Raw genomic sequence first — 57671 nt, 5'->3', positions numbered from 1 at the left:
CAATATTAACTATGAAATGAACTTCCAACATGGCAAGCGTCATGGAAAGTACAAAGCGTATTACTATGGTGGCCAGCTCAAGAGTGAAGGGCAATCTGCATTCAACAAATATGAAGGTGTTTTTCTTCGCTATGACGAAGCGGGGAACAAAATTGAACAGGAAAATTATAGAAATGGCGAGAAGCATGGGGAGACGCTCACCTGGCATGCCAACGGTCAGTTGTCTTCCAAACAGCACTTTGCCAATGGCGAATTAAACGGCGTTTCTAGCGAATATGATGAGTCTGGAAATACCACCCAGATTGTCAGTTATGTTAACGGGAAAAATGTGGGTGAGCAGCGCGTGTTTCACGAGCAAAGTGATGTTGTTCAAGCCATTTATGAGTACAACGCTGACAGTCGCTTGATTGCGAAAAAAGAGTTTAATCAACGTGGCGAGAAAGTGTTCGCACTTTCCATCAGCTTTGATGAAAACCAGAACCGAATCAGTGATGAATACAGATATAAAGACGGTAAGGTTGTTTCAAGGGAACAAGAAGATGAAAGCAAAGCGTGGAGACTCTCTGAATCCTTTGTTGAGGGTGAGTTAACTCATCGCACTGAAACAGTCGATGGGAAATACCACAATTTGTATCTCACGCAATTGGTCGACCATAAGGCGAAGTCGCAACACTATAAACATGGTGTTCCTCATGGCAAATTTGCTCTTACGCAGTTTGGTGAAATCATCGAGCAGGGTGAGTATTTTGAAGGCGTAGAATACGGCTACTGGGAACGTAATTGGGACGGTAAACGCACCATCAACTACAACAAGAAAGGGGAATACCATGGTGAAGTGAAAAAATACTTCCGCTATGGTGGGTTGGAGAAATTGGAAACCTATTCCAACGGCATTCAGCATGGGCCTTTTGAATTGTACGATGATGACGGAACGCTTTGGTCGAAAGGTAACTTCGTCGATGGCAAAGAAGAGGGCGAATGGCAGACCATTCTTCCTGAAACAAGCAAAACCGTAATGTGGACGGGCAGCTTCCGCGCAGGCGAAAAAGTGGGTAAATGGGTCGGCAAGTACTCTGATGGGAGTTCTGCGGGAGAAATGCAGTTCGACGATTGATGCCTAACACGAAAAAAGCACCCTAAGGTGCTTTTTTTTGATATCGACGATTTTCAATATTCGATGGTGTGAACCACTTTTTGCAGTAGCCCGACCAACTGCGCTTGTTCGCTGTCATCCAATGATGCTAACAGTACGGCGTTAATGTCGACAGGCAAATGAGCAACGTGAGGTTGCAAGTCTTTGCCTTTCTGCGTCAGGAAAATGCGGTAGTTGCGGCGACTGTCTGGGTCGGCGCGACGCTCAACCAATTCGAGTTTTTCGAGTTTGTCGAGCGTGCGGGTCGTTGTCGAGCTTTCGACTTTGGCTTTTTGCGCAATCTGGCGTTGCGTAACGCCTTCTTCTTCCCAAAGGCACATCATTGTGGGCCAAAGTGCGACGGTCAAACCGTGTTTTTTCAGCTCGGCATCCAAATGTTTTTCTGCCTGACCTGCCACCACGTTAATTAGCCAGCCAAAGCTAGTTTGGCGATCAAATTCGCTCACTGTCATTCTCTTTTTGCTTATAGGTTCAGCAGCACGCGCATTGCGCCGCCGACAATGCCCAACAGTATAACAGCACGAATATTTGATCTGAAAATGATACCCGCGCTATCGATCAATGATGCCTGCTTTCCGGTAACCATCGCTTTTACCAAGGGTTTCCCTTTCATTTTGTAAATCACGATAGCTGCTACATGGAAAACGACGCTAGCAACCAGCGCGTAGGCAAGCAAAATGTGAAGTGAAACCAGCAAGTCGATGTCGTAGAGGATGCTGTCATCGTGAAGAAGTGGGTCGAAAAAGCCCGCCAGAGACATGCCAATAAAACACTGAGCAACGAGTAGGCTGAGCATCAAGGTTACCATCCAACCGCCGGCGGGGTTGTGACCGACACCATGATGAGCATGTTCCCCTTTTAGGTAGCGAATAACCGTGCTGGGTGAGCGAACGAATTGTTTAAATCGGCTCGTTTCGCTGCCCGCGATGCCCCATGTGATTCGCCAGACAACAAGACACGCAAGCCCGATGCCGAACAATTCATGCGGGCCGTTTCCACTAAATCCGCTTATCGCTAATAACGTAAAAAGGGCGGCTTGTAGCCAGTGATATACGCGGGTAGGGAGATCCCAAATCTTCATCACGCTTTCTCTACTAAAAATGCATTGACGTTAATTTACATTGCAATTGTTGCGTAGGCAATAGTTGTTGTGTAAATTGTATCTCAACAGGAAGCGGGGGAGAGAGCAACGTCAGGTTGCTGAGCGGAATGTGAGCAATATGAAAGCATGAATACAGACGTGACTCCACCCTAATTCATAACAAAGATGAAACAGAATATTTCCAGATGAGACCGATAGCAGAATGAATATCACGATGAAAAACCTATCTTTTATGTCACTAGGTGTTGTGGCGTCTCTGTTAATTGGCAGTGCTAACGCGACGGATTTCTCATCGCAGGTTGAAGTGCGTCAGAGTGCATTCTTGTCGATGGCAGACAACCTTAGAACCATGAAAAAACTTGAAGATGGTCGCGACAGTGACTGGGAGAAAATCAAAACGCTGGCGTTAGAAAACGCAAAGATTATGGTGGAGTTACCCACTATGTTCCCGGAAGGCAGCGTGGAAGGGAGCAAAAGCAAAGCCTCAGTGTGGAGTAAGTGGGACAAGTTTGAATCTGGCCTTCATTCACTTGAGCAAAATTATGAAGCCATGGTGATTGCCGCCAATGAGCAAGATCCTAAGGCATTAACATCGGCGATAAAAAGTGCCGACCGTAGCTGCAAGAGTTGTCACCGTAGCTTTAAAGCGAAATGGTAATAGAGGATAGCCCAGTGAAACGACAAGTATTGGTGAATATTCACCGTGGTGCGGGCGCATTAGCGTTGCTGACCATTATCAGCTTTTTTAGCTCAACGGTGATTGCCAAATTGTTTGGAACCGTCGATCAAGTGACGACCGTCAAAGCGGTCATCGCATCGCTTTTACCTGTCATGATGATGTTCATGATGATAACGGGTGCAACGGGTAAAAAGTTATATCCAAACAAAGGGAAAGGCGTTATTGGCGCGAAACAGTTGCGCATGAGAATAGCGTCGATGACGGGTTTGCTCGTGATGGTACCTGCTGCCGTTTACTTGTATTTCAAATCCGAAGCCGGTGAATTTGATGCCTTCTTCTGGTCTGTACAAGCTTTGGAGCTGGTGGGCGGTGCGGTGAACCTCACTATGATTAGCCTAAATATTCGCGACGGCTTATCGCTAAAGAAAAGTAAGAAAGTACGCAGCGAACAACCTGCGTAATAACACCCATGCTCACAGGGTATGTGACCAACATGACGTTAACAAAAGACCGCATGAATGGTGATTAACATCACTAATCTGTTGCATTGAATCATTACCATACATTGTTAGTGTGATCATGATCATCTTAATAAATGCTATTCTCTCATAGTATGCCTACTTGATTTTGAGTGAGGCTAAAACCAGTTGCGAAGAGTTCGCAGTCAGGCTTTAGAAATAGTATGAGTACATTGGTCGCGATTTCGTTAACAACCGGTATTTTGTCAGGTCTATGGGGGTGGATTGCCATCTCTTTCGGCTTATTGTCATGGGCCGGCTTCTTGGGCTGCACCAGCTACTTTGCATCGCCAACGGGTGGCGTAAAAGGACTAGCAGGTAGCCTATTGACCAACATGACTGGCGTATTCTGGGCGATGGTGATTATTGAAAGCTCGACCTTTGCAGGGTTAGAGATTTTAGGTTACGTGATCACGGCTATTGTTGCTTTCCTTATGTGCATTCAAGCGAAACAAGCCTGGCTGGGGTATATTCCGGGCACCTTTATCGGTTGCTGTGCGACATTCGCAGCGGGTGGCGATTGGCAACTTGTCGTGCCGTCTTTGCTACTTGGTGGCGTGTTTGGTTACTTGATGAAAGCGACAGGACTTTGGCTTCACAATAAATCGAACTCATCAGAAGATGTGGATGCTCAGGATTCAAAGCAAGTGAAGGCGTAATCTAACGTCACGTAAACACACAAAGCTAATCAACCCTTGCTCAAATGATGCACCCTCCCACGCAGGCTAGGAGGGTGGTCTGTTACTGCTATTCAGACAATTCAGTTGCTGTATCAACAAAAATACCCTGAATGTCTTTCGCCTCACGCTCTGTTTGGCCGCCGTGTTTCAAAAACGCAGCGATGATGTTCGCCGTTTTTTGTTCTTTGGCGCGTTCCAAGAAGTAACGCAATTCCAGTTCTGCACCTGCATCTTCATCGACAATCGAGGTATGAATGATGTCTTTGTACATCACAATGTCACGGACTTCGAGCGATGCGATAACCGTTAATACGGTTTCCAGAAACGTATCCATTTCAGCTTTTGGCACGAACTGAGTAATGATATTGCGTGCTTCCGCTTCTTGAGCCGTAAAGTCATTGCCAAGCAGCAATGCCTGAAGCGCTTTGTTTTTACCCATTCTGCGTGCAAATTGGACTGCTCCTTGTCCACCTGTTGGAATATTCACGTGAATTTCAGGTTGAGCAAACGCCGCATTTTCTGTGCCATACGCCAGGTCACATGCCATCACAAACTCATTACCGCCGCCACGTGCCACGCCATCAACCACGGCGATAGAGACTTGTTTCATCGCTTTGATGTTCGCAATCATGTGATTGAATTCGATAGAGGCAGATTGACCGCCTTGCGTGCCATTAATTACGTTCAAGTCCAAATGTGCGAGGAAGAACGATTCGTGCGCAGATTTGAATACCACCACTTTCGTGTCGCGGTCATCTTCCAGTGATAACACAAATGCATTGATTTCATTAATCAGATCGATGGTCAACACATTCACTGGTGCGTTGTTGATAGTGACGGTTGCAATGCCATTGTTCTTTTTGATGTTGAGCTTTGTCATAGCCATTTCCTCTGAATGTTAGGGAGAAGCGCGTTTGCGTTTCATGTAGCTACTTTAAAACTGTGATAGGGTAAGAAAAATAATCATATTGGCATCACATTGGTGCTCAAATGGCAACAAAGGGTGTTTATGGATTTTCCTAGTCGTCTTCTCCTGCTGTTAGAAGTGGTTGAGCTGGGCTCCTTTACCAAAGTGTCAGAGCAGAAAAATGTCGATCGCTCTGTGATTTCAAAACACATTTCGCGGCTAGAAGATGAGCTAGGGGTTCGTCTGTTGAACCGAACGACACGCTCCTTGTCATTAACGGCAGCGGGCAATGAAATGGTGAATCAAGCGCGACAGCTTCGCTCACTTCTGAATGAAACGGAACGATTGGCGCAAAACTACCATGCTGAACCTCGCGGGCTTCTTCGCATCACAAGCTCTTCAATGTTCGGGCGGCAATACGTTCAGGACGCAATTTCTGTTTTTCAACAATCCTACCCTGAGGTCGATTTTGAACTGCGGCTTGAAGATCGTGTCGTGGATATGGTGAAAGAAGGGTTCGACATTGGTTTTCGCATTGGGAAGCCAAAGAACTCTAGTTTGATAACGAGAAAGATTGCGCGAAGCCGCGTGCTGATTGTTGCGACACCGTCGTTTATTGAAAAACATGGCGAGGTGACAACGCTAGCGCAATTGGAATCGCTACCCGCGACGATTTATACCGGACCGGGGTTGATGATTGACAAGTTTGGGTACCGAGATGCAGAAGGGCAGCGACAGCATTTCCAACTGAATGGCAGTTATAAGGTTAATGATGTGGAAATGGTAGTGAAAAGTGTCGTTGCTGGTAACACCTTGGGCGTTGTAACAGCTCAAATGATCCAAAACGAAATTTTAGAAGGAAAGCTGGTGCCAATCATGACGCACCTTGAGCTTGAAGATTTCGGCACGTTTTACGCTGTTTACCCTCACAGAGATGCGCCAATAAAAACCAAGCTTTTTATCGACACATTGAAAGCGGTTGTCGGAGAAGAAACGCCAATATGGGAGAAGAACATCCCTGAGTTTGAATTGCTTTATCAAGGCTAATTTGATGTGCTCAAATACCTATTTGAGCACAATCTGCCATTGGGTTTCACTTTGCCGTTAAGTTAGTCACCATCTTCTCCAGTACATTTTGGAACACCTTCATTTCTTCCTCTGAAACATCGCTGGTCATCTGCTGCCACATCTTTTTATCGATGCCAGAGATCTTACCGAGAATTGCCTGACCACCTTCCGTAACCCGCAAACACTGGCTGCGTTTGTCTACAGGGTTAGGTTCCTTCGCAACCAAGTCTGCGTTTATCAATGTGCTCAGAAGGCGGGTAACTTGCGCCTTATCTCTGTCTAAGGCGTTTGCAATATCTATGGCGGTACAGTGTGGTTTGTGCGCAATGATCTTCAACACTCGCACGTTCATCGGGGCGATGCCCAAATCCAAATTCTCAATACTTTCTTGGACGTTACGCTTCAAGCTATGAACCAATTTGAACAGTGTGTCTGGTGCTTTAGTGGCAGACATATACGATGACCCTTTCGGAATATGGTTGACAACATCAACTAAATAATTATAGTTGATATTGTCAACTTAATTGGAGGCGGTTGCAAGCCTGAAAGATGAGCCTGTCGTTGGGTTGAATTTACTTGCAATAGCTGAACCCAAATATCAATGAGGTAAACCCTATGATCCCGAAGATTCAAAGAGAAAAGCAGTATCGCATTACGATTGAGGAAGTCGGCGTTGAACAGGGCGAGAGACTGCAATTTGACTATCAAGACCGTGAAAACGTGTTCAAGATTGTTGAAAAGCTCAAGCAGGGAAGTGGTTTAGAAGCGGAAACTGCAACGAGAGTCGGTGTCGCGCTGCGTTTGCTGGGGCCGGTGATGATGCACAACCGTAAGCATCCGCTGTTTTCAGATTTCATGCCGCACTTTAAAACGTTCATGACGACCCTGAAGAGAACCGTAAAAACTGGGACTGCAAGCTGAGCCTAAAACGCATCACGATTATCGATTTTTTATCTGATCGGTTTCTTTAACAGCCCTAGCGTGTAGAGTGTTACTCATTGATCTTTTTGGCCCGAAAGGGTTTTGAGCGCGAGATGATTAGCAACTTTGGAAAAGTAATGACTAAGCGACCTCGATAGGATCGTTACTGAATCATTTGTGAAGGACAAACAATGAGTAATGATCTGAATGCCGAGAGAATGAAGCACGTGCTGCATTTTATCGAGCGTAACTTGGATGAAGACATCGACTGCAATCAGATGGCGGAAATTGCCTTTTATTCGAGGTTCCATTTTCATCGACTTTTTCAAGCCTATGCAGGAGAAAGTGTTTACGCATTTCGTAAACGCCTACTGCTTGAGCGAGCAGTGAAGCACCTTCAGTTTACCCGCGATAGTATTTCAGACATTGCGTATAAGTGCGGATACGAAAACCAAGCCTCGTTTAACAAAGCGTTCCGTAAACAGTTTTTGATGAGTCCGAGTGACGTCCGAAAACAAATGATTTCAATCAATCGACCGATGGATTGCCCATTACCGGAAAGGATAGAAATCATGACGCCAGAAATTGTTGAACTAAACGATGTACCCGTGATAAGTGCCCGAGGAAGCGGCGAGTATTCAAGTGCCGCCTCCGAAGCGTGGGGGAAACTCATGGGATTTGCGTACAAGAACAGGCTGATGAATAAAGAGGTCAGACTGTTTGGCGTATCTTACGACGACCCAGATATGACAGACCCTGAACGCATTCGCTACGATGCCTGTCTGGATATCGACACTGATGTATCAAGCGATGTAGACGTACGAAAGCAGGTCATTTCAGGCGGGAAGTACGCCAAGTTTCTCCATAAAGGTGCGCACGAAAACTTTGCCGCTACCTACACCTACATTTTCAAAGAGTGGCTACCGAACAGTGGTTATCAACTCAGGGATGTTCCGTGCTTTGATATCTATCTCAATCGCGACCCACGAAGAACCAAGCCAGAAAACCTCAGAACCGAAATATACATTCCCATCGTTTAGCTTTCGCTAACGCTCAAATCTGACAGACAAAAATAGCACCGAGGCAGGTGCTATTTTTGTGACTATTGGACGAGCGCACCCTTTGATGACTCTATTAAATCGCTGTAGTTAATAGACTTCTCTGAAAAGTTTGGAAATCCTAAGCCCCGTGTATGCTGGAGGTGTCAGCTTCAAATATAGGTTAACCACATGCTATTTACCGTCGTTAGTACCATTCTTGCCTTTTCCGTCATGGCCGTATTAGTTAGCCCGAATGCACCTGTTTGGCTGCAATGGATGTCGTGGGGTTATGTTCTGGTCTGGATAGCGATTGGGCAGTTTGCGATTAACGCAGACAAAGTCTGGAAGTGTGCAGATCGCAAAGAAGCGGAGTTACGTGCAAGGCTTAAAAGGTGAGGGTAGGGCTGGTTATGGAGTTTGCTCCATTTCGTGTAATGCGGCTCTGTTCTGACACGTTTTGCCCCAAACCGTTCCAGTCCCATTTCTATTTAGTGAGACATCGTTACCTAATGCTAGCTAAGTGCATATAAGAAGTTGTCGTTTTTATTCAATCTCTCATTAAGAGCAAGAACTATGATGTGTAACATCGAAAAGCAAGGCTCTTTTGTAAAGTCGTTGCATAGCAAGCAGGATAGAAACGATGTTAAACATTAAACCAATCGACAACCTAGAACAGATTCATTCCTTAAAACAAGCGTACTTTGCTCAGTCTACCGCTCCCTTAGATGGTATGTGGCATTTCGGTTTCGCACCAATGGCGACTCACTACGGGTTCTATGAACAAGATGCTCTTGTCGGGTACTGCTGTATCAACGGCGATGGTTACATGCTGCAATTTTTCCTATCCACCGTGGCGAACAGTGATCAAAAAGATCTATTTACGCTAATTGCTGATGGTAACAGCTCTGTCATAGGTGACGTTAAAGGCGCTTTTGTAAGTACGGCTGAGCCTCAATATCTATCGCTGTGCATGGATAACTCTTCACAGTTTGCAGTCAATGCTTTGATGTATCAGCAGATGGAAAAAAGCGATGAAAACACTCAATTTGACCTTTTTCTACAGCAAGCATCCACTGAAAAACTGGAGCAATTTGTTGAATTTGCTGTGGCTAATATCGGAGCGCCGAAAGAGTGGCTAACTGGTTATTACAGCAACCTAATCAACCGCAAAGAGCTGTTTGGTTACTGGCAGGAAGACGAGTTACTTGCCGCAGGTGAATGTCGCTTATTTGACGAATTTCAAAAGGAATATGCCGATCTAGGCATGATTGTTGCTCAATCACAACGTGGGAAAGGCATGGCTACTCAAGTGCTTCACTGGCTTGTAAATAACGCCAATGAACGTAACTTAACGCCAATTTGTTCTACCGAAAGCAGCAATGTGGGCGCACAAAAAGTAATTAAGCGAGCGGGTCTTACAGCAGCCAATCGAATTGTACAGATTGAGTTCAAGCAATAAACACGGGTGACAAATTATTTCTGTCTCTGCTTGGCTGTCTTATAATGGACAGCCCTACTAATTTTTAGGAATTACGGATGCTCCATTGGTTGTTATCACCACAAGATCCAACAGTCGCTAAATATGTTCAATGTTATTGGCTGATAGAAAAGCAACCAAATGCTGAGAGCTACGCATTTCCTAAGCTGAATCCTGATCCTTGTACTCACTTAATTATTTCGCCCCCAAATCAACCCTATAGTTATGATTTCAATGGGGGCGCTTCGACTGGATCAGGCAGTCATTGGCTCTACCCTCATCAACAGACTATTGCACTGGATCATACTAATCCGTTCGTTCATCTTGGGATTAAATTCCACACTGGTGCCTTGTATAGCTTGCCTCAATTTTCTCAGCAAACATCACGGTTAGAGCAGTCCACACTACTCGATCAGGTTGAAGATATAGCAAAGGATAATGGGCTGGATCATTTATTAAATTTAGATGATGAGTTACTCACGCTTGCTCGAAGTAATCCGAAAAGATGTGCCAAGCAGCTCGATAAGAGATTAGCACCTTGGCTCAAACAGTGTATTGAAGATAAGCATAGCGAACTGACTAGGCAAGCTTTAGAGCATCTTGATAGTAAGTCCATTTCCGATTTGGGAGCGCAGCTTTTTTGCTCACAGCGAACGTTAGAGAGAAGTTTTCAAAGAGTGACAGGAATGACACTAAAGCAGTGCCAATCAATGAATCGATTAGAGGCAATGCTAGAGTATCTTTACCAGCGAGATTCAGACGCACTCGATTGGGTAGATGTAGCATTTCGATTTGGATTCAGTGACCAACCCCATTTAATCCGCTACCTAAAAAAGCAGTTGGGATTAACGCCTAAAGCTTACGAAAAGGAACGGGGGTTAACAATTGATGTTTATGGTGGTGTCACTTCAAACATCAATTAAGACTGTCGGAAATGTTCAATCTTAAAACCGCTGACTTAGAGACAATAGCAGACATTACCACATAATTTATCAACGGAATTTCGCAATGATTAGAAAACTCAAACCAGAAGATATTGAGCGCATTTTAACGGTTTGGCTTAATGCATCCATCAAGGCTCACGATTTTGTATCAGCAGAGTTCTGGAAGTCACAAGTTTCCAATATGCGTGATATCTACATCCCTGCATCTGAGACCTATGTGTATGAAAACAATGGTGGGATTGTAGGGTTCTACTCGCTATACGAAGATATGTTAGCGGCAATCTTTGTTGCACCTGAGTATCAAGGTAAAGGGATTGGCAAAGAGTTAATCGCTCGTGTTAAGTCTCAAAGAAATGCGCTGACTCTTTCTGTCTATAAAGCCAATCAAGCAAGCTATCAGTTCTATCTAAAGCAAGGGTTTAGCGCCACCAGTGAGCAGTTGGATGAGCATACGGGACATTCTGAGTACACGATGAAGTGGGAGCGATAAAAGTCGCTGGAATGGTTAGCTCACCTCTGAAGTGATCCTTGGTCTATCGCAAAAAGTGATCAGCAAGCAACTACGTAAACCACGTTGCTCACACACCAGTAGATAAAGTATTTGAGAAATTTGCTTGGTCAAAAAAATAGTCCCACGAGCTAGATGTCATCGTGCGAACAACTAAGTTCGCTCTTTTTTCATAAAACTTCATGTTTAGATGTCTGTTAACAACAGTACAACGAGGGAGCATCAGCATATGGAGTGCAAGAAAACGGGTGTAAAAAAGCCTTTTAGATTAGAGGAAATTTGGCGGATTAGGACTCGCTTAGAGCTCAGTAATAATCTGATGGAACTATCTCTTCTTAACCTTGCAATCGATAGCAAGCTACGTTCAAGCGACCTCTTATCATTAACGGTGTCAGATGTTTCATCTAACTTCTTAGTATTCAACCGTGTCCAATATGTTCAGAAAAAGACTGGCAATGACGTTCAGTTTGAAATCACTCAGAGAACACAGCAAACGCTGAGTCATTGGATTAAAGACCAAGAGCTTCAACCTAAAGACTACCTTTTTCCAAGCCCACGAAAGCCCCATCAATCTCTAAGCTACTCATATTACCGTCGAATCATTCGGAGTTGGGCACTTGCTTTAGGTCATAACCCTGATCTATATGGAACCCACTCACTGCGCCGAACCAAAGCAACACTGATTTATCAGAAGACCAAAAATATTCGAGCGATCCAGCTCTTGCTTGGTCACACCAAAATCGAAAACACCATCAAATATTTGGGTGTTGAGTTAGAGGATGCTCTCCGTTTATCCGAAGATATTGAGAGCTGATTGATAAGGTTTGATTGCCAAATATTGATAAATTAGAGCTTTTATACTGGCTCGTTTCTGTCCAAAAACCATTTACCAACACAAGCAACCCCCAAAGAAAAATAGCACCCAACAGATGCTATTTTTCACTTCCTCACAGCGCGTCAACTCAACCCCTCAACCGCTACTTTAATCCTTCTCAACGCTTCATCCAGCGTTTTTCGGGTACAGCCGAAATTCAATCTGACAAACTTGCGGTTTCCGAAATCTAGGCCGGGTGAAAGTCCGACGCCAGCCTCTTCAAAAAAGCGGTGTGGGTTGTCTACGGGCAGTTCGCTGCAGTCAATCCACGCAAGATAGGTAGCTTCAATGTGCTCAAGCTTTAAGTAAGGCAGCGCGTTGATTTCACGCATCAGCAGATCGCGGTGTCCTGCAAGGTAGCAAAGTTGTTCTTGTAGCCACGCTTCGCCATCTTTGTACGCGGCTTCTGCGGCGGTGAAAGCTAATACATTAACGCCGGGGACAATGCCACGCTTCACTTTCTTAAAACGCTGGCGAATTTTGGCGTTCGGAATAATCGCAATCGATGCGCCAAGGCCAGCAATGTTGAAGGTCTTGCTGGGAGCCATCAAGGTCACGCTGCGCTGTGCCGTGCGTTCATTGATACTGGCAAACGGAATGTGTTTCAGGTGACCGTCTAAAATCAGGTCGCAATGGATTTCGTCTGAACACACCAGCAAGTCATGCTTTTCTGCAAAGGCGAGCGTTTCTTCCAATTCTTCTTTTCGGTAAACCGTGCCGCCGGGGTTGAGCGGGTTACACATTTGCAGCAGTCCGCCTTTTCTGGTGAGTTGCTTTTCGGCTTCTTTAAGATCAGGCAGCCAACGGCCGTTTCTCAGCACCACAGGGGCTTTAACCAGCGGTCTTTCAGCAAACTTGGCAGAGGAAATAAACGGCGGATAGATTGGGCTGGGGCTGATGATGGTTTGGCCTTCATCACTCAGGGCGCGCGCCGCGACATTCAGTCCACAAACCAGCCCTGAGAGGTATACCACCCATTCAGGTTCAATGTGCCAGTTATAGCGGTCGGCCATGCGCTTAACAAAGATCTCAGTCAGGGAGTCAGATGCGTGGGAGTAGCCAAATACGCCATGCGCGACGCGTTCTTGTAGCGCGTTAATCACAGCGGGTGGAGACTGAAAATCGCTGTCTGCTACCCACATTGGCAGAATGTCAGTGCCTTTGTATTTGTCCCACTTGTCGCTACAACTTGCTGTGCGGTCTACGTCCTTATCGAAATCAAACTGACCTGAGTCTGCCATGCTGCTTTCCTTGTTCGTTGATATAAAATGAGCTTACAGAAAGAAAAGGGCAGGGGTAAAGGGGGAAATGAAAGAGGATGAGGTTTCGTGAAACCGGAAAACAAAAAATCGGGCCGAAGCCCGATTTTCTAATTTTTATGTCCCGGCGTATGGGTACCGTGGAAGTGTTTGGACACGTAAGCGACACGATCGGCTGGCGTGGTCGGTGTTGCTGTTTCGCCCAGTGCTTCGATATGACGAAGCCTTGGCAGCAACCCACAGCCGTTAGCGATTTGAATCGCCAAACCCGGTCTAGCGTTAAGCTCCAGCACCATTGGGCCTTGCACTTTATCAAGTACCATATCGGTACCCAGATAGCCTAATCCTGTCATTTCCCATGCACTTGCTGCCAGTGTTAGCAGTAACTCCCAGTGGGGAACGACTAATTCATTGAGCAGTCGACCTGTATCAGGATGATGCTCTATGGGGCGGTTAAATTGCACAGCGCGCAGTGCTTTACCCGTTGCGATGTCGATGCCTACACCGACAGCACCTTGATGAAGGTTAGCTTTACCGTCTGACGCAGATGTCGACAAACGCATCATCGCCATGACAGGGTAACCTTTGAACACGATAACACGAATATCAGGCACACCTTCGTAGCTGAAGCCGTCGAACACGTCATCGAATTGAATGAGGTTTTCCACCACAGCCACGTCGTTTTTACCACCGAGCGAGAACAAACCCGCTAGTGTGTTGGTGATGTGACGCTCGACTTCCTGCTTGCTGACCTCGGACCCTGATGGCTTTTTATAAACGCCATCTTTGTTTGAGGTCACCACCAGTATGCCTTTACCGCCCGAGCCCTGAGCAGGCTTTATTACAAAGCCCGGCCAGTCTTTTACCATCTCGTGGATTGAAGGCACACTGTGTTGCTCGCTAAGAACGCCAATCAACTCAGGCACGGTTGCCCCAGCCTGTTGTGCGATACGCTTGGTTTTAAGCTTGTTATCGACCAAGGGGAACAGTTTGCGGTTGTTGTAGCGGCCAATATAGCTGATATTACGGCGGTTCATGCCCATAATACCGGCGCGGCTTAGCTTAAAGGGTGAAGTGTACTTTTCTAGAAAACTAAACATAGGTTTAGTCCTTCACCAGCGGTTTAAAGCGCTTAAGCTCGCTCAGGCGGTAACCTGTGTAGTTACCGAGCATCAGGATCACAGCCAGAATCACTAGCTGAATACCGATGAAGTTGAACGTGATGTGGCGAACCAGTTCGTTGGTCATCGCAAGGTAAACCAGTACGGCGGTCAGCAGTGAACCACCACCTTGTACGATAACTTCCTTCGCGCCTTCCTCTTCCCAAAGAATCGACATACGCTCGATGGTCCAAGACAGAATGATCATTGGGAAGAAGGTAATGGATAAGCCTTCTACCAAGCCAATCTTAAAGGCCACCACGGTAAATACCGAGATGATCATGATAACCGTGATGATAACCGCCGATATTCGCGCCACGAGAAGCAAGTTAAGCCGCGACAGGTAACTTCGAATAATCAGGCCTGTACCGACGATCAGCAAGAAGCCGACAATGCCCGGCACGAGTTGGGTTTGTACGAAAGCGACTGCAATCAATACTGGCATAAAGGTGCCCGAGGTTTTCAGACCCACCAACACACGCAGAAGGACCACTATCAGAGCACCGATTGGCACAAGCATGATGGTTTTAAACATCGCCTGTTCTTCGATTGGCAAACTGTGAATGGAGAAGTTCAGCAGGCTTTCCGCTTGGATTTTCTCGTTGGTTGCCTGTTGAGGGCTAATGTCCTGAGAAATAATCGAGAAGCTGACTTGGCTATTGGTACCGCCCATCACTTCCAGCAGTGGCATGCCTTTTTCGTTCCAAAGCAGCAGGTTATCAGGTGAGCCTTCTGCGCCAGTTTCGATGTTGAATAACTGCCAATTGGTGTTGTTCCAAATCTCGACCATCGGAATGATGTTTTGGCGACGGCGACCGTCTTCTAACTGAAGTGCGCCAACAACGCGACCATGAATACCTTCCAGCGAGAGAATGGCAACAATCGCGTTTGCTTTGCTCATCTCTTTGGTAATGAGTGCTGCGTTCTGGCTGTCTTTGTCGTTGAACTGCTTGATCAGCTCGCGCGTTAGTGTTGCGTTATCCGCGGAACGCGCTCTCGCTTGATCCAGCATGGCGTCGGCAGCGGTTTTGATGGGGCCATCAAGCGCAACGGGCGTGACTGCACCCAGCGGTGGTTCGGTTGGCACGTTAGCATTTTCATCAACCAGCATTTGGTTTTTGAAATACAGGATTTGTTGGCCAAACGCTTCGCGTTTTGTCCATTCCGCACGACGCCCATTGTCAGTATTTACCAATGCAAAACCGTAGCCCGGAGAGCTGGTGTTTTCATTGATCAAGGTAAAACCTTGTTGGGTGTCAGGGGTAGCTAAAGAAACCTTAACCGGTTCACCCTTAGCGTCAAATTCAACACGGGCTTCCACTTCCCATACTTGATGTTTCTGTCCTGCTGTCCATGGCACACCGTACACATCGTGACGGTAGATGCTCATGCCCATTCCCACGATGATCAGCAGACTGATGAGTAGATAAAAGGGGATGCGTGAAGTCATTTTTTCCTCATTGCTCGCACAGTCAACCGTGCGTTATTTCTGTTCAGCGGCAAACTTTGGATGAATGTATGACTGACTAACGTCAACCACGGCGATGTCTTTAAAAAACTCGCGTCCCAGCAGCACAGGGAATTCCATTTGAGAGCGGTCGGCCAATGTGAACTGGGTTTTCTCATGGAGTTCACCAAGACGAATACGGAGTTCGACAACAGGGCGGCGTTCTAGTTCTTCAGCCGATGCCTGACGGATTTTCACCCAGCGTCTTACTGGGGCTTCAATGGTTGCCACAGGCAATGCAGCTTCGTTGTTTTCTTTATTCGGTTCGGTGTGAGCCAGTTTAAAGCTGACCCAGGTTTTTCCGTCACGCTCGAATTCTTGAATGTCAGTGGCGTTCAGTGAAGACGTGGTTGCTCCGGTGTCTACGCGCGCTTTGTAGTTTGAATTCGCGGCGTCAATCCACACCCATTCTGTTTCGCCAAGAATCGCTTTGTTTTGCGCTTGTGGCACTGGGATCTCTCTGTCCACGTACACCACTTTTGGCTCTGGCTCGTTAGCCACTTGGCGTGCTTGGGTGTTGCTGACCACTTTTAGTGTGTCGGACATATCCGCAACTTGTTGTTCCAATGTTGCTATTCGTGATTGTTGCGTGGAGAGGTTGTCGTTAAGCGCGACATAGTCGGTCTTAAGATTGGTTTCTATGTTGTTGATTGCGTCCAAGGTTTGCTGGTGTTGTTCTTGTGATGTCAGGCTACAGCCAGAAAGAACGGCAGAGAATAGAATCAGCAATCCGCTGCGAGTTAGCATATGGAGCTCCGTGCTGAGAGATTAAGGAATTGAATTTAGGGAGTTTAGTTTATCTTGAAAAAAAGGGTGCGAGAAGCACCCAATGTCATAGGTTAGTCAGGATTTCGCGCAACCAAAATGGCGCGCTTAGGTGCTGGGTAACCTTCAATCGTTTTTGACAGATCGTTTGGATCAAGATAGTCCGGTAACGAGTTGTGCGTCATCCAACCGGTGGTGCGCTGTTCGTCTGCTGTGGTGACACATTCATCCACAATTCGTACGTCTACAAAGCCGATTTTTTCCAGCCACACTTTCAGTGCTTTTGCAGAAGGGAAGAAGTACACATTGTGCATTTGCGCGTAGCGGTTGAATGGCACAAGTACTGCGTTTTCGTCACCATCGATAACCAGTGTTTCTAGTACCAATTCACCGTTTTTCACCAACTGATTTTTCAGTTGAATCAAATGGTCAAGTGGCGAGCGGCGGTGGTAAAGAACACCCATGCTGAAGACGGTGTCGAAGGCTTTCAGTTCAGGCAGTTTCTCAATGCCCAAAGGCAGCAAATGGGCACGTTGGTCGTTGCCCATTAGGCGGCGAATCGCTTCAAACTGAACCAAGAATAATTCAGACGGGTCGATACCGACTGTCAGCTCCGCACCTTCACCCAGCATGCGCCACATGTGATAGCCATTGCCACAGCCTACATCTAGCACGTAACGGCCTTTCAGTGGTGAGATGTGCGGCAGAACGCGATCCCATTTCCAGTCTGAGCGCCATTCGGTATCAATGTGAATGCCATGAACATGGTATGGGCCTTTGCGCCAAGGGTGGAAAGAACGCAGCAGGCTTTCATATTTTGCGCGAAGACCTTCTGGCAATTCGTTGTCCGTACCAATGGTGACGCTGTCTTTAATGTCGAACGTTGACGGTGCATCGGTTGGGATTTTTTTAAGCACACGCATCCACTTCGGCAAGTCGCCGTGTGGTTGGTTTTGCCACTCGGTCAACTGCGCTGGCAAGATGTTCAGCCAGTTTTGAAGACGGTTCTTGGCGATCAGTTGGTAAAAATCTGAAAAATCGAACATGGATATTCTTTCTATTTATGTCGATGTATCTACGAGGCCGTGACACACCGACGTTCAACATTATTTGATGGCGAACATGGAACCAAAGTTAAAGCACTGGAACCACACAGCGGTGCTGCTGAAGCCGATACTGCTCAAACGCTGCTTGTGACAGTCGATGGTGTCAGGCTTCATCACATTTTCCAATGCGCTGCGTTTTTGGCTGATTTCCAACTCGCTGTAACCGTTAGCGCGTTTAAAGTCGTGGTGCAGGTCTATCAGAAGTTCATTTGCGGTTTCATCCGCAAAGCTATATTTCTCTGACAGGATCAAAATGCCGCCTGGTTTTAAGCCTGCGTAAATTTTCTCAAGCAAAGCTTGGCGGTCAGTCGGGTTCAAAAACTGAAGCGTGAAGTTCAGTACCACCACGGAGGCGTTTTGAATGTCAACGTTACGGATGTCGTCTTCAATGATCTGTACGTCCGTATCTGAACGGTATGCGTTCACGTGCAGTTTGCAGCGTTCAACCATGGCGGGAGAATTATCAACACCCACAATGGTGCAATTTGCTGCTTTGATATGACGGCGCATAGACAGCGTGGCGGCACCCAGTGAACAACCTAGATCGTAGATGTTCGAACCTTCGGTCGCATAGCGCTCTGCCAGCATACCGATCGCTGAGATAATATTGCTGTAGCCGGGTACCGAACGTTGAATCATGTCCGGAAAAACTTCGGCAACGTTTGCATCAAACGTAAAGTCACCCAGTTTTTCAATCGGCGCAGCAAAAATGTTATCGCGATTGGCCATCTGAACCTGCCTTAAATTGGCGCACATAGGTCCGTTTTCAACTTCCTAACGTACTGTGCTCTGTTAAATCTGTGGTGTCGGGGTCCGTCCAACACCAAAAAGGCGCGTATTGTAGTGAATTTTGCATGATTTGTCTCTAGACAGACGAGTCCTTTGCCAACGAATAGCCTTGAAATTGGTCAAAAACTTCTCACTTAATTCGCTGTGTCGTTTTTAGTTTCGATATTAACCGTGCTATAAGTGCAGAGATCTTATTTGGGAATTCACTATGTTAGACCAAACTATCGACAATGTGCTGATCGACCTCAATGGTGAACACGAAGACACCTTGAGCCGCAAACAGATAGCGGTGAAAGCGCGAGAGAAAGAACTGCTTGATATCGCACGCTCTGTGGTTGCGCGAGAGGGGTTCGCTCAATTGACGATGGATAAAGTCGCCGCCGCGAGCCCATATTCCAAAGGTACGGTATACAACCACTTCAATAGTAAAGAAGACTTAATTGCTGCATTGGCTATCGAAGCCTTAAGCCGCGAATTACCTATGTTTAAGCGAGCACTGGATTTTAACGGTACCAGCCGTGAAAAGTGCATCGCGATGCATGCAGGCTATTTTGTGTTTTCTCAGCTAGAGCCCATTCTTGCCATGTGTGCGCTTGTCAGCCGAACGCCGGCCGTAACGGAAAAAAGTGCGCCATCTCGACTGCAAAAGCTAGATCAATTGGAAGAAATCGCTGTTGCGATTGGTGATGCCTTTGTACAGGCGGGTCTGGATGCAGGGGATTTGACCATGCGTGAAGGCGTGTCTAAAGACAATGTTGTTTTTGCTAACTGGGCAATGGGCTTTGGCACCAACGCGTTGGTAAATAACGCGCAACACAGCAGCTGCATTACCCGTCAGCTCAATACCAATGTCGTCCTGTTGAACATTAACTTGCTTCTCGATGGTTTGGGTTGGCAACCGCTTTCTACCGAATTCGATTATCAAGAAACGTGGAATCGCGCTCAAAGAGAATTATTCTCTGAAGAGATTGCTTTATTAAATCAATCTTCTGAATTGTGACGTTTCGTCAAAAACACCTTCACATTGCCTAAATGTTGCCCTATATTGACGAAAAGTCAGCAATGACGAATCGTCATATATGCTGTGAATACCATCTAAAGCACTGAGTGCTTTTTTTAGAATGGGGTTTGACGAAACGTCAAATTCACAGAATCTGTCAGGGAAGTAGTAAACCAGCTAAGCTGGTTTTTTTAATCAGAGTATATGACGGATCGTCACAAATGGAGAGTGTGATGAAACGTGATTTATCCCAATGGCCAACCGCACGGCCTTGGCTGTTCTTGTTCCTTAGCGTGTTTATTTCGCTATTAGCGGCATTTGGAGCCTCTAAGCTTTACTTCCGTGGAGACTACCAAATCTTTTTCGATGAAGGTAACCCGCAACTTCAAGCGTTTAAAGAGCTTGAAGCGACCTTCAACAAAACGGACACCCTTGCGATTGTCGTCGCGCCTGAAAACGGTGATGTGTTTACGCAAGAAAACCTGTCGTTGATCCAATACCTCACAGAAGAGGCATGGCAAACCCCCTTTGCAAGCCGTGTCGACTCAATCACCAACTACCAACATACCTCCGCAGAGTTAGATGACTTGCTGGTGGAAGATCTTGCTGCTGACTACATAGCGTTAGACGCGGCGAGGCGGGCATACATTCGTGATATTGCCTTGAACGAACCGCGCCTAGTGAACTCTGCGGTTTCTCAAGACGGCAGCGTGTCGGTCGTTACGATTACCTTCCAATTGCCGAATGGCGATCAAACCGTTCAGGTTAATGAAATTGCGGCATTCACAGACAGTCTGCTTGCCAAAGCGGGCGCGGAATACCCGAACGTCGATTTTCACCTTGGTGGCATCATTGCGATGAATAAAGCGTTTGCCGCCGCAGCGATGGATGACGGAAATACACTCGTTCCAATGATGTTTCTTGTGATTCTGGTTTTCCTCGGATTAATGCTGCGCTCATGGAAATTTGTGGCTGCGACCTTGGTGGTGATAGTGCTTACTATCGTCAGCACCATGGGACTGCTTGGTTGGGTGGGACATTACCTCAACAACGGTACGGTGAACGTGCCGACACTGATCATGACGCTTGCCGTCGCCGATTGTGTCCACTTGATTACTTCCTATGTGCATGCCCTGAGAGAAGGCAAAGACAAAAATGCGGCGATCACTTATGCATTGCGCGTTAACTTCCTCGCGCTGCTTATTACGTCCGTCACCACATCTATCGGTTTCTTGATGATGAACGCCTCGGACTCTCCGGTACTGCGTGACATGGGGAACCTTGCTGCTGTGGGTGTGATGATCGCGTTCTTCTTGTCTGTCACCTTGCTTCCGGCAATGCTCAAGTTGATGCCAATGAAAGTAAAACCCGCCAAAACGGGTGGCAACAAAGTCATGGCGTGGATTGCCAACACTGTCATTAAGCAGCATAAATTGATTCTGCCTGTGAGTGTGGTCGTGGTGGCGATTTCAGCGTCTTTGATGGTGCAAAACCAAGTTAATGACAACTCTGTTGAGTACTTTGGACCTGAAAATACCTTCCGCCAGGCCGCAGACTTTATGGAAGAGAACATCAGTGGCACAACGGCTATCAGTATTTCTATCAAATCGGGTGCACCGCAAGGGATCACTAAGCCTGTGTTCCTTAAAGGGGTAGATGAATTTACAACTTGGCTTCGCGCCCAGCCTGAAGTCGATCACGTTGCTTCAATTACCGATACCTTTAAGCGTTTGAACAAGAACATGCATGGAGATGATAACGCTTACTACCGTCTGCCAACGAACCCCGAGCTCGCTGCGCAATACCTGCTGTTGTATGAAATGTCACTGCCTTACGGCCTCGATCTCAACAACGAAGTCAACATCGACAAGTCAGCAGTCAAGTTACTACTGACCATCGATAACCTCGGTAGCGTAGAGCTTATTGAGCTGGAAACCCGCATGGACAATTGGTTTGCTGCGAACGCCGCGCAATACGAAATGGTTTCTTCCGGCCCTAACCTGATGTTTGCGCACATTGGCGAAACCAACATGGCAAGCATGCTGAAAACCTTGCCTATCGCATTGGTTCTTATTTCAGGCTTGCTGGTGTTTGCACTGCGCTCATGGCGATTAGGAGCCATCAGTTTGGTGCCGAATTTGGTGCCTGCCATCATCGGTTTTGGCTTATGGGCGGTGGTTTCCGGTCAGATTAACCTTGGTCTTTCCATTGTTATCACACTGACGTTGGGCATCGTGGTTGATGACACCGTGCATTTCCTCTCGAAATACCGCTACGCCCGTTTGCAAGGTCGCAATGTGGAAGATGGGATCCGCTATGCGTTTAGCACGGTAGGTCGCGCACTTTGGATAACGACCGTGGTGTTGGTGGCGGGCTTTAGCGTACTGGCGACCTCAGTGTTCCGTCTTAATGCGGATATGGGCATGTTGAGTGCGATGGTGATTTTCATCGCCCTTGTTGTCGATTTCGTCTTGCTGCCAGCGGTTCTGTTGGTGGCTGACCGCAAACCTTATGCACGTGAATCAGAAGAACTGGCGACACAAACCGCGCAATAATATTCAAGGAGTGAACAATGAGCATGATTAAAAAGATTTCTCAGGCTGTCGTCGTAGCATTGAGCCTGACCAGTGTGTCTTTGCCGCTTGTGGCTGATGAAGTGCGCGGCTTGGAAATTGCCAAAGAGCGAAAGCAGCGTGATGAAGGGTGGGGAGATACCGTTTCCGAACTGAGCATGATGTTGCAGAACGCCGCCGGTGATACCAGTGAGCGCAAACTTCGCATCAATACCCTAGAAATTGCCAATGATGGCGACAAAGGGCTGACCATCTTTGATGAACCCCGTGATGTGCGCGGAACGGTTTTCCTTAACTACTCACACGTAGAAGGGCCTGATGACCAGTGGCTTTATCTGCCAGCGTTGAAACGCGTGAAGCGTATTGCTTCTCGTAACAAGTCGGGTCCGTTTATGGGAAGTGAGTTTGCCTATGAAGATCTGAGCTCCTTTGAGTTGGAGAAATACACCTTCAACTACTTGGGGGATACGCAGGTAGAAGGAATGGACAGCTATATTGTTGAGCAAATTCCAACCGACAAATACTCAGGGTATACACGTCAAAAAGTGTGGTTGGACAAAGAGCACTATCGTCCTTTGAAAGTCGAATTCTATGACCGCCGAGATACCTTATTGAAGACGCTGACCTTCGAAGATTATCAGCAGTACCTCAATCAGTATTGGCGTGCGCACGAAATGGTGATGAAAAACCACCAGACTGGCAAAGTGACAACGCTAACCACGAGCAAATTGGCGTTTAACACGGGCTTGAAAGAAAAAGATTTCTCGAAATCCAGTCTCAAACGTGCGCGCTAGGAGGGCGGATGAAATCAGCAGTATTAGGGGCAGCCATGGCGTTAACTGCGCTGCCTTTAACCGCCTATGAGTATTTTGACGTTGAAGGCGAGTTGTCTTTCCAGCAGCGTCAATTTGCCGAAACGGGTGCGCAGGGTCAGGACAAAAGCCAAACTTCTATTGCCATTGAGCCCGAAATCTATTGGGAATCAGACGAGGGAAACACAAGCTTTGTGTTTTCCCCATTTTTTCGATGGGACTCGCTCGATGATGACAGGACGCATGGGGACGTACGCGAAGCCTTGCTGATGCATTATCAGGATAACTACGAGTTACGATTTGGCGTAGGCATTGTATTTTGGGGCGTGACGGAGTCGCAGCATTTGGTTGACGTGATTAACCAAACCGATGCTGTAGAAGCCGTTGATGGCGAAGTAAAACTTGGCCAGCCGATGATAAGTATGGGTTGGGAGTTCGACGAAAGCCTGCTTGATGTGTATCTCCTGCCGTATTTCAGGGAGCGCACTTTTTCAACGTCTGACGGTCGCTTGGCGGTGCCTGGAATGGGGGATGTAGACGCGCACTACGAATCAAGCCATGAAGAGTTCTACCCCGATATCGCGGCACGTTACGCGGTGACGTATGACGAGTGGGATGTGGGACTGAGTGGCTTTCATGGTACCAACCGTGACCCGTATTTCGTGAACAACTTGTCGAACAATATCGCGCCATATTATGCATTGATGACGCAAGTCGGCTTGGATGTTCAAGCTATCTACGGTGATTGGCTGTGGAAAGCGGAAGCGATTCGCAGGTTCAGCTTGGATTCAAACACGGCCTTTACGGGTGGGTTTGAATACACCTATGTCGGTGTGAATGATGGCATCACAGACCTAGGCTTTCTGGTTGAATACCTGTATGACAGCCGTGGTGAAGACGCCCCCGTCGCTGGGCAAAATGATGTGTTTGCAGGTTTACGCTGGGTATTGAATGACTTGGACGGCACGGAGTTTTTGATTGGCGGTACCGTCGATTTGGACGATACCGATTCTAGGACGGTGAGACTCGAATCGAGCGGTCGCTTCTCAAATGATTGGAGCTGGACGGTAACAGGAAGGATATTTGATTCCAACGATACGTCAGACCCGGTTTACGCGTTGAGAAAGGATGACTTTCTGGAAGCAGAAATCAGCTGGTATTTCTAACGCTGAATCACGCTATTTGGTTATGGCTTTTTGCTAATAGCTATTTGATTATAAAAGTGCAATCTGTCCATCACTTGGTGTCTCGGGTTTAACGGGCGAAAGAGGTGGCAGATTGTTCTGCTTTTCTAGCAACTGATAAAAATGCTCTGCCAATTGCGGAGCTTGGTCATTATTCGCCGTGTGGATCATCAGATACGGTGTTTTCCCTTCATGGATCCACACTGGGATCTTCGATAGCCAATTTGCAAAGAAATGATCGTTTCGTTCCAATGTGGGATCGCCAATAAAGCGCACCATTGGAGTGTCTGCGGTGGCGATAGCATGTACCGGGACTCGCGGTTTTTTCTGTTGTGCATCAAGCAAGGCATCGGTATCCGCAGGGACAGCAAACACGGGACGGCTGTCCATGATGATTCTGTTCGCGCCCGCTTCGATCAGCATGGCGTTCAACGCTTTCTCTTCATCACCCTTTGCAAAAAACGCAGGGTGACGCACTTCCACACCGACTTTGAATGCGGCTGGCATTGCTGCTAAAAACCGCTGCAAATCCGCGAGATGTTCAGGCCCAAACGCTGCAGGTAGTTGGATTTTCCAAAGCCCAATGCGTTCGTGTAATGGCTGCATCAGGGTAATGAATTCGGACACCATGGCATCAGAGTGGCGCAACATCATCTGGTGCGTAATTGGCTGAGGGAATTTAAACGTAAAGCGGAACGCGTCGCTGGTGGCTGCTTTCCAATTCGCGACTGTGGCATGAGAAGGGCTGGCGTAAAACGTCGTATTGCCTTCAACCGTGTTAAATACTTCTGCATAACGCGCAAGACGGTCACCCGATTTGGTGCCAGCAGGGTAAAATTCACGCTGCCATGCATTATGGGACCATTGGGTCATGCCGAGACGAAGTGGTGGTGTGGTCAGCTGGGAAAGCGGCGTTTGCAAGACAGAATCCTTTCGTGTTTGTGAGCCACTATTGTTAATTCGATGGTGTGGCGAGGTCAATCTGTGCTGATTTTTTGCGCAATTGGGCGGTTTTCATCGATTCAGTTGGCACTGATTTCCCGCAGGCTCAAATTTTCCTTTATAATACCCCGCTTTTTTGAAATATTCAGACTTTGGCTGTTTGATAGCTCTCAGCGGAAGTCAGCAGAGCTTTCTGCAAACCTCTTATTCGATACTTTGCGTTTACGGACGTGAAAGGACAGTTAGTAACAGATCGGGAAATTCATATGCGCACCCAATATTGTGGTCACCTGAACAAAGCCCTAGCAGGGCAAACTGTAGAACTATGCGGCTGGGTTAACCGTCGTCGCGATTTAGGCGGTCTTATCTTTATCGATATGCGTGACCGTGAAGGTATCGTTCAGGTAGTTGTAGACCCAGATATGAAAGATATCTTTGAGGTTGCTAACCAACTGCGTAACGAATTCTGTATCAAGATCACGGGTGAAGTTCGCCTGCGTCCTGAAAGCCAAATCAACAAAGGTATGGCTACGGGTGAAGTTGAAGTACTGGCGAGCGGCGTTGAGATCATCAACCGTGCAGCTCCACTTCCACTGGACTTCAACCAAAACAACTCTGAAGAGCAACGTCTGAAGCACCGTTACCTTGATCTGCGTCGTCCAGAAATGAGCGACCGCATTAAACTGCGTGCAAAAGCGTCTAGCTTCGTTCGTCGTTTCTTGGATGAAAATGGCTTCCTGGATATCGAAACGCCTGTACTGACGAAAGCGACACCAGAAGGTGCACGTGACTACTTGGTACCAAGCCGTGTTCACAAAGGTAGCTTCTACGCGCTGCCTCAGTCTCCTCAGCTGTTCAAGCAATTGCTGATGATGTCTGGTTTTGACCGTTACTACCAAATCGTAAAATGTTTCCGTGACGAAGATTTGCGTGCAGACCGTCAGCCAGAATTCACCCAAATCGATATCGAAACCTCATTCATGAGCGCGGACCAAGTGCGTGAAGTGACTGAGAAGATGGTTCGTGACATGTGGCAAGAGCTGCTGAACGTGGATCTGGGTCAATTCCCAACCATGACTTTTGCAGAAGCAATGCGTCGTTTCGGTTCTGACAAACCAGACCTGCGTAACCCGCTGGAAATGGTTGACGTTGCAGACCTACTGAAAGACGTTGAGTTCAAAGTGTTCTCTGGCCCAGCGAACGACCCGAAAGGTCGCGTAGCGGTTATCCGTGTACCAGGTGGTGCTGAGCTTTCTCGTAAGCAAATCGACGACTACACCAAGTTCGTTGGCATCTACGGCGCGAAAGGTCTGGCATGGTTGAAAGTAAACGACCGCGCAGCTGGCATGGAAGGCATTCAGTCTCCTGTTGCTAAGTTCCTGAATGAAGAAGTTGTTAACGGTATTCTGGAGCGTACTGGCGCAGAAACTGGCGATATCATCCTGTTTGGTGCTGACAGCAAGAAAGTGGTTACCGAAGCATTGGGCGCACTGCGTCTGAAGCTGGGTACTGACATGGGCCTGACTGACACCAACAAGTGGGCACCACTGTGGGTTGTTGATTTCCCAATGTTTGAAGAAGACGACGAGGGTAACCTGCATGCTATGCACCACCCATTCACGTCTCCTTTGGGCATGACAGCAGAAGAGCTGCGCGCAAACCCTGCGGCTGCTAACTCTAACGCATACGACATGGTACTAAACGGCTACGAAGTAGGCGGTGGTTCTGTGCGTATTCACAACGCTGACATGCAGTCAGTTGTGTTTGATATTCTGGGTATCGATGCAGACGAGCAGAAACTGAAGTTTGGCTTCCTGCTAGAAGCTCTGAAGTACGGTACGCCACCACACGCTGGTCTGGCATTCGGCCTTGACCGTTTGGTTATGCTGCTGTGTGGCACTGAGAACATCCGTGATGTTATCGCGTTCCCGAAAACAACCGCAGCGGCGTGTCTGCTGACCGACGCACCAAGCCTTGCGAACCCTGCATCGCTTGAAGAACTTGCGATTGCAGTAACTGCAGCTGCGAAGAAAAACGAAGAAAACGACGCGTAAGTCGTACTGATTTCTTCTAAGGTCTACAGACCTGAATAAATAAGGCCAGATTATCTGGCCTTATTTGTTTCTAAACCACACACCTAAAGCCAGCAGATATGGGGTTTATCCCAGAAAGTATTTGTTTGTTTTGTTATAAGTTTCTATCAAAGTAAAAACCAGACATCGAATGTCTTTACCTTAAGGATTGGGTGTTTTCGTTAAACACCTACAGACAACGGGTAAAGTAAGGAGAGAAAACATGGCAGGTCACAGTAAATTCGCCAACATCAAACACCGTAAAGCGGCACAAGACGCAAAGCGTGGCAAAATTTTCACCAAACTGATCCGTGAAATCACCGTCGCGGCGAAAGAGGGCGGCCCTGAGCCAGAAAACAACCCACGCCTTCGCGCTGCGATTGATAAGGCACTGTCGAACAACATGACCCGTGACACGGTAAACCGCGCGGTGACTCGTGGTGCGGGTGGTGAAGGTGACGAGAACATGGAAACCGTGATCTATGAAGGTTACGGCCCTGCAGGTACGGCAGTCATGGTGGAATGTATGACTGATAACCGTAACCGCACTGTGTCTGGTGTTCGTCATGCGTTTTCAAAAGCGGGTGGCAATTTAGGTACCGACGGCAGTGTAAATTACCTGTTCGATAAGAAAGGGGTAATTTCTTACGCGCCAGGACTGGACGAAGACGCAGTCATGGAAGCGGCACTGGAAGGTGGCGCAGACGATGTTGAAACCAATGATGACGGTTCTATCGACGTTTACACAACGCCAGCTGATTTCGGTTCGGTCAAAGATGCACTGGATGCGGCAGGCTTTGAAGCACAAAACGCAGAAGTCACCTTGGTGCCTTCGACGAAAGCTGACCTTGATGAATCATCAGCCCCTAAATTGCTTCGTCTTATCGATGCATTGGAAGATTTGGATGACGTTCAAGAGGTTTACCACAACGGTGAGATCTCTGACGAAGTCGCAGCAACATTGGAATAACCGCTCGTGGCAATTATTCTCGGGATTGACCCGGGTTCGCGGATCACTGGCTACGGCGTGATCCGCCATCAAGGACGTAATTTAGAGTACCTTGGTAGTGGCTGTATTCGTACAGATTCTGAAGACTTAGCGGGAAAGCTTGGCCAAATCTTTGCGGGTGTGAGTGAGGTGATCACCCAGTTTCAGCCAGATACGTTTGCCATTGAGCAGGTGTTTATGGCAAGAAATGCGGATTCGGCATTGAAGCTGGGTCAGGCGCGCGGCAGTGCCATTGTTGCTGCCGTGAATGCGGGATTACCCGTCAGTGAGTACGCAGCCCGCTTGATTAAGCAAGCCGTTGTCGGTAAAGGTAGTGCGGATAAGAAACAAGTGCAGGCGATGGTTGTGCATATGTTGAAGTTACCCGCGACGCCACAGGCCGATGCCGCAGATGCGTTGGCGGTGGCAATTTGTCACGCGCACACTAATCATACCTTGGTGGCAATGGCCGGGCAGGCCAAAAGTGCCCGCCGAGGTCGTTACCGTTAAGTATTTTGGATACTGAAAAAGCAGCCTTTTGGCTGCTTTTTTTATTTCTCCCGTCTCATTATTAGTTTGAAAGCGATTAGATAAATCCTCGTTCTTTTCTATGGTTGTTAAAGAGAAATCAATATTTTGAACGGGGAAACCATGAAATACGTAAAATGGGGACTGAGTATTTTTATTGCGTTTGTATTTGTTCAATCGCTTTTCTTTAAGTTTTCAGGCTCGCCGGAAACAGAATTCATTTTTGGCACGTTAGGTAAGTGGTCTGGACTTGCGTGGTTTGGGCAATACGGTGCTTACATGGTGGGGATTGTGGAACTGATTGCCTCCGTATTGTTGTTTACCCGTCTCCATGCTTTAGGCGCATTTCTGGCGATTGGTACCATGACAGGGGCGATTTTCTTCCACTTGTTTACGCCGATTGGTGTCGCCCAGCCTGCTTTTGACGCGGCAGGAAAGGTCGTCGGCAATGACGGTGGTACATTGTTTGTCATGGCCTGTTTAGTCTGGCTTTCTGCCGCGTTTCTGTTGTACCAAACCAAACGTGGGGATAGGGAAGAAGTCGATTAATCCTGCAAGCTTAGTGAAATTGATGCCTCAATTCGTTGAGCTGCCTTCCGAGTGACAGACAACTGTTTGGTGTTCCTCTTCTAGAATGTTGCAATTGGTGGTTAGCACAGGCTTGTGCTCGACGACAAAAAGTGCAACGGAGGTAAGGAATACCAATGCGTTACATTCTGGGCATGATGCTCGCGCTACTTTTGAACACGGGGAGCGTGTTCGCCGCTGATTACATGTACTACGATTCGACCTATAAAAAAATAAAGGTCGGTTCCTCCACTGAACGATCCCTCAAGCAATTCCACGGTAAAGCATTGCGCACCATTGAGAAGGACAAATTTACCCTGTTTAGGTATCGAAAGTTTGATGCCGCCGTGAATAAGCATGATGGAAAGGTTCGCTCTATCATCATTTACGATCGCAGCTTTAAAGACCGAAATTACCTTAAAATTGGGGATAGTAGATCTAAAGTAGAGCGTGCTCTTAAAAAGGATGTGAGTGGCGACAATGCTATCGATCAGGTCAACGGAATTGTGTACTGGTTTGACGGAAATCGCATTGAAAAGATTGTGCTCGCACACCGATTGCATCGCTAGTTTTACGCAGTGTTGTAAATAATCGGTCGTCAAACTGCGTAAAAGTAGTGTAAAACGTTGGTAATCCAACGTTTGTTTTTTCAGGACGATTTGTGTCAGATTCCCGCAATTCTCAGCACCATAACACTCGGTCAATTTTGGCTTGGGTCTCGTCGTTTCTAAAACCTTATAAAAACCGCGTTCTCGCGGCGGTGTTCTTTCTCTTTTTGGGGTCACTGAGTTGGCTTGCATTGGGGCAAGGTGTGAGGCTGGTGGTTGATGAAGGCTTTCTGTCGGGCAATGCTTCTGAGCTAAACCAAATCGTCCTTGTTATTCTCGCGATTACCTTTGTTAGTGGCATCGCGACCTTCTGCCGCTTCTACTTAATGAGTTGGCTGGGTGAGCGCGTGAGTGCAGATATTCGCATTCGTGTATATCAGCAACTTCTGCTTTTGACGCCTTCCTTCTATGCCAAGGAACGAACAGGGGAGGTTATCAGCCGATTTACCGCGGATACGACTTTACTTCAAACCGTTGTTGGCTCCAGTTTGTCGATGGCACTTCGCTCAGGAGTCTCTGTGTTAGGTGGGTTGGTGATGATGGGGATCACCAGCGTGAAGTTAACAGCATTGGTACTGCTTGCTGTGCCTGTTGTTCTTGTGCCAATTGGTGTGCTTGGTAGACGAGTCCGCAAACTCGCCCGCGTGAGTCAGGACAAAGTCGCCGATTTGGGTGCGCACGTTGATGAAACTCTGCATGAGATCCGCACAGTGCAGTCTTATAACCACGAACAAACAGAGGCCTCGGTATTCCAGTCACGTGTGGAAACGGTGATGGATGCAGCCAAACTACGCATTCGATACCGCGCGACGTTAATGGCATCTGTCGTTCTGTTAAGTATTGTCGCCATTATTCTCGTGACATGGGTGGGCGCATTGAATGTGTTGGATGGCTCGTTGTCTGCTGGTGAACTGTCGGCCTTTATGTTTTATGCCCTTTTGGTCGCGGGTGGTGTCGCGACAATCAGTGAGGTTATCGGTGACATTCAGCGCGCGGCTGGCGCAACGGAGCGTTTGATTGAGCTGTCAGACATGCAGCCAGACATTGTTGAAACGTCCTCACCCATTGTGTTTCCTCAGCATGGCAAAGGCGACTTGGTATTTGAAGATGTGACCTTTGCCTACCCAGGAAAGGGCAACCAGAACGTTTTCCAATCTTTGTCTTTTTCTATTAAGGCCGGCGAGCGTGTTGCGCTAGTCGGGCCGAGTGGGGCGGGGAAAAGTTCCGTTTTTGCGCTTCTTCAACGTTTCTTCGACGTGCAAAGCGGCACCATTCGAATCGATGATTCGCCGATAAAGCAGCTAACATTGAAGCGTCTGCGTGAGCAATTTGCTTTGGTGCCGCAAGAGTCAGTGATCTTTGCAACCAGCGTGTTTGAAAACGTCAGGTACGGCAAACCGGAAGCATCAATTGAAGAAGTGATGCGTGCTTGCCAGGCAGCGTCGGCCCATGGTTTCATTTCTGAATTCCCTGAGGGTTATCATACTGAGCTGGGAGAGCGTGGTGTGCGCTTGTCGGGCGGTCAGAAACAACGGATCTCGATTGCGCGCGCCATTTTGGCAGACCGTCCCGTGTTGTTACTTGATGAAGCAACAAGTGCCTTAGATGCAGTCAGTGAGCACCATGTGAAACACGCACTCGATGCCTTAATGCAGAATAAAACATCGCTGGTGATTGCGCACAGGCTCGCAACAGTCGTGAATGCCGATCGCATACTGGTACTTGATAAAGGCAATATAGTGGCGACCGGCACGCATCGCGAGTTGATGGATACTAGCCCTTTGTACCGTGAGTTTGCATCACTTCAACTGGTGGCGTCTGATGCCGCGCATCTTGATGATGCTGTCGGTAATTAATCCTGCAGATTAGGATTTTTTTGTGGCTTTGAGATCAGTCGCGGAGTCTGTTACCTGATACTTTTGCGAATATCGGGTCTATCGAATGAGAAGAAACAAGGAAGTACGATGAAAAAACTTATTGCAGCAGTGTTCGTGATGCTGTTTGTGGCGGGTTGTTCGCCAGAAGTAGGCAGTAAAGAATGGTGTAATGATCTTAAAGAAAAACCGAAAGGGGATTGGACAGCCAGCGAAGCGGGTGATTTCGCTAAGCACTGTATCTTCTAAAACACTTGAGTTGCCTAGATACAACAAAAAGGCAGGGGAGACCCTGCCTTTAACGTATTGTTGTGTTTGTACCCAAATACTATGTTTGTGTACTTTTATAGAGAAACTGCTGTATCCAGAGCCAGACCGATCATGTCATTCAGAGTCGTAACACGGTCTTCGGCACTTAGGCCTTCGTGACGGATAATGTGGTCAGTCACGGTGCAGATTGCCAGTGCGCGAACACCGAACTCAGCCGCCAAGCTGTAGAATGCACTTACTTCCATTTCAACGCCGTACACGCCGTATTTTGCCAGAAGTGGGTAGAAGTCTTCGTCTGGACGGTAGAACATGTCAGAAGAGAACACGTTACCAACCTTTACAGACAGTTCTTTTTCTTTTGCTACGTCTACTGCGGTGCGCAGCATGTCGTAGTTAGCGATTGCTGCGAAGTCGTGGTCACGTAGGCGGGTGCGGTTCATTTTTGAATCCGTTGATGCGCCCATTGCGATAACCAAATCCATCAACTTAACATCATCATGGATTGCACCACAGCTGCCAATACGGATAAGGTTTTTGATGCCGTAGTGGTTGATCAGCTCGTGAACGTAGATAGAAGCAGATGGCGCACCCATGCCATGGCCCATAACAGACAGTTTTTTGCCTTTATAGAAACCAGTGAAGCCCAGCATGCCGCGAACGTCAGTCACTTGAACTGCGTCTTCTAAAAAGTTCTCAGCAATGTATTTAGCGCGTTGCGGGTCACCCGGCATCAGAATCGTTTCTGCAAAATCACCTGGGTTAGCATTGATATGTGGAGTTGCCATTTTAGCTCCTAAAGGATAATGTTGTGACGCGCTTACTCTAGGGTGTTGTGCAACTCGAAAAAAGGACACTTGTCCGTTAACAACCTTATCCATGCCACAAAACGGAGCTTTGCCTTTAGGCGACTCACGGAAACGAGTCTTTCATGGTTTTACTAAGACGTGATGGTATGTCTCTTCAGGCTCAAACTTCGCTTTTCCAATCGTTATTAAATCAACCTTTTTGTCGCCCTTTTAAAATTCATAAAGGTGATACCTTTGTGGTTCAAGGTGAGAGTGCTAACCAGTTGTTTTTAATAAATAACTGTGACTTTTCCGTGTCTTATCTAACACCCGCTGGGAAACGCTATATAGTGAACTCTCAACGTGGGTTCACGGGAGTGTTAGGTGAAATGGAAGTCTTTCGGCCAGAGGGGCGGTATGTGTTCAGCGTGACTGCGCTGAATGATGCAAATGGTTATCAAATCAGTCGTGCAAAATTATTGGAGGCGGTTGCTCAACAGCCCGATATGGCCCTCAATTTCCTGCAGTTAGTGACGGGAAGATATGAAGAATCCATTGGTCATACATTGAGCAATATTCTGTATACACTGAGATTCAATATTATCCGTGTGATGCTGAATAAATCCGCGGAGGCGAATGACGGTTGGTTTGAGTTTAAAACAGACCAACATGCCAGTGAGTTGGGTGCGACAACTCGCGCGTTTCGCCGCGTGGTTAAAGACTTGGTGGACGAAGGCGTGGTGGATAAAAAACGCAGCACCTACCGTATAGCAAACCTGGATGCCCTCAAAAACGAGCTGGAAGACTGCTGATCGCAAACGGTTTCGTTTTTAATGATGATCCTCTCACTTTCTCACTTTATTTGGTCCGATCTGTTCGCAAACTGACCGAAAGGGACAAGTGTCCTTCTTTTCAAATCCTGCCGACGTTACAACACGCTCGGCAGCGACAAACTCGCTAGATTAACGCTTTTTGCCCACTAGAGATCATCCCGTTTATGAGTATCATCATGAGCCTTATCGGCATGGCATCCCTGATTGCTATCGCCGTATTACTATCCGATAACCGTAAGAAAATTAACGTTCGCACTGTTGGTGGCGCACTTGCTATTCAGGTCGCGTTTGGTGCGTTCGTTATGTACGTTCCTTTTGGTCAAGCTATGCTCCAAACCGTCGCAGATGGTGTTGGTAGTGTCATTAATTATGCAAACGATGGCTTGGCATTCACCTTTGGCGATTTGGCGAAATACAAAGTTGGTTTTGTTTTCGTCATTAATGTTTTGTGTGTTGTTATCTTCATTTCTGCGCTGATCTCTGTGCTTTACTATCTGAAAATTATGCAGAAAGTGATTGCTGTCATCGGCGGTGCATTGAAAAAAGTACTGGGTACCAGCCACGCAGAATCCATGTCAGCGACAGCAAACATTTTTGTTGGCCCAATTGAAGCACCGTCGTTGGTACGTCCTTTCGTTCATAGCATGACGCGCTCTGAGTTGTTCGCTGTGATGGCCGGTGGTTTAGCATCGGTGGCTGGTGGCACCATGATTGGTTACATCAATCTGGGTATTGATGTGAAATACATCCTGACTGCGTGTTTCATGACTGCACCTGCGGGTCTACTGTTCGCGAAACTGCTTTGTCCTGAAGTGGATGAGCCGAAGAAAACCATCGAAGCGACCGTTGAAGAAAATGGCGACGAGCCAGAAACCTTGTTGGATGCAATCACTCAAGGTTCGATGATTGGTCTTCAGCAAGTCGCATGTGTTACCGCACTGCTGATTTCATTTGTTGCACTAACGGCATTGCTAAATGGCATCGTGGGTGCACTGGCTGGCTTGATTGGCTTTGAAGGTATCACTGTTCAGTTGATTCTGGGCTACTTGCTGTCACCACTGGCGTTCTTGCTGGGTGTGCCTTGGGATGAAGCGGTTACTGCAGCATCTTTAATTGGTCAGAAGATTGTTATCAACGAATTCGTGGCATACGTGAGCTTCCTAGATGTGGCTGATGCGCTGTCAGAGAAAACTCAGGCAATCATCATTTTTGCACTGTGTGGCTTTGCTAACATCGGCTCATTGGCGATGGTTATCGGTGGTTTGAGTGCAATGTCTCCAGCGCGTCGTAAAGAGTTCAACAAGATTGGTGTACGAGCACTTCTGGCAGCTATCCTTGCTAACTTGATGAGCGGAACGATTGCTGGCTTGCTGGTGTCTCTCGGCAGCATCATGTAACACTGGAAACAAATGAGAATTCAGAGAGCGGGCCTTGAGCCCGCTTTTCTTTTTATATTCATTGAGATAGTAAAACTGAACTAATGAACGCCTAGAATTACTCGTGCTAGATGTTTGTTATATGTGATCGCATTGCGTCTATACAGCGTTGATACAGTGAGAAATCACTTGATACACATCGAATCTGTTGTGCCATGCGGAGGCAAGAATGTCAGAACTTGCAGTGGATCTCGCTCGAATCCAGTTTGCTTTTACAGTTTCATTCCACATCATTTTTCCTGCGTTTTCTATCGGACTCGCCAGCTACATTACGGTGCTGGAGGCCCTGCATTTGAAAACCCGCCAACATCAGTTCTTAGAGCTTTCAAAGTATTGGACCAAGATTTTTGCAGTGACGTTCGGCATGGGCGTAGTGAGTGGCATTGTCATGAGTTACCAATTCGGCACAAATTGGGGTGTGTTTTCTGACAAGACAGGTCCGGTGCTCGGCCCTTTGATGGGTTATGAAGTGCTGACGGCCTTTTTCTTAGAAGCGGGCTTTCTCGGTATCATGTTGTTTGGTCGGGAGCGGGTTGGGGAACGGCTGCATTTCCTTGCGGTGGCAGTAGTGGCATTTGGCACGCTGCTGTCTGCAACGTGGATTCTCTCGGTCAACAGTTGGATGCAGACGCCGGCTGGCTTCTCTTATAACGAGCAAGGGCAGTTTATTGTGACCGATTGGTTCGAGGTGGTGTTCAATCCTTCTTTTCTATATCGCCTTGTTCACATGGTCATTGCTGCCTACCTGACCACCGCTTTCATGGTGGCAGGCGTGGGAGCTTGGCACCTACTGCGTGCGCCACACAATGAGCTTGCGCGGATCAGTTTATCCATGGGAATGTGGATGGCTCTGCTTGTGACTCCCATTCAAATTGTGGCGGGAGACATGCACGGGCTTAATACCCTTGAGCATCAGCCAATGAAAGTGGCAGCGATGGAGGGGCATTTTGAAACCCGCAAAGGCGCACCACTGATCTTGTTTGGAATACCAAACGAGGAAACCGAAACGGTCGATTACAAAGTCGAGATCCCTTACCTTGGTAGCATCATACTGACCCACTCCGTCGACGGTGAGATCAAAGGGCTGAAAAGCGTTCCCCCCGAAGATAGGCCACCTGTCGCGATTGTGTTTTGGAGTTTCCGCATCATGGTCGCCGTCGGCTTCTTGATGCTCGCAATTGGTTTGACATCCCTTTGGCTAAGGCGAAAGAAGGCTCTTTACGAAACGCCTTGGTTTCTCAAAATCTGCACTTGGAGTGCCCCATGTGGTTTTGTTGCGATTTTGGCGGGTTGGGTAACCACGGAAGTTGGTCGTCAGCCTTATACCGTTTACGGACACTTGCGAACCGTTGACTCGGTGTCTCCCATTGATGCTGCGGCGGTGGGTACGTCGCTCGCTGTGTTTGTTGTCGTCTACTTTGCGATTTTTGGAGCAGGTATTTATTACCTTCTCAAGCTCATGCGTAAATCACCGACGAAATATGAACAGGATTTGGACAGCCGTGTGGTCACACGTCTTTCTCATGGTAATGCGAGTCACGATATTGTGGATGACGCTTCACCAAGACAAGGAGAATCGTAATGGATTACGCATTGATTTGGGCGGTCATCATTGCCATAGCGGTACTTGCTTACGTTATCTTGGATGGGTTCGACTTAGGTGTAGGGATTTTATTCCCATCATTAAATGATGACGAAAAAGATGCGGCAATGAATTCCATTGCCCCCATTTGGGATGGAAACGAAACCTGGTTGGTGTTAGGCGGTGGTGGGCTGTTTGCAGTGTTTCCATTAGCCTACTCTGTGATCATGCCTGCCGTGTACGCCCCTATCATTGCCATGCTTATCGGGCTTATCTTCCGAGGCGTAGCGTTTGAATATCGTTACCGAACGAAAAAGGGGCGATATCTGTGGGATTGGTCTTTTGCGGGAGGGTCGTTCGTTGCCACGTTTTCACAAGGGATGATTCTCGGCACATTACTTCAGGGAATTGAGGTTGCAGACCGCCAATATGCAGGTGGGTGGTTTGATTGGCTGACACCGTTTTCTATTTTCTGCGGGATTGCTGTGACGATGGGTTATACCTTACTTGGCGGATGCTGGCTGCTGATCAAAACTTCGGGGTCGATTGAGGCTAAGTTGTTCCCCAAGTGTAAGCGTTTGACACTCATGTTCCTCGCAGCCATTGGTGTAGTCAGTATATGGCTCCCTTTTATTTCGCCGGAAATTGCGGCGCGTTGGTTTACGTTTCCGAACGCGGCCGCCTTCTTCCTGATACCCATTATTTCAGCTTGCGCTGCTTATAAGCTTTGGCACTCGTTGAGTGCGCAAAAAGCACTTGCTGCCTACATGTGGACGTTGGTTATTTACCTGATGGCGTTTGCAGGATTCGCCATCAGCATTTTCCCTTACATGGTGCCACGAGCCATTACCCTATGGGAGGCGGCTGCACCTGAGAACAGCCTTAAGTTCTTGTTCGCCGGGGCAGCCTTCTTATTGCCAATCATTATTGCTTACTCGGCGTATTCGTATTGGGTGTTTCGTGGCAAGGTTAGAGCGGACGAGGGCTACCATGAATAAAGCGATGAAGTCTGGCCTTTGGTTTATCGGTCTTTGGCTTATTGGGGTGGGTGCGGTCAGTGTGCTGGCTCTCTTCATAAAACTCACTATGAAGTGGGTAAATCTTATCTGATCACTTGCCCAATTCTAGGACGTAATCCGGATTAAAACTGGATATCTATCCAGTTGTTTATTATCCTAACGGCAATTGTAACCAGAATACCGAGTTTCTATTGTGATTGGCCGACTACGCGGAATTTTGCTTGAAAAGCAACCACCTGAAATCCTTCTCGAAGTAAACGGCGTTGGCTATGAAGTCAGTATGCCAATGAGCTGTTTCTATGAACTCCCTGAAGTTGGTGAAGAAGCGATTATTTATACGCACTTTGTTGTGCGTGAAGATGCGCAACTGCTTTATGGCTTTAATACCACGGTGGAACGTGCGCTATTTCGTGAAGTGATTAAGGCAAATGGCGTAGGGCCAAAACTGGGTCTTGCGATTCTGTCTGGGATGACTGCCACACAGTTCGTTGACAGTGTGGAACGTGAAGACGTATCAACGTTAGTGAAAATCCCTGGTGTTGGTAAGAAAACCGCAGAACGACTGGTTATTGAGATGCGTGATCGCTTGAAAAACTGGCACGCCTTTGATCTGTTTACGCCGCATGCCGACGCAGCAGCGCGCCGCGCTTCTAGCACGGATACGGTTGTCGCGGCATCAACCAATCCAAAGGATGAGGCAATCAGTGCGCTTATCGCGTTGGGTTATAAAGCAGCGCAAGCTGAGAAAGTGGTTAAGCAAGTTGCTCAGGATGGCATGAAGAGTGAAGCCATTATCCGCGATGCACTGCGTTCGATGGTGTAATGGAGCAATATAGATGATTGAAGCCGACCGCCTGATGGGCTCTGTGCCACCGAGCCGTGAAGACGATGTCATTGACCGCGCAATTCGACCAAAATTGTTGTCGGACTATCAAGGGCAGGATCATGTTCGCAACCAGATGGAGATTTTTATCCATGCTGCGCGCAAACGCGAGGAAGCACTGGATCACTTATTGATTTTTGGCCCTCCGGGTTTGGGTAAAACCACATTGGCGAATATTGTAGCCAATGAAATGGATGTCAATATTCGCACTACCTCTGGACCTGTTCTGGAAAAAGCGGGCGATTTGGCAGCACTGCTGACCAACCTTGAACCTCACGACGTACTCTTTATTGATGAGATCCACCGTTTGAGTCCTGTTGTGGAGGAAGTGCTTTATCCTGCGATGGAGGACTACCAGCTTGATATCATGATTGGTGAAGGTCCAGCTGCGCGCTCTATCAAAATCGATTTACCCCCGTTTACTTTGATTGGTGCAACAACCCGTGCGGGTTCACTGACATCACCACTGCGTGATCGCTTTGGTATCACTCAGCGTCTTGAGTACTACAATGTCGCCGACCTGAAAGGCATCGTTCAACGTTCAGCGCGATGTTTGAATTTGGATATGGTGGAAGAGGGCGCATTTGAAATTGCGCGCCGTGCACGAGGCACTCCACGTATTGCAAACCGCCTTCTGCGCCGTGTACGTGACTATGCAGAGGTGAAGGGGGACGGTCATATCAATGCGGATGTTGCATCGAAAGCACTGGACATGCTGGATGTCGACAATCAAGGCTTCGATTACATGGACCGTAAACTGCTTACTGCAATCATTGAGAAATTTGATGGTGGCCCAGTAGGGTTAGATAACCTTGCTGCCGCGATTGGTGAAGCCAAAGACACCATTGAAGACGTTATCGAGCCCTATCTCATTCAACAGGGGTACTTGCAGCGTACGCCTCGTGGTCGTATCGCCAGTCAGCGTGCCTATCTGCACTTTGGCTTTGATTTACCCAATAAGTCATAAAGAACCTAAGATTGGAAAGGCCAACACATTGTGTTGGCCTTTTTTACATCTGCAGTGTTGCAACTCTGTTATGGCCATCATCTTTTCTCCTTGCCCTAGTCTTGTTTCCTACGCTTCGTCTAGCTCTTTAAATCGACTCAAAAGATGATGGTGCTCAAGGACAGATAAAATAAGAAGCTGTGGAAATTGATTATTTTGACAGCAGTCAATGTCCCAGAGGGCCAAATGCTTTGAAGACGGTTGCCAGAATGTTTAGTATTAGCTGTCACTATATTAGGAGTTGCTTAACAAAATCCTAACCAGTGCAGCACAAAAGTGCAACATAATAAAGGAGAGTTGTTCACACAGCTCCCGTAAGGAAGCTCGGTAAAGCGCGGCTGGCAAGCCTCGCATGTGTTTAAGCATTTACTTAACGACATGAAAGTGTCGTGCGTCAGTCAGCCTGACGATGAAGGAGTTACCATGTTAACTGATATTGTGGATCTATCGCGGTTCCAATTTGCTCTCACCGCGATGTATCACTTCCTGTTTGTCCCATTGACTCTGGGTATGGCCTTTTTGTTGGCTATTATGGAGTCTTTATATGTGATGACCGACAAGCAAATCTACAAGGACATGACCAAGTTCTGGGGTAAGCTTTTCGGTATTAACTTCGCGCTAGGCGTTGCGACTGGCCTGACGATGGAGTTCCAGTTTGGTACAAACTGGGCATACTACTCTCACTATGTTGGTGATATCTTCGGTGCGCCATTGGCAATCGAAGCTCTCATGGCATTCTTCCTTGAGTCTACCCTTGTGGGTATGTTCTTCTTCGGTTGGGATCGCCTGTCCAAGCGTCAACACCTTGCTGTTACTTGGCTGACAGCTATCGGTTCTAACTTTTCAGCGCTTTGGATTCTAGTTGCTAACGGTTGGATGCAAAACCCAGTGGGTGCAGAGTTCAACTTCGAAAGCATGCGAATGGAAATGGTGAGCTTTGCTGAAGTTGTACTTAACCCAGTAGCTCAGGTGAAATTCGTTCACACTGTTGCTGCAGGCTACACCACAGGCGCAATGTTCGTCTTGGGTATCAGTGCATACTACCTACTGAAAGGCCGTGACGTGGCGTTTGCTCGCCGTTCATTTGCGATTGCTGCATCTTTCGGTATTGCGGGCATCCTGTCTACTATCGTTCTGGGTGACGAATCTGGCTATGAGCTGGGCGACGTTCAGAAAGTAAAACTGGCTGCAATTGAAGCAGAGTGGCACACCGAGCCAGCACCTGCCGCATTTACGCTGTTCGGTTTCCCGAATCAAGAAACCATGGAAACCGACTACGCCATCAAGATCCCTTACGTAATGGGTATCATCGCGACGCGTTCATTCGACAAAGAGGTTACGGGTCTGCGTGATCTGGTCGACGAGCACGAAGTGCGTATCCGTAACGGTATGATTGCTTACGGTCTGCTTGAAAAACTACGTGACGGTGACAAGACCCCTGAAAACTTGGCAGCGTTTGACGAAGTGAAGAAAGATTTGGGTTACGGTCTGCTGCTGAAAGAGCACACGCCAAACGTTGTTGATGCAACGGAAGCGCAAATCAAACAAGCTGCTAAAGATTCTATTCCTCAGGTAGCACCGCTGTTCTGGAGCTTCCGCATCATGGTTGCGTGTGGTTTCGCAATGCTGTTCATCTTCGGCATGGCGTTCTACCAGACTTGTCGTCAGAAGATCGACGAGAAACCTTGGGTTCTGAAACTGGCTCTGTTCGCGATTCCATTGCCTTGGATTGCGTCTGAAGCAGGTTGGTTTGTTGCGGAATATGGCCGTCAGCCTTGGGCTGTGGGTGAAATCCTGCCGGTACACATGGCGGCGTCGAACCTGCCAGCGTACGAAATCATTACTTCATTGGTTGCTATCGTTGCACTGTACACCGTGTTCCTGATCGCTGAAGTTTACCTGATGGTTAAGTTTGCTCGTAAAGGCCCAAGCAGCCTGAAGACTGGCCGTTACCACTTTGAACAGCAAAAGACTCCGGAATCGGATCTGGCGCGTCAGGTTGAAGCATAAGGAGAGCTTGAGCGATGTTTGATTACGAAATCCTACGATTGATTTGGTGGGTTCTGATCGGTGTTCTACTGATCGGCTTCGCCGTCACCGATGGCTTCGACATGGGCGTAGGTGCGCTTGTACCTGTTATTGGCAAAACCGATAACGAACGCCGTGTCATGATTAACTCGATTGCACCGCACTGGGATGGTAACCAAGTTTGGTTGATCACAGCAGGTGGTGCGCTGTTCGCAGCATGGCCACTGGTTTACGCCGTGTCGTTCTCAGGTTTCTACCTGGCGATGATTGTTACCCTGGCTGCACTGTGGTTCCGTCCAATTGGTTTCGACTACCGCTCTAAGATTGAAGATCCACGCTGGCGTAAAGCTTGGGACGCAGCAATCTTTATTGGCGGTTTTGTTCCACCAATTATCTTCGGTGTCGCATTCGGTAACTTGCTGCAAGGCGTACCGTTTGAGCTAAGCGAACTGCTAATCCCAACTTACCGTGGTAACTTCTTCGGTCTGCTGAATCCATTTGCGATTCTGTGTGGTCTGGTTAGCTTGTTCATGATCGTGACTCAGGGCGCAACCTGGCTGCAAATGAAAACCACTGGCGACTTGCACACACGTTCTCGTAACGTGGCGCAACTGACATCAGTGTTAACTGCAGTGTGTTTTGCGATTGCTGGCTTCTGGGCACAGAGCATTGAAGGTTATGTGATCACGAGTGAAATCATTACCAATGCGACGTCGAACCCATTGACGAAAGAAGTGACCACAATGACAGGTGCGTTGTTCAACAACTACAACGACTACCCACTCTTGTGGATTGCGCCTGCACTGGCTGTGATCATGCCACTGTTGGCAGCAGCAGCGTCTCGTTTTGAGCGTTGTGGCTTTGCGTTCTTGTTCTCGAGCCTAGCGATTGCAGGTGTGATTTTGACTGCTGGCTTTGCGCTGTTCCCATTCGTGATGCCATCAAGCCTGTTCCCATCACAGAGCCTGACCATGTGGGATTCAACGTCAAGTGAATTGACGCTGAACATCATGACTGGCGTTGCGTTTGTTATGGTTCCAATCATTCTGGGTTACACCACTTGGTGTTACTACAAGATGTTTGGCCGCTTGGATGACAAGTTCATCGAAGAAAACAAGAACTCACTGTACTAAGAGAAGGAGTAAACCATGTGGTATTTCGCTTGGATTCTAGGTGTATTGCTGGCGTGCTCGTTCGGTATTATCAATGCGCTTTGGTTAGAACATACTGAAGCCATGGATCACGACAGTGAAGAATAAGCTTATCGCTTTGTTAGACGGTCTGCATGACCGTCTACATAAGCGCGTATTGATGTTGCTGTCTCTTGTTTTGGCTCTGGTTTGCGGTGGTCTCGTTATGTGGGATCCGCAAGCATTTGCTGCCAAACTGGGAGGATTTACGGTAGCCAATGGTTTGCCATTGATTTGGGCAACGTGTACTGGGTTAATTCACGGTATGGCGTTCAAACCTCGTCGCTGGTTTTGGCAACTTGTCTTTTTCCCACCCTTTTCGTGGGTCATCATGACAGCCATGCTGGTTCAGGCTTTCACCTGATAAATGCAGATATCGGTACTTCAAACAGCTCGGGCAACCCCCGAGCTGTTTTATTTTGCGCCATTCGTGACCTGCTTCGTTGCTTCGAGGTTTCAATATGTTGAGTAAGTCAGTTATAGTATTTCGCTAAACCTTATTATGGATTTCAGGTAATTATTCGGATGAGTCATCTCCATCCATTTTGTTGGCCAATTCGCGTGTATTACGAAGACACGGATACCGGCGGTATTGTCTATCATGCGAACTATCTCAAATACTTCGAGCGCGCACGCACCGAACTATTGCGTAGTATAGGTGTCAATCAACACGTGCTCTTTGAAGAGCACACTGCATTCGTTGTCCGTCATATGGACATTGACTTTTTTAAAGGTGCCACGTTAGACGAATCGCTCACTGTTCAAACAACGGTGTCAGAACTTCGTCGCGTTACCCTAACGTTCTGTCAGGATTTAGTTAATTCACAAGGCGATGTGTTGTGCCGGGCCATAGTTAAGGTAGCCTGTGTCGACTCTGAGAAAATGAAACCAAAATCCATTCCTACATCGATTCAATCGGAGATTTTTAGTGAACGCTGAACTTTCAATTCTTGATCTGTTTTTGCAGGCGAGTCTGCTGGTAAAAGCAGTGATGTTGGTTCTGCTTGGCATGTCAGTTGTGTCTTGGGCGATGATCATCAAACGTTCGCAAGTACTTTCACAAGCGTCGGCAAAAGCGGAACGCTTCGAAGACCGATTCTGGTCAGGAATGGACTTATCTCAACTCTATCAAGAAGTTCAAGCTCGTAAAGACAGCCTAACGGGCAGCGAGCAGATATTCTATTCAGGCTTTAAAGAGTTTGCTCGACTTCACCGCAGCAATGGCAAAGTACCGGAAGCGGTGATGGAAGGTACATCGCGCGCGATGCGTGTGTCCTTGTCCAAAGAAGTAGAGTCTTTGGAAACGAACCTTCCGTTCCTTGCGACAGTGGGTTCAATTAGCCCGTACATCGGTCTATTTGGTACCGTGTGGGGCATAATGCATGCCTTTATCGCACTGGGTGCGGTGAAGCAGGCGACACTGGCAATGGTTGCGCCGGGTATCGCGGAAGCACTGGTTGCAACAGCGATGGGCTTGTTCGCTGCGATTCCTGCGGTTATGGCCTACAACCGATTGACATCGAAGGTTGGCAAGCTAGAAAACAATTACGTGAACTTTATGGAAGAGTTCTCAAGCATTTTGCACCGCCAGGCATTTGCCGCACCGAAGGAGTAAGCCATGGCTTATCAACCTAAGCGACGGAAAATGACGGCAGAGATCAACGTCGTTCCCTATATCGATGTAATGCTTGTGCTGCTTATCATCTTTATGGTGACAGCACCTTTTGTTACACAAGGTGTGGACGTTGACCTTCCTCAAACCTCGAATGCGAAAACAGCGGCTGAATTAGCGAAAGAAGAAGACAGCGGCGCGTTTATTATCGTCGAAGTGGATCAAAATGGTGGCTTGGGTCTGAGCGTGAACAATGGTGACATGGTTCGTGGACTGACGTTGCAAGATATGCTGATCCGAGTGCGCGCTGAGCTGGAAATCAATCCGAAATCGCCAGTTTTAGTCGGTGGTGATGGGCGAGTGCCTTATTCCGAAATCATTCTTACCCTGGATGCATTGAACCAGGCGGGAGTCTCCTCAGTGGGACTGATGACCGAACCGCTTGATTCATAGAATGAGAAAGTGAATGAAGAATAAAGACAACAATAATTACACGGGTGCCACGGTCATATCTTTCGTGCTTCATGGTGCGTTAATTGGTGGTTTGCTTTGGGGGGCGGATTTTAGCAAGGCTGTTCACCAACCCGTGGGGCAAAGCATCGAAGCAGTCGTTATCGACCCAAGTGTAGTCAGTGCTCAGGCAAAGAAAATTCGAGAACAACGCGATGAAGCGAAGCGACAAGAAAGCGACCGCCTCAAGCGATTGGAACAACAAGCTGAGCAACTCGAAAAACAACGTGAGCAAGAAGAGAAACGCTTACGCGAGTTGAGAACGGAAAAGCTTGCTGCAGAAAAAGCCGCTCGCGAAGCAGAAACCGAACGTAAGCGTATCTCGGAAGCCAAAAAGAAAGCCGCTGAAGAGCAGCGTAAAGCAGAAGATGCTGCGCGTGTAGCGAACGAGAAAGCTGCGGCAGCGGAAGCTGAACGTGTTCGCCGTGTTGAACAGCAACGTAAAGCGGAAGAAGCCGCGAAGAAAGCGGAAGCCGATCGTCAGCGCGCCGAACAAGAACGTTTAAAAGCAGAAGAAGAGCGTAAGCGCCAGATTGCTGAAAAGAAAAAGGCAGAAGAAGAGGCTCGCAAAGCGGATGAAGAACGCAAGCGTAAGCTAGCAGAGAAGAAAAAAGCGGAAGAAGCTGCGCGGAAAGCAGAAGAAGCACGTAAGGAAGCCGAGCGTAAGGCTGCTGAAGCCAAACGCAAGCAGGTAGAGCAGGAGGCTGCCCTTAACGAGCTTTTTAGCGGTCTCGAGTCGGAGTCCGCTAATCGCGACACGGCTCGAGGGCGTTTCATTAGCGACGAGAAAGCGCGTTATGGTGCTATTTACACCCAAATGATTCGCCAAAATCTGTTAGTTGATGACAGTTTTCTGGGGCAAGAGTGTGTGGTGAAAATGCGCCTCTCGGGCACCGGTTTGCTTTTGGATGTGGCCGAAGCAGGCGGTAATGCCTCTTTGTGTCGAGCAACAAAAACTGCAGTATTGAAAGTGTCTTCCTTCCCGATGCCGGAAGACCAAGATGTCGCAGCGCAACTACAAGATATTGAGTTGACTGTGAAACCAGAGTAAGAGGGATTCTTGATGTTGAAACGCGTATTCTTTGGTGTGATTACGCTGATGTTGGCGGCTATACAGCCTGCCCATGCAGAACTGAAACTCGTTATCACCGAAGGGGTTAACTCAGCCCGACCTATCGCTATCGTCCCTTTCAAATGGGATGGTCCAGGGAAACTGCCGACGGATGTGTCCGCGGTGATTGCGTCTGATTTGCAGCGCAGCGGGAAGTTCAGTCCAATCCCAACGGATAAAATGCCCCAAACGCCTTATAGCGATGAGAGCGTCGACTTTAACGATTGGACCGCACTGGGTGTTGACGCACTGGTTACCGGTAAAATCAGCCAGACGGCTGACGGCAAATACTTAATTGAATACCAACTGATTGACGTGGTTCGTGGCCAGTTAACAGGCGGTAAAAGCAAAGGCCTGTCCGCAAATGGTGACCTCGTACTGACAAAAGACCACCTGTTGCTGAATAACCGCAAAGTGGTGTCGGGTAAGCAGCTTCGTCAATACGCTCACCGTATCTCGGATTTGGTGTATGAAAAGCTAACGGGCGAAAGAGGAGCGTTTCTGACGCGTATCGCCTATGTCGTTATTGATGACAAAGCGGACTACCCGTACCAACTGCGTATCGCGGATTATGATGGCTACAACGAATTGCTTGTGCTTCGTTCTAAGCAACCGTTGATGTCACCTGCATGGTCACCAGATGGTAAGCAACTCGCTTATGTGAGCTTTGAAAACGGTCAGGCTCAAGTTTTCCTGATGAACATTTATACTGGTGACCGCGAAATGATCTCGTCATTCCCGCGTCACAACGGTTCACCCCGCTTCTCGCCGGACGGCAGTAAGTTGGCGTTGGTACTCTCTAAGACCGGCAGTTTGCAAGTCAATGTATTAGATTTGAAAACCCGAAAAATGGAGCAAATTACCAAAGGTCGGGCGAATAACACCGAGCCATTCTGGGATCCAGACGGGAAGTCTTTAATCTTTACGTCAGACCGGGGTGGTAAACCACAGATTTATCGAGTAAATTTAGCCGACGGTTCTACTAGTCGGATTACATGGCAGGGCAGCCAGAATCTCGGTGGTCAAATTACACCCGACGGTAGATACCTGGTGATGGTTCACCGCTCGGACTCAGGCTACAACATTGCAAAACAAGATTTGCAAACCGGTGCTGTTGAGATTCTAACGAAAACTATGTTGGATGAATCTCCAAGTCTCGCGCCGAATGGTAGCATGGTAATTTACAGCTCAGTTTATGGGCGTGATAACGTACTTTCGTTGGTTTCTATTGATGGACGATTCAAAGCACGTTTACCTGCGACTAATGGGCGAGTGAGAGCCCCAGCATGGTCCCCGTTCCAATAATATTTGCGCTTATTTGATATAAGGAAAACAAGATGCAAGTTAATAAAGTACTTAAGGGTTTGGCAATTGCGCTGCCTATGTTCACACTGGCTGCTTGTAGCTCAAGCGACAGCTCAACTGACAGCACAGCGGGTTCTCAAACTAATCAAGGTTCTGAAACTACTATCGTAACTCCAGTAGATGGCGGCCAAGGCGCATTGACTGAACAAGAAATTCGTAACAACGAACTTCGTCAGTCTCAAACTGTTTACTTTAACTTTGACGATTACTCAGTTCTGCCACAGTTTGAAGACATGCTGGACGCGCACGCTGACTTCCTGCGTGACAACGCAGACATCAAAGTTGTTGTAGAAGGTCACGCGGATGAGCGTGGTACGCCAGAGTACAACATCGCGCTGGGCGAGCGTCGTGCAAACGCAGTTGCTAAATACCTGCAAGCACTGGGCGTACCTGCGTCTCAAATTTCAATCGTAAGCTACGGCGAAGAGAAACCTTTGGTGCTAGGCCAAAGCGACGAAGCTTATGCGAAGAACCGTCGTGCGGTTCTGGTTTACTAATTTAAGGTAAATCCTATGAACAGTAACACTTTGCGTTGTCTTTCGCTGGCGTTACTGGTGAGTGCGGCAGCCCCTGTGGCTGCCGCACCTGCTCCGGTGACTGAATTGGGTGGTAGTAGCGGCGGCAGCTCCGTTGAGCGCTTGGAGCGAATGCTTGAAGCTCGAAATCAAATGCAACTTGATATGCAGCGTCAACTCGACCAAATGGCGGGTGAGCTAGATAATCTGCGTGGCACAGTAGAAAGAAACAGCTACGAATTAAATCAGATGTTGGAACGCCAACGTGATCTCTACCGTGAAATTGACACGTTGAGAAATGCGAAACCAGCACCTGCTCCGGAAGCAAAGCCGGAAACGCCTGACTCAACCGAGAAATACTCTACGGATCAAACAGAAAACGCTGAGTATGATGCAGCGGTAAATCTGATTCTAAAAGAGAAAAACTATACTGGTGCGACAGAAGCGTTCAACGCTTTCCTCGCAAAATACCCAGAATCTATTTATACGCCTAACGCGCATTACTGGTTGGGACAACTCTACTTCTCTAAGAGTGATTTAGATGCAGCGAAGAAACACTTTACTGCGGTTAGTCAGTTCGCGAAGTCTAGCAAGCGTGCTGATGCCTTGCTGAAACTGGGTATCATTGCTCAGCGTCAGGGCGACACGGCTGGTGCGAATGCACTGTTCCAGAGTGTGATTAAAGAATACCCGGGAACAACAACGGCAAACCAAGCCGAAAAGCAGCTGAACAACTAGAAAATCCCCATACAAAAAGCCGACAAAATTGTCGGCTTTTTGTTTTTCATTTATTTCTTATCTAGAGTTCACATCATCTTCATAAAGGGTAAACATTCGCCTTTAAGGTCGCTATAATGGCCGGATTGCAAGCAAATCTGAGTATGTCGATGAGCCAGATTATCAATACCGCAGAGACGGTATATCCCTTCCCTCCAAAACCGGAGGTGTTGTCTGAGCAACAGAAAGCAGACTATATCGCCAGTATCAAACAGCAACTGAAAGACAAAGATGCTGTCATGATTGCCCACTATTACACCGATCCTGAAATTCAGGCGTTGGCTGAAGAGACTGGCGGTTTCGTTGGTGACTCGCTGGAAATGGCGAAGTTCGGTAACAAGCACCCTGCAAAAACACTTCTTGTCGCTGGCGTCCGATTTATGGGCGAAAGCGCGAAAATTCTTACACCAGAAAAAACGGTATTAATGCCGACTCTGGAAGCAGAGTGCTCGTTGGATCTTGGTTGTCCTGAAGACCGTTTTACAGCCTTTTGTGATGCCCACCCAGACCATACTGTCGTCGTTTATGCCAATACCTCTGCCGCAGTGAAAGCGCGCGCTGACTGGGTAGTGACCTCTTCAATTGCGTTGGAGATTGTTGAGCATTTGGATGACGAAGGCGCAAAGATTATCTGGGGTCCTGACCGTCACTTAGGCTCGTATATCGCAAACAAAACCGGGGCTGAAATGTTGCTGTGGCAAGGCGAGTGTGTCGTTCATGACGAGTTCTCTGCCAAAGCACTGAGAGACATGAAAGCAGTGTATCCAGATGCAGCCATTTTGGTTCACCCTGAGTCACCAGCAAGTGTGGTAGAGTTGGCTGACGCTGTCGGCTCAACCAGTCAGCTAATCAAAGCAGCGAAAGAGCTGCCTAACAAGCAATTGGTTGTCGCGACTGACAAAGGCATCTTCTTTAAGATGCAGCAAATGGTGCCAGATAAAGAGCTTATCGAAGCCCCGACAGCAGGCGCAGGCGCAACGTGTCGTAGTTGTGCGCACTGTCCTTGGATGGCGATGAACGGCCTAAAAGCAATTGATATTGCTCTACGCGACGGTGGCGAAGAGCATGAAATTCACGTTGATGAAGCTATTCGCGTTAAGTCACTTATTCCTTTGAACCGTATGTTGGATTTCGCAGCGGAATTGCAGATGCAGGTCAAAGGTAACGCTTAAGGTCAAAGAAACTAATACCCAAACAACCTGAAAATGCTCGAACTCAGAGGTCATCAATACGTTCAATTCGAGGCAAATTTCGCGAGGAATAGTCATTCTATTTCCGTGGGATTTAACGAAGAAGTGACCGTATTGATGGCCTCCCTTCGGGAGAGTTGTATGATGTCGTGCTCTTTGTTGTCCCTTTTTGATGGAGGTGACTACACCTACAAAGGGACGTCGCGATCACAACACCAAACAAGCTCGCTGAGTCCAGCATCTTCACGTTGTTTGGGTATATTAAAAGGCGGGCATTATGTTCGCCTTTTTTGATCGTTTTGCCGTTTAAACTGAGTGTATAAGGAAAGTGTATGAGCCAGGCTATGTTGACCATTGGATTACCTTTGGCCCTTGCGTGGATGATGTTTTGTGTAGGATTGACACTCACGTTGGCAGATTTCAAACGTGTTGGGCAATATCCTGGCATTGTGTTTGTTGGTCTTTGCGCGCAATTACTCGGCTTGCCTGCAATTGCCTTTGTTCTCGTTTATGTCTTTAATTTGCCTGAAGTGGTCGCAATAGGTCTATGGATTCTGGCATTAGCCCCTGGTGGTGCATCATCAAACGCAATTAGCCATCTTGCTGGCGGAGATGCGGCACTATCAATCACCATGACAGCGATCAGCAGCTTAATTATCCCGTTTAGCTTACCCTTGCTGTTGCCGCTGCTTTATCCCCAAGTGTCAGCCGCGATCCCCGTAAAAACGGCGATCATGCAGCTTATCGCGGTGACGTTAGTCCCCGTGTTATTGGGTATGGCACTAAACCACTTTGTTCACTCAAAGCGTTTTGATGTGTTCACCGAGTTCGCCGGTAAGTCCGCATTGTGGGCACTGTTTTTTACGGTTGCCGTAACACTTGCCGCAAACACCTCTGTGTTCAACCAGTTGTTTTCACAAGCATCAGTGGCGGTTCTAACCTTGTGTTTGCTGGGCATGGGGCTTGGTGTGGCTGTATCTAAACTGTTTCGTGGTGACGCAAAACTGTCGAAGACGTTTGCCATCGAGGTAGGGATTCAAAATGCGGGTACCGCGATATTTGTAGCCGTGGTGCAGCTAAAGCAGCCGGAACTTGCTTTGACGCCTTTATTGTACGGCGTGCTGATGAACATACCTGTGGTGATACTCATTGTGCTCAACAAGCGAGCGGTGAAATCTGTCGCCATGTAAGAGAAAAAGAGCTGCGATGGCAGCTCTTTTTCGTCGTCCTGTTTAGATCGCTTGTGATTAGGTGGTTATTTCCAAAGCCGTTGGTACAGCGATCTCATTTCTTCTTCTGTGGGAACCCTTGGGTTGTTTCCCGGCGAACCTGACGCAAATGCTTGTTGGATCATGATGTCTAGCACTGCGTCAAAGTCATCCTTTTCGACACCGAACTCAGCAAGTGTAGGTACGTTGAGCTCTTCATTCAAAGCCAGTAATTCTTGCTTCAGGCGCGTGTTGGCGTCTTCTGTTCTGACATGTTCGCCGACTATTCCCATGGCTTTGGCACATTGAGCGTAACGCTCTTCGCATGCTGGAATGGAAAAGGCTGTAATGCTTGGAAGAAGCATGGCGTTTGAAAGCCCATGTGGAACGTGGAAGGAAGCCCCGATAGGTCGGCTCATACCATGAACCAGAGCGACTGATGCATTAGAGAAGGCAATGCCTGCTAAGGTAGAGCCCATCATCATTTGCTTTCTCGCTTCGATATCATTCCCATCATGGAATACCTTGCGAAGGTTAGGTGCAATCAGGCGCATGGCTTCTAAGGCGTTGTAGTCACTGAACGGGTTACCTTTTTTGCTGACATAGGCTTCAATGGCATGCGTCAATGCGTCAATCCCAGTGTCGGCAGTAATTCGGGGGGGCAGTGACATGGTCAGTTTGTAGTCGATCAAGGCGGCAACGGGCAGGAAGCCGAGACCAATACATAGCATCTTCTCGTCAGTGTCAGAATCGGTAATGATGGTGAACTTGGTAACCTCAGAACCCGTCCCCGCGGTTGTAGGAATTGCAATAACGGGGATACTGGTTTCATTGACGATACGTGGTGCTTTGTAATCGCGCATAAAGCCGCCATAGCTCGCAAGCATACTGATGGCTTTTGCACTGTCGATTGCACTACCACCGCCTAACGCGACGATACAGTCAATTTGATTGTCGCGAGTGACAGCCACTGCTTCTTCAATTGACTGAGACGTTGGCTCAGGAATCGTGTTTGAATAGACTCGGCTATTGATACCTGCGTTAGACAGTAGCTCAGTGACCATAGCGACATAGCCCATTTGAACCATGGTCTTGTCAGTTAAAACAAGTACACGCGACGCATTGAATCCTTTGACGATGTCTGGCAAGCGCGCAGTAGCATCTTCGCCAAACTCCAATATACGTGGCATAGCGACGGAATTACTCATTTTATAGCTCCTACTGTATCTGGTTTTCCATGAAGGGTTTCTCTGCGCAGTGACCGATAAAGACCGACTGTGGTTGCGATAACAACAATGGAATAGGGGAGCGCGGCAATGATTGACGCGGTTTGCAGTGCGCCAAGACCACCTGCTAACAAAAGTACGGCGGCGACAAGGCCAATAGAGAGTCCCCAAAATACGCGATAACGAGCGGGTGGATGCTCATCTCCCATAGAGATCAAGGTACAAATGACGAGCGTTGCGGAGTCGGCTGATGTCACGAAATACGTGACAAGCATGACGGTACAAATGGTTGCCCCGAGTGTGGTGAGGATGACGCCGATGTCCATGAGTTCAATCGTTTTGAATAAGGCGAGGGTCAGGTCTTCATTAACGGCTTCAACGACGCCTCCGTTACCGAAGAGCTCGATATACATCGCGGTATTGCCGAATATGGTGATCCAGAATGTCGCTAACACAGTGGGAGCCAGCAACACACCTAACGTGAATTCACGAATAGTGCGACCGCGAGAAATGCGGGCGATAAAAATGCCACAGAAAGGTGCCCATGCGATCCACCATCCCCAGTAGAAGATGGTCCAAGCACCTTGCCATGTATTTTCAGGATTAGGGTCGACCCAGAGCCCCAGCTTGACCACGTTAAGCATGTAATCGCCAAGATTGGTAAAAAAGGAGCCAATTACATAGGCGGTTGGGCCAAGAATGATGAAGAAAGCCAGCATAACAACAGTGAGTTGCATGTTGAGCTCACTGAGGATCCGAATACCTTTGTTTACACCGGTCAGCACTGACACCGTTGCTAATATGGAGATGCTGATGATCAATATGATCTGAACAGACGTGCTGATTTCAACATCCAGCAGGTAGTTCAGTCCGGCATTCATTTGCTGGGCTCCAAGCCCCAGCGAGGTGGCGATACCAAATACCGTACCGAAAACAGCAAGTAAGTCAGCGGCATGCCCTAGTGGGCCATAAATACGCTCCCCAAGAAGAGGGTAGAGACCCGAGCGGATAGAGAGCGGCAGGCCTTTACGATAAGAGAAGTAAGCGAGAGAAAGGCCACAAATCGCAAACAACCCCCAGCCATGCAGTCCCCAATGGAAAATGGCAATACGCATTGCAACTTGCCCAGCGAAAATGGTTTGCGCTTTGTCCTCAGTGACAAAAGGATTGTTTTGGAAGTGGTACATGGGCTCGGCAATACTCCAGAACAGAATACCAATACCGATGCCTGCGCCAAAGAGCATGGAAAACCATGAAAAGAAACCAAACTCAGGCTTTTCATCGTCTTTGCCGAGCTTGATACTCCCATACCGGCTGAGGATGAGATAAAACGCAATGAAAAGATAAACACTCATGAGTCCTACGTAATACCACGACAGATTAGTCGCGATATAATTTTTGCAGAACGTGTATACGCTGTTCGCTTGTTCAGGCAATAACACGGTGTACAAAACAAACAAAATGACGAGAACGGAAGATCCGATAGCCATAAACGGGTTTACACCCGCGAATAGCCCTCCTCCTTCTTTCGCGTTAACATCCTTCCCCATTGCGATACTCCTTTTAATATTCCGACTGAAATAAATGATTATGTTTTTCTAGGCTGGTTATCTCTCGTTAATATTTACTTTATTGCGACTTATCAATGTCGCATTTTGATAAATTTTCTGCCTTTTAAAGCGTGTTAGTAAACTTTCATGTTTTACCGTCTTTCGGCAATTAATAAATTTTTAGCCTTTGGTATAAAAATAATTATGCGTAGCTGTTATGTTTCATTTATTTGACATCATTTCGAAATGCTTAGGTGTAGATTGAGGTTGAATAACAAATAAAAAAGACTGACCAAGCCGTTCTTGACGTTCTCATTGTCTGCAGGAAGCTGCATCGTTTTCTATCGTGATAGCAAGGAAGTAACACCATGAAAAAACGACTCCCCCCACTTAATTGGCTTCGGTCATTTGAGGCAGCTGCGAGGCACCTGAGCTTCACCCACGCTTCTCAGGAACTGCACATCACTCAAGCGGCGATCAGCCAACAAATTAAAGCGTTGGAGAGTCAACTTGGCACAATGCTCTTTGTGCGTTTACCTAGAGGGTTAGAGCTGACAGAGGCGGGGGCGGCTTACCTGCCAGTGCTTCATGAATCAATAGAAAGAATGAATGAAGTGACGGAGGAGTTGTTCGGTAAAGGCAGAAATAAGCTACTGAACGTTAAGGTTAATCTGGTCTTTTTTGTCAACTGGCTTGCACCGCGTCTATCGCAGTTTTATGAAAAGTATCCGGACATTAATTTAAAAATCACAAGCAATATATGGGTTAACAGCCAGGAGAAATCTTCCGATTGTGATTTGGAGGTGATCTATGGAAACGGTCGTTGGCATCAGTTTGAAGCAAGAAGGCTGACATGGGATCTTCTGCAACCAGTTTGTAGCCCAAATTATGCCTCTCGGTTTCAGCGGGAGCTTTCTCCTTTACACATCGTGAATGAAAACCTCATTCATGTGATTGGCTATGAAGATGGCTGGAATCACTGGTTCCAATCCATTGGCATGGCGTATACGGACTTTAAGCTAGGGAGTCAATTCGACACCTTAGTCAATGCCTTTGAAGTGGCAGCTAACGATGGTGGGATTGTTTTAGGCAGGAGCAGTTTGTTACAACGGTACTTTGAAGAAGGAAAGCTCATTTCTTTATTTGAACAAAAGGTTTTGACGACAGAAGCTTTCTACTTGGTCAACCATAAATCTCGTTTTCTACATCCTCATGCTGAAGCATTTATATCTTGGGTGATTGAAGAAGTTAACAATGATGATATAAATATTGAAAACAGACATTTATATAACTAGTGGTTTGTTGTGTATTAAAATATTTATGCTGAGACTAAATTTATATTAGTGGTCGATAAAAAATAAAGTAATTACTATCCGGCAATGAATTCACCTATTAGGTGGTTCTCATTTTACGTTGAAGTCTCTTAGCAAGGAGCGAGATAGATGAGAAATACATTGCCGCTATCGGGATTAAATGTTGTCGACTTTGGCCAGTACGTGACCGGTCCAGCTGTCGCTATGATCCTTGCCGATTTAGGTGCCAATGTTGTGCACATTGACCCGCCAAACGGTCCATTGTGGAATCATTCTGCCAATGCGGTGTTAAATCGAAACAAAACCAATATCCGGCTCGACTTGAAATCCGGGGGCGATTTAGACAGGGCTTTGTCTCTTTGCGCACAAGCAGACATCATCATAGAAAATTTCCGACCAGGCACAATGAAACGTCTGGGCGTGGACTTGGACATGCTGCGTGCTGCAGACCCAAGATTAATCACACTCTCCGTCCCTGGCTTTGCCTCGAATGACCAACTCCGTAAGCAATGGAAGGCGACGGAAGCCGTGATAGCAGCATCATCCGGTGCATTTACGGATATGGGCTACAACCGTGTGTTGATGGGGTGTGACCCAAGCTTTTCTCCGCTCACGCTTGGTTCTGCGTATGCAACCATGCTGGCGGCGAGTGCGGTGTCGCTTGCCTTATTTGAACGTGAAAAAAGTGGAGCTGGTGATCACATTGAAGTGCCTGTTACCGCAGCATTGATGGAGGGGTTGTCTTATAACTCCATTAAAATTGAAGGGATGCCACAGCGCTACCTGACGATGCGCGAGATGGAAATTAGCCGCCGTCGAGAAGCGGGTTTAGCCATGGACGTGACCTACGAAGAGCTTCAGGAATACTTAGATCCTTTCTATCGGACTTATGAATGCAAAGACGGTCGATACTTCTATGTTGTGTGTCCATCTCACCGCACACACGCAAAACGTTGCCTTCAATTGACGGGTCTTTACGATGAGTTGTTGGCGGAAGGACTGCCAGATGTCGAAGACCTCTATTTGCCGAAATCTGAATGGGAAGCGGACACGTCAATTGGTGTTTATCCTCTGCCAGCGGATTGGGCAGCAAAAATAGCCGAAAAGATGAAACGTGTTTTTCTGACTCGTTCATCCGATGAATGGGGAAAACTGTTTGGAGAGGGCGGTATTCCAGGGGCTCCACACAGAACAACGCAAGAATGGGTCAATGATTCTTACTCGCTTGAAAGCGGGCTTATCGTGGAGGTTAACGACCCTGAATTTGGCCCGATGAAGCAGCCGGGACCACTGGTATGGTTCGAGGAGTTGGGAGAGCAGCTATGCGATATTCATCCGCGTAAGTTTGGTGAATATGCTGATGCAGAACGCCTTTTCAGCGTGACAACAAAACCTGCGAGGTGTGAGCCAACACACAGCGGGGAAGCTCAGCGACACTGGCTTAACGGCATAAAGGTTCTGGACCTTACCAATGTTATTGCGGGACCGCACTCTACTGCATTTCTCTCTCGCTTCGGGGCTGAAGTGATCAAGCTCGACCCAACCAAACCTATGTATGATCCGCTGATTGGTGTGTTTTTCAGTTACCTGTCAAACATTGGAAAGAAGAGCTTGTTGATGGACATGCTGACGGATGAAGGCAGGCCGATCTTTGAAGCATTGGTGAAGCACTGCGATATCGTCGTTATCAATGCTCCTTCTCGACAAGTTGCGCCACTAGGATTGACAGAAGATCGACTGAAAGCGATCAACCCAGATGTTATTTTCTGTCGTTTGGATTGCTTAGGCGGGCCTAAGCATGGCGAGAAAACAGATTACATTGGCTATGACGATATTATTCAGGCGAACAGCGGCATTATGAGCCGATTTGGAGGGATGGATACGCCAGAAGAGCATGCGCATCTCGGTACATTGGACGTAAACTGCGGGTTTGCGGCGGGACTTGCGATGTCTGTAGCCTTGTATGTGCGGGCAAAAACAGGGGAAGTGTTGAGACCGAGAACATCGCTATCTTCCACGACTAACCTCGCGCAAATCAAATACAGCCACGATTATGAAGGACGCCCGCCATGTAATGAACCATCAGGGCGTGACACTTTGGGATACAACGCGCTGTCTCATTTCTATCAAACCCATGATGGTTGGTTGTACCTAGATGCCTCGGAGAGCGATTTGCCGAAATTGGAATCGTTGGATGCATTCTCCGGCCTCTCCAACCTTGATGAAGCGGGCAGAAAAGCCCTGTTTGCCAGTCAGTTTAAACGTAAACCCAATGATGTTTGGCTGAATAAGTTGTCTGAATTGGATATCGCTGCCGCGCAGACGCGAAGCATTGAATGGTTGAGAAAACGTTACAGTCGCCCTCAAGATGGTGAAGTGGGTTTTGACTCTGGAAGCTACGCGTTTTCTACCTACGATGCGCACCCTAGTGGTTACGTCACAACCATGGTCGACCATTATTCGATTCGTCCCAAAAAAGCGGGCATTATTTCGGCTGCGCAAACAGAGCGTTTTGGCAGTTCAAGTCGGCTTATCTTGACCGAATTGGGGATGGGCGAATCAGACATTCAGCGTCTTATCGACATAGGTGTGGTGAGCGAGGGGTGGTCAGAAGAATTCCTGCCGAGCTAGCGGATCAAAAAAGCCGTCATAACGAC

General features: G+C 47.6%; 59 protein-coding genes and 1 pseudogene (1 of these 60 running past the window's edge). 46 read left to right on the top strand and 14 right to left on the bottom strand.

What is annotated here, in order from left to right:
* Positions 1-1114: the 3' portion of a toxin-antitoxin system YwqK family antitoxin gene (locus LRP49_RS15445; RefSeq protein WP_274143203.1), read on the top strand. The gene continues 569 nt to the left of window position 1, outside the view; the window shows 1114 of its 1683 coding nt (coding positions 570-1683); its start codon lies off the left edge, out of view; it ends in the stop codon at positions 1112-1114.
* Positions 1115-1167: 53 nt separating this feature from the next.
* Here the strand turns inward: LRP49_RS15445 and LRP49_RS15440 are convergent, their stop codons facing one another.
* Both LRP49_RS15440 and LRP49_RS15435 read right to left on the bottom strand, forming a co-directional pair.
* Complete coding sequence (locus tag LRP49_RS15440; RefSeq protein WP_274143202.1) at positions 1168-1605, bottom strand: MarR family winged helix-turn-helix transcriptional regulator; 438 nt, start codon at positions 1603-1605, stop codon at positions 1168-1170.
* An 11-nt stretch (positions 1606-1616) separates the two neighbouring features.
* The gene (locus tag LRP49_RS15435; protein ID WP_274143201.1) at positions 1617-2234 is read right to left on the bottom strand and encodes a cytochrome b/b6 domain-containing protein; all 618 of its coding nucleotides are present in this window, start codon (positions 2232-2234) and stop codon (positions 1617-1619) included.
* A gap of 235 nt (positions 2235-2469) precedes the next feature.
* Between LRP49_RS15435 and LRP49_RS15430 the strand changes: the two genes are divergently transcribed.
* From LRP49_RS15430 to LRP49_RS15420, 3 genes are all read left to right on the top strand, one after another.
* The gene (locus LRP49_RS15430; protein ID WP_274143200.1) at positions 2470-2913 is read left to right on the top strand and encodes a c-type cytochrome; all 444 of its coding nucleotides are present in this window, start codon (positions 2470-2472) and stop codon (positions 2911-2913) included.
* Positions 2914-2927: 14 nt separating this feature from the next.
* Entirely contained in the window at positions 2928-3395 is a 468-nt protein-coding gene (locus LRP49_RS15425) for a hypothetical protein (protein WP_274143199.1), read from the top strand.
* A 221-nt stretch (positions 3396-3616) separates the two neighbouring features.
* Positions 3617-4111: a DUF1097 domain-containing protein gene (locus LRP49_RS15420; RefSeq protein WP_274143198.1), complete on the top strand. Its 495-nt coding sequence runs from the start codon at positions 3617-3619 to the stop codon at positions 4109-4111.
* A gap of 88 nt (positions 4112-4199) precedes the next feature.
* Here LRP49_RS15420 and LRP49_RS15415 read toward each other — a convergent pair whose 3' ends face one another.
* Positions 4200-5012, bottom strand: coding sequence for an enoyl-CoA hydratase/isomerase family protein (locus LRP49_RS15415; protein ID WP_274143197.1), 813 nt, complete (start codon positions 5010-5012; stop codon positions 4200-4202).
* 129 nt (positions 5013-5141) lie between these two features.
* Here LRP49_RS15415 and LRP49_RS15410 point away from each other — a divergent pair, with 129 nt between their 5' ends.
* Positions 5142-6086 carry a LysR family transcriptional regulator gene (locus LRP49_RS15410; RefSeq protein WP_274143196.1) on the top strand — a complete coding sequence of 315 codons (945 nt, stop codon included), beginning with the start codon at positions 5142-5144 and terminating at the stop codon, positions 6084-6086.
* A 46-nt stretch (positions 6087-6132) separates the two neighbouring features.
* Here the strand turns inward: LRP49_RS15410 and LRP49_RS15405 are convergent, their stop codons facing one another.
* On the bottom strand, positions 6133-6561 hold the full coding sequence (locus LRP49_RS15405) for a MarR family winged helix-turn-helix transcriptional regulator (RefSeq protein ID WP_274143195.1): 429 nt from the start codon (positions 6559-6561) through the stop codon (positions 6133-6135).
* Between the two features lie 161 nt (positions 6562-6722).
* On the opposite strand from LRP49_RS15405, the gene LRP49_RS15400 reads away from it, so the two are divergent.
* From LRP49_RS15400 to LRP49_RS15365, 8 genes and pseudogenes are all read left to right on the top strand, one after another.
* Positions 6723-7028 (top strand): DUF3861 domain-containing protein, encoded by a 306-nt coding sequence (locus LRP49_RS15400; protein ID WP_274143194.1) that lies wholly within the window; start codon positions 6723-6725, stop codon positions 7026-7028.
* Positions 7029-7219: 191 nt separating this feature from the next.
* Positions 7220-8068, top strand: a complete 849-nt coding sequence (locus LRP49_RS15395) for an AraC family transcriptional regulator (protein ID WP_274143193.1) — start codon at positions 7220-7222, stop codon at positions 8066-8068.
* 189 nt (positions 8069-8257) lie between these two features.
* Positions 8258-8464 carry a hypothetical protein gene (locus LRP49_RS15390; protein WP_274143192.1) on the top strand — a complete coding sequence of 69 codons (207 nt, stop codon included), beginning with the start codon at positions 8258-8260 and terminating at the stop codon, positions 8462-8464.
* Positions 8465-8708: 244 nt separating this feature from the next.
* The gene (locus tag LRP49_RS15385; protein ID WP_274143191.1) at positions 8709-9527 is read left to right on the top strand and encodes a GNAT family N-acetyltransferase; all 819 of its coding nucleotides are present in this window, start codon (positions 8709-8711) and stop codon (positions 9525-9527) included.
* A 77-nt stretch (positions 9528-9604) separates the two neighbouring features.
* Positions 9605-10468 (top strand): helix-turn-helix domain-containing protein, encoded by an 864-nt coding sequence (locus tag LRP49_RS15380; RefSeq protein WP_274143190.1) that lies wholly within the window; start codon positions 9605-9607, stop codon positions 10466-10468.
* Positions 10469-10553: 85 nt separating this feature from the next.
* The gene (locus LRP49_RS15375) at positions 10554-10979 is read left to right on the top strand and encodes an N-acetyltransferase (protein ID WP_274143189.1); all 426 of its coding nucleotides are present in this window, start codon (positions 10554-10556) and stop codon (positions 10977-10979) included.
* Positions 10980-11007: 28 nt separating this feature from the next.
* Positions 11008-11119, top strand: a pseudogene (locus LRP49_RS15370) (carboxymuconolactone decarboxylase family protein); the annotation flags it as partial.
* A 107-nt stretch (positions 11120-11226) separates the two neighbouring features.
* Positions 11227-11811, top strand: a complete 585-nt coding sequence (locus LRP49_RS15365; RefSeq protein WP_274143188.1) for a tyrosine-type recombinase/integrase — start codon at positions 11227-11229, stop codon at positions 11809-11811.
* Between the two features lie 143 nt (positions 11812-11954).
* On the opposite strand, the gene LRP49_RS15360 is transcribed toward LRP49_RS15365, so the two are convergent.
* From LRP49_RS15360 to cmoA, 6 genes are all read right to left on the bottom strand, one after another.
* On the bottom strand, positions 11955-13112 hold the full coding sequence (locus tag LRP49_RS15360; protein WP_274143187.1) for a MalY/PatB family protein: 1158 nt from the start codon (positions 13110-13112) through the stop codon (positions 11955-11957).
* Positions 13113-13240: 128 nt separating this feature from the next.
* On the bottom strand, positions 13241-14230 hold the full coding sequence (locus LRP49_RS15355) for an alpha-L-glutamate ligase-like protein (protein WP_274143186.1): 990 nt from the start codon (positions 14228-14230) through the stop codon (positions 13241-13243).
* 4 nt (positions 14231-14234) lie between these two features.
* Entirely contained in the window at positions 14235-15740 is a 1506-nt protein-coding gene (locus tag LRP49_RS15350; RefSeq protein WP_274143185.1) for an inactive transglutaminase family protein, read from the bottom strand.
* A 33-nt stretch (positions 15741-15773) separates the two neighbouring features.
* Positions 15774-16544 carry an ATP-dependent zinc protease family protein gene (locus LRP49_RS15345; RefSeq protein ID WP_274143184.1) on the bottom strand — a complete coding sequence of 257 codons (771 nt, stop codon included), beginning with the start codon at positions 16542-16544 and terminating at the stop codon, positions 15774-15776.
* Positions 16545-16636: 92 nt separating this feature from the next.
* Positions 16637-17608 carry a tRNA 5-methoxyuridine(34)/uridine 5-oxyacetic acid(34) synthase CmoB gene (cmoB, locus tag LRP49_RS15340; protein WP_274143183.1) on the bottom strand — a complete coding sequence of 324 codons (972 nt, stop codon included), beginning with the start codon at positions 17606-17608 and terminating at the stop codon, positions 16637-16639.
* 60 nt (positions 17609-17668) lie between these two features.
* Positions 17669-18397, bottom strand: a complete 729-nt coding sequence (gene cmoA, locus LRP49_RS15335; RefSeq protein ID WP_274143182.1) for a carboxy-S-adenosyl-L-methionine synthase CmoA — start codon at positions 18395-18397, stop codon at positions 17669-17671.
* A 268-nt stretch (positions 18398-18665) separates the two neighbouring features.
* On the opposite strand from cmoA, the gene LRP49_RS15330 reads away from it, so the two are divergent.
* From LRP49_RS15330 to LRP49_RS15315, 4 genes are all read left to right on the top strand, one after another.
* The gene (locus tag LRP49_RS15330) at positions 18666-19457 is read left to right on the top strand and encodes a TetR/AcrR family transcriptional regulator (RefSeq protein ID WP_274143181.1); all 792 of its coding nucleotides are present in this window, start codon (positions 18666-18668) and stop codon (positions 19455-19457) included.
* A 221-nt stretch (positions 19458-19678) separates the two neighbouring features.
* On the top strand, positions 19679-22012 hold the full coding sequence (locus tag LRP49_RS15325) for an efflux RND transporter permease subunit (protein WP_420791590.1): 2334 nt from the start codon (positions 19679-19681) through the stop codon (positions 22010-22012).
* Positions 22013-22029: 17 nt separating this feature from the next.
* Positions 22030-22824: an outer membrane lipoprotein-sorting protein gene (locus LRP49_RS15320; RefSeq protein ID WP_274143179.1), complete on the top strand. Its 795-nt coding sequence runs from the start codon at positions 22030-22032 to the stop codon at positions 22822-22824.
* 8 nt (positions 22825-22832) lie between these two features.
* Positions 22833-24008 (top strand): hypothetical protein, encoded by a 1176-nt coding sequence (locus LRP49_RS15315; protein WP_420791589.1) that lies wholly within the window; start codon positions 22833-22835, stop codon positions 24006-24008.
* A gap of 48 nt (positions 24009-24056) precedes the next feature.
* Here the strand turns inward: LRP49_RS15315 and LRP49_RS15310 are convergent, their stop codons facing one another.
* Positions 24057-24899 (bottom strand): DUF72 domain-containing protein, encoded by an 843-nt coding sequence (locus tag LRP49_RS15310; RefSeq protein ID WP_274143289.1) that lies wholly within the window; start codon positions 24897-24899, stop codon positions 24057-24059.
* Between the two features lie 335 nt (positions 24900-25234).
* On the opposite strand from LRP49_RS15310, the gene aspS reads away from it, so the two are divergent.
* The 7 genes from aspS (at position 25235) to LRP49_RS15275 (ending at position 31854) form a co-directional block, all read left to right on the top strand.
* On the top strand, positions 25235-27022 hold the full coding sequence (gene aspS / locus LRP49_RS15305; RefSeq protein WP_274143178.1) for an aspartate--tRNA ligase: 1788 nt from the start codon (positions 25235-25237) through the stop codon (positions 27020-27022).
* A gap of 241 nt (positions 27023-27263) precedes the next feature.
* Positions 27264-28010, top strand: a complete 747-nt coding sequence (locus tag LRP49_RS15300) for a YebC/PmpR family DNA-binding transcriptional regulator (protein ID WP_274143177.1) — start codon at positions 27264-27266, stop codon at positions 28008-28010.
* Positions 28011-28016: 6 nt separating this feature from the next.
* Complete coding sequence (gene ruvC, locus LRP49_RS15295) at positions 28017-28538, top strand: crossover junction endodeoxyribonuclease RuvC (RefSeq protein ID WP_274143176.1); 522 nt, start codon at positions 28017-28019, stop codon at positions 28536-28538.
* A gap of 141 nt (positions 28539-28679) precedes the next feature.
* Positions 28680-29105: a hypothetical protein gene (locus tag LRP49_RS15290; protein WP_274143175.1), complete on the top strand. Its 426-nt coding sequence runs from the start codon at positions 28680-28682 to the stop codon at positions 29103-29105.
* 155 nt (positions 29106-29260) lie between these two features.
* A complete protein-coding gene (locus tag LRP49_RS15285) occupies positions 29261-29692 on the top strand; it encodes a hypothetical protein (protein ID WP_274143174.1) in 432 nt (143 codons plus the stop codon).
* Positions 29693-29784: 92 nt separating this feature from the next.
* Complete coding sequence (locus LRP49_RS15280) at positions 29785-31587, top strand: ABC transporter transmembrane domain-containing protein (RefSeq protein WP_274143173.1); 1803 nt, start codon at positions 29785-29787, stop codon at positions 31585-31587.
* A 138-nt stretch (positions 31588-31725) separates the two neighbouring features.
* Positions 31726-31854: a DUF3012 domain-containing protein gene (locus LRP49_RS15275; protein WP_420791593.1), complete on the top strand. Its 129-nt coding sequence runs from the start codon at positions 31726-31728 to the stop codon at positions 31852-31854.
* Positions 31855-31949: 95 nt separating this feature from the next.
* On the opposite strand, the gene deoD is transcribed toward LRP49_RS15275, so the two are convergent.
* The gene (gene deoD / locus LRP49_RS15270; protein WP_274143171.1) at positions 31950-32660 is read right to left on the bottom strand and encodes a purine-nucleoside phosphorylase; all 711 of its coding nucleotides are present in this window, start codon (positions 32658-32660) and stop codon (positions 31950-31952) included.
* A 143-nt stretch (positions 32661-32803) separates the two neighbouring features.
* Here deoD and LRP49_RS15265 point away from each other — a divergent pair, with 143 nt between their 5' ends.
* From LRP49_RS15265 to LRP49_RS15170, 20 genes are all read left to right on the top strand, one after another.
* Positions 32804-33472 (top strand): Crp/Fnr family transcriptional regulator, encoded by a 669-nt coding sequence (locus tag LRP49_RS15265; protein WP_274143170.1) that lies wholly within the window; start codon positions 32804-32806, stop codon positions 33470-33472.
* A 185-nt stretch (positions 33473-33657) separates the two neighbouring features.
* Entirely contained in the window at positions 33658-34890 is a 1233-nt protein-coding gene (locus LRP49_RS15260) for a NupC/NupG family nucleoside CNT transporter (protein WP_274143169.1), read from the top strand.
* Positions 34891-35098: 208 nt separating this feature from the next.
* Positions 35099-36511 (top strand): cytochrome ubiquinol oxidase subunit I, encoded by a 1413-nt coding sequence (locus LRP49_RS15255; protein ID WP_274143168.1) that lies wholly within the window; start codon positions 35099-35101, stop codon positions 36509-36511.
* Positions 36511-37509: a cytochrome d ubiquinol oxidase subunit II gene (gene cydB, locus LRP49_RS15250; RefSeq protein ID WP_274143167.1), complete on the top strand. Its 999-nt coding sequence runs from the start codon at positions 36511-36513 to the stop codon at positions 37507-37509. Before LRP49_RS15255 ends, cydB (LRP49_RS15250) begins: the two co-directional genes overlap by 1 nt.
* Complete coding sequence (locus LRP49_RS15245; RefSeq protein ID WP_274143166.1) at positions 37502-37621, top strand: DUF2474 domain-containing protein; 120 nt, start codon at positions 37502-37504, stop codon at positions 37619-37621. Before cydB (LRP49_RS15250) ends, LRP49_RS15245 begins: the two co-directional genes overlap by 8 nt.
* Before the next feature lie 102 nt (positions 37622-37723).
* Complete coding sequence (ruvA, locus tag LRP49_RS15240; RefSeq protein ID WP_274143165.1) at positions 37724-38353, top strand: Holliday junction branch migration protein RuvA; 630 nt, start codon at positions 37724-37726, stop codon at positions 38351-38353.
* 13 nt (positions 38354-38366) lie between these two features.
* Entirely contained in the window at positions 38367-39380 is a 1014-nt protein-coding gene (ruvB, locus tag LRP49_RS15235; RefSeq protein ID WP_274143164.1) for a Holliday junction branch migration DNA helicase RuvB, read from the top strand.
* A gap of 462 nt (positions 39381-39842) precedes the next feature.
* Positions 39843-41429, top strand: a complete 1587-nt coding sequence (gene cydA / locus LRP49_RS15230) for a cytochrome ubiquinol oxidase subunit I (RefSeq protein ID WP_274143163.1) — start codon at positions 39843-39845, stop codon at positions 41427-41429.
* Positions 41430-41443: 14 nt separating this feature from the next.
* On the top strand, positions 41444-42580 hold the full coding sequence (gene cydB / locus LRP49_RS15225) for a cytochrome d ubiquinol oxidase subunit II (RefSeq protein WP_274143162.1): 1137 nt from the start codon (positions 41444-41446) through the stop codon (positions 42578-42580).
* Positions 42581-42595: 15 nt separating this feature from the next.
* A complete protein-coding gene (cydX, locus tag LRP49_RS15220) occupies positions 42596-42706 on the top strand; it encodes a cytochrome bd-I oxidase subunit CydX (protein ID WP_078752244.1) in 111 nt (36 codons plus the stop codon).
* A complete protein-coding gene (gene ybgE, locus LRP49_RS15215) occupies positions 42696-43001 on the top strand; it encodes a cyd operon protein YbgE (protein WP_274143161.1) in 306 nt (101 codons plus the stop codon). The genes cydX and ybgE overlap by 11 nt, the downstream gene beginning before the upstream one ends.
* 161 nt (positions 43002-43162) lie before the next feature.
* Positions 43163-43576, top strand: a complete 414-nt coding sequence (gene ybgC, locus LRP49_RS15210) for a tol-pal system-associated acyl-CoA thioesterase (protein WP_274143160.1) — start codon at positions 43163-43165, stop codon at positions 43574-43576.
* Positions 43566-44252, top strand: coding sequence for a protein TolQ (gene tolQ, locus LRP49_RS15205; RefSeq protein ID WP_274143159.1), 687 nt, complete (start codon positions 43566-43568; stop codon positions 44250-44252). The genes ybgC and tolQ overlap by 11 nt, the downstream gene beginning before the upstream one ends.
* Before the next feature lie 3 nt (positions 44253-44255).
* Positions 44256-44702 carry a protein TolR gene (tolR, locus tag LRP49_RS15200; RefSeq protein WP_274143158.1) on the top strand — a complete coding sequence of 149 codons (447 nt, stop codon included), beginning with the start codon at positions 44256-44258 and terminating at the stop codon, positions 44700-44702.
* 13 nt (positions 44703-44715) lie between these two features.
* Positions 44716-45810 carry a cell envelope integrity protein TolA gene (gene tolA, locus LRP49_RS15195; RefSeq protein ID WP_274143157.1) on the top strand — a complete coding sequence of 365 codons (1095 nt, stop codon included), beginning with the start codon at positions 44716-44718 and terminating at the stop codon, positions 45808-45810.
* A gap of 12 nt (positions 45811-45822) precedes the next feature.
* A complete protein-coding gene (tolB, locus tag LRP49_RS15190; protein WP_274143156.1) occupies positions 45823-47175 on the top strand; it encodes a Tol-Pal system beta propeller repeat protein TolB in 1353 nt (450 codons plus the stop codon).
* Between the two features lie 32 nt (positions 47176-47207).
* Entirely contained in the window at positions 47208-47732 is a 525-nt protein-coding gene (gene pal / locus LRP49_RS15185; protein WP_274143155.1) for a peptidoglycan-associated lipoprotein Pal, read from the top strand.
* A gap of 15 nt (positions 47733-47747) precedes the next feature.
* A complete protein-coding gene (gene ybgF, locus LRP49_RS15180) occupies positions 47748-48488 on the top strand; it encodes a tol-pal system protein YbgF (RefSeq protein WP_274143154.1) in 741 nt (246 codons plus the stop codon).
* A 149-nt stretch (positions 48489-48637) separates the two neighbouring features.
* Entirely contained in the window at positions 48638-49699 is a 1062-nt protein-coding gene (nadA, locus tag LRP49_RS15175) for a quinolinate synthase NadA (protein ID WP_274143288.1), read from the top strand.
* Positions 49700-50049: 350 nt separating this feature from the next.
* Positions 50050-50907: a bile acid:sodium symporter family protein gene (locus LRP49_RS15170; protein ID WP_274143153.1), complete on the top strand. Its 858-nt coding sequence runs from the start codon at positions 50050-50052 to the stop codon at positions 50905-50907.
* 65 nt (positions 50908-50972) lie between these two features.
* Here the strand turns inward: LRP49_RS15170 and LRP49_RS15165 are convergent, their stop codons facing one another.
* Together LRP49_RS15165 and LRP49_RS15160 are read right to left on the bottom strand one after the other, a co-directional pair.
* Entirely contained in the window at positions 50973-52133 is a 1161-nt protein-coding gene (locus tag LRP49_RS15165; protein ID WP_274143152.1) for an iron-containing alcohol dehydrogenase, read from the bottom strand.
* Positions 52130-53701, bottom strand: coding sequence for a BCCT family transporter (locus LRP49_RS15160; RefSeq protein ID WP_274143151.1), 1572 nt, complete (start codon positions 53699-53701; stop codon positions 52130-52132). The genes LRP49_RS15165 and LRP49_RS15160 overlap by 4 nt, the downstream gene beginning before the upstream one ends.
* A gap of 368 nt (positions 53702-54069) precedes the next feature.
* Between LRP49_RS15160 and LRP49_RS15155 the strand changes: the two genes are divergently transcribed.
* Entirely contained in the window at positions 54070-54996 is a 927-nt protein-coding gene (locus tag LRP49_RS15155) for a LysR substrate-binding domain-containing protein (protein WP_274143150.1), read from the top strand.
* A gap of 147 nt (positions 54997-55143) precedes the next feature.
* Positions 55144-57645 (top strand): CoA transferase, encoded by a 2502-nt coding sequence (locus LRP49_RS15150; RefSeq protein ID WP_274143149.1) that lies wholly within the window; start codon positions 55144-55146, stop codon positions 57643-57645.
* Positions 57646-57671 lie beyond the last annotated feature (26 nt).

Source organism: Enterovibrio qingdaonensis (assembly GCF_028683135.1).
Taxonomy (GTDB): Bacteria; Pseudomonadota; Gammaproteobacteria; order Enterobacterales; family Vibrionaceae; genus Enterovibrio; species Enterovibrio qingdaonensis.
The sequence above is the reverse complement of the archived record's forward strand: the minus strand, read 5'-3'. Positions and strand labels throughout refer to the sequence as shown.

Excerpts from the sequence above, each read along its gene's own strand:
- LRP49_RS15260 (WP_274143169.1), top strand. The coding sequence starts at position 33,658 with ATGAGTATCATCATGAGCCTTATCGGCATGGCATCCCTGATTGCTATC.
- cydB (WP_274143162.1), top strand. The coding sequence starts at position 41,444 with ATGTTTGATTACGAAATCCTACGATTGATTTGGTGGGTTCTGATCGGT.
- cydB (WP_274143167.1), top strand. The coding sequence starts at position 36,511 with ATGGATTACGCATTGATTTGGGCGGTCATCATTGCCATAGCGGTACTT.
- LRP49_RS15395 (WP_274143193.1), top strand. The coding sequence starts at position 7,220 with ATGAGTAATGATCTGAATGCCGAGAGAATGAAGCACGTGCTGCATTTT.
- LRP49_RS15255 (WP_274143168.1), top strand. The coding sequence starts at position 35,099 with ATGTCAGAACTTGCAGTGGATCTCGCTCGAATCCAGTTTGCTTTTACA.
- LRP49_RS15160 (WP_274143151.1), bottom strand. The coding sequence starts at position 53,701 with ATGGGGAAGGATGTTAACGCGAAAGAAGGAGGAGGGCTATTCGCGGGT.
- LRP49_RS15360 (WP_274143187.1), bottom strand. The coding sequence starts at position 13,112 with ATGGCAGACTCAGGTCAGTTTGATTTCGATAAGGACGTAGACCGCACA.
- LRP49_RS15155 (WP_274143150.1), top strand. The coding sequence starts at position 54,070 with ATGAAAAAACGACTCCCCCCACTTAATTGGCTTCGGTCATTTGAGGCA.
- LRP49_RS15170 (WP_274143153.1), top strand. The coding sequence starts at position 50,050 with ATGAGCCAGGCTATGTTGACCATTGGATTACCTTTGGCCCTTGCGTGG.
- LRP49_RS15265 (WP_274143170.1), top strand. The coding sequence starts at position 32,804 with ATGGTTTTACTAAGACGTGATGGTATGTCTCTTCAGGCTCAAACTTCG.
- LRP49_RS15285 (WP_274143174.1), top strand. The coding sequence starts at position 29,261 with ATGCGTTACATTCTGGGCATGATGCTCGCGCTACTTTTGAACACGGGG.
- LRP49_RS15245 (WP_274143166.1), top strand. The coding sequence starts at position 37,502 with ATGAATAAAGCGATGAAGTCTGGCCTTTGGTTTATCGGTCTTTGGCTT.
- LRP49_RS15400 (WP_274143194.1), top strand. The coding sequence starts at position 6,723 with ATGATCCCGAAGATTCAAAGAGAAAAGCAGTATCGCATTACGATTGAG.
- LRP49_RS15345 (WP_274143184.1), bottom strand. The coding sequence starts at position 16,544 with ATGCTAACTCGCAGCGGATTGCTGATTCTATTCTCTGCCGTTCTTTCT.
- LRP49_RS15165 (WP_274143152.1), bottom strand. The coding sequence starts at position 52,133 with ATGAGTAATTCCGTCGCTATGCCACGTATATTGGAGTTTGGCGAAGAT.
- LRP49_RS15375 (WP_274143189.1), top strand. The coding sequence starts at position 10,554 with ATGATTAGAAAACTCAAACCAGAAGATATTGAGCGCATTTTAACGGTT.
- cydA (WP_274143163.1), top strand. The coding sequence starts at position 39,843 with ATGTTAACTGATATTGTGGATCTATCGCGGTTCCAATTTGCTCTCACC.
- LRP49_RS15310 (WP_274143289.1), bottom strand. The coding sequence starts at position 24,899 with ATGACCCAATGGTCCCATAATGCATGGCAGCGTGAATTTTACCCTGCT.
- cmoB (WP_274143183.1), bottom strand. The coding sequence starts at position 17,608 with ATGTTCGATTTTTCAGATTTTTACCAACTGATCGCCAAGAACCGTCTT.
- LRP49_RS15440 (WP_274143202.1), bottom strand. The coding sequence starts at position 1,605 with ATGACAGTGAGCGAATTTGATCGCCAAACTAGCTTTGGCTGGCTAATT.
- tolA (WP_274143157.1), top strand. The coding sequence starts at position 44,716 with ATGAAGAATAAAGACAACAATAATTACACGGGTGCCACGGTCATATCT.
- LRP49_RS15420 (WP_274143198.1), top strand. The coding sequence starts at position 3,617 with ATGAGTACATTGGTCGCGATTTCGTTAACAACCGGTATTTTGTCAGGT.
- LRP49_RS15300 (WP_274143177.1), top strand. The coding sequence starts at position 27,264 with ATGGCAGGTCACAGTAAATTCGCCAACATCAAACACCGTAAAGCGGCA.
- LRP49_RS15350 (WP_274143185.1), bottom strand. The coding sequence starts at position 15,740 with ATGACTTCACGCATCCCCTTTTATCTACTCATCAGTCTGCTGATCATC.
- tolB (WP_274143156.1), top strand. The coding sequence starts at position 45,823 with ATGTTGAAACGCGTATTCTTTGGTGTGATTACGCTGATGTTGGCGGCT.
- aspS (WP_274143178.1), top strand. The coding sequence starts at position 25,235 with ATGCGCACCCAATATTGTGGTCACCTGAACAAAGCCCTAGCAGGGCAA.
- cmoA (WP_274143182.1), bottom strand. The coding sequence starts at position 18,397 with ATGGCCAATCGCGATAACATTTTTGCTGCGCCGATTGAAAAACTGGGT.
- LRP49_RS15355 (WP_274143186.1), bottom strand. The coding sequence starts at position 14,230 with ATGTTTAGTTTTCTAGAAAAGTACACTTCACCCTTTAAGCTAAGCCGC.
- cydX (WP_078752244.1), top strand. The coding sequence starts at position 42,596 with ATGTGGTATTTCGCTTGGATTCTAGGTGTATTGCTGGCGTGCTCGTTC.
- LRP49_RS15325 (WP_420791590.1), top strand. The coding sequence starts at position 19,679 with ATGGAGAGTGTGATGAAACGTGATTTATCCCAATGGCCAACCGCACGG.
- LRP49_RS15410 (WP_274143196.1), top strand. The coding sequence starts at position 5,142 with ATGGATTTTCCTAGTCGTCTTCTCCTGCTGTTAGAAGTGGTTGAGCTG.
- LRP49_RS15365 (WP_274143188.1), top strand. The coding sequence starts at position 11,227 with ATGGAGTGCAAGAAAACGGGTGTAAAAAAGCCTTTTAGATTAGAGGAA.
- LRP49_RS15430 (WP_274143200.1), top strand. The coding sequence starts at position 2,470 with ATGAAAAACCTATCTTTTATGTCACTAGGTGTTGTGGCGTCTCTGTTA.
- pal (WP_274143155.1), top strand. The coding sequence starts at position 47,208 with ATGCAAGTTAATAAAGTACTTAAGGGTTTGGCAATTGCGCTGCCTATG.
- LRP49_RS15275 (WP_420791593.1), top strand. The coding sequence starts at position 31,726 with ATGCTGTTTGTGGCGGGTTGTTCGCCAGAAGTAGGCAGTAAAGAATGG.
- tolR (WP_274143158.1), top strand. The coding sequence starts at position 44,256 with ATGGCTTATCAACCTAAGCGACGGAAAATGACGGCAGAGATCAACGTC.
- LRP49_RS15330 (WP_274143181.1), top strand. The coding sequence starts at position 18,666 with ATGTTAGACCAAACTATCGACAATGTGCTGATCGACCTCAATGGTGAA.
- ybgF (WP_274143154.1), top strand. The coding sequence starts at position 47,748 with ATGAACAGTAACACTTTGCGTTGTCTTTCGCTGGCGTTACTGGTGAGT.
- LRP49_RS15435 (WP_274143201.1), bottom strand. The coding sequence starts at position 2,234 with ATGAAGATTTGGGATCTCCCTACCCGCGTATATCACTGGCTACAAGCC.
- LRP49_RS15150 (WP_274143149.1), top strand. The coding sequence starts at position 55,144 with ATGAGAAATACATTGCCGCTATCGGGATTAAATGTTGTCGACTTTGGC.
- LRP49_RS15385 (WP_274143191.1), top strand. The coding sequence starts at position 8,709 with ATGTTAAACATTAAACCAATCGACAACCTAGAACAGATTCATTCCTTA.
- LRP49_RS15390 (WP_274143192.1), top strand. The coding sequence starts at position 8,258 with ATGCTATTTACCGTCGTTAGTACCATTCTTGCCTTTTCCGTCATGGCC.
- ybgC (WP_274143160.1), top strand. The coding sequence starts at position 43,163 with ATGAGTCATCTCCATCCATTTTGTTGGCCAATTCGCGTGTATTACGAA.
- LRP49_RS15290 (WP_274143175.1), top strand. The coding sequence starts at position 28,680 with ATGAAATACGTAAAATGGGGACTGAGTATTTTTATTGCGTTTGTATTT.
- LRP49_RS15315 (WP_420791589.1), top strand. The coding sequence starts at position 22,833 with ATGAAATCAGCAGTATTAGGGGCAGCCATGGCGTTAACTGCGCTGCCT.
- LRP49_RS15405 (WP_274143195.1), bottom strand. The coding sequence starts at position 6,561 with ATGTCTGCCACTAAAGCACCAGACACACTGTTCAAATTGGTTCATAGC.
- ruvB (WP_274143164.1), top strand. The coding sequence starts at position 38,367 with ATGATTGAAGCCGACCGCCTGATGGGCTCTGTGCCACCGAGCCGTGAA.
- LRP49_RS15320 (WP_274143179.1), top strand. The coding sequence starts at position 22,030 with ATGAGCATGATTAAAAAGATTTCTCAGGCTGTCGTCGTAGCATTGAGC.
- LRP49_RS15415 (WP_274143197.1), bottom strand. The coding sequence starts at position 5,012 with ATGACAAAGCTCAACATCAAAAAGAACAATGGCATTGCAACCGTCACT.
- deoD (WP_274143171.1), bottom strand. The coding sequence starts at position 32,660 with ATGGCAACTCCACATATCAATGCTAACCCAGGTGATTTTGCAGAAACG.
- LRP49_RS15380 (WP_274143190.1), top strand. The coding sequence starts at position 9,605 with ATGCTCCATTGGTTGTTATCACCACAAGATCCAACAGTCGCTAAATAT.
- nadA (WP_274143288.1), top strand. The coding sequence starts at position 48,638 with ATGAGCCAGATTATCAATACCGCAGAGACGGTATATCCCTTCCCTCCA.